General features: G+C 42.0%; 56 protein-coding genes and 2 pseudogenes. 18 read left to right on the top strand and 40 right to left on the bottom strand.

What is annotated here, in order from left to right; translation table 11 throughout:
- Nucleotides 1-243 precede the first annotated feature (243 nt).
- Complete coding sequence (locus tag B9G53_RS21800; protein WP_094535564.1) at nt 244-1,017, top strand: methyltransferase domain-containing protein; 774 nt, start codon at nt 244-246, stop codon at nt 1,015-1,017.
- On the opposite strand, the gene B9G53_RS28720 is transcribed toward B9G53_RS21800, so the two are convergent.
- The gene (locus B9G53_RS28720; protein ID WP_254923766.1) at nt 1,014-3,002 is read right to left on the bottom strand and encodes a DUF4157 domain-containing protein; all 1,989 of its coding nucleotides are present in this window, start codon (nt 3,000-3,002) and stop codon (nt 1,014-1,016) included. The two genes, B9G53_RS21800 and B9G53_RS28720, sit on opposite strands and share 4 nt — an antisense overlap.
- Nucleotides 3,003-3,460: 458 nt before the next feature.
- Here B9G53_RS28720 and B9G53_RS21790 point away from each other — a divergent pair, with 458 nt between their 5' ends.
- The 3 genes from B9G53_RS21790 to B9G53_RS21780 all read left to right on the top strand — a co-directional run bounded on the left by B9G53_RS21790 (nt 3,461) and on the right by B9G53_RS21780 (nt 6,839).
- Complete coding sequence (locus tag B9G53_RS21790; RefSeq protein ID WP_094535563.1) at nt 3,461-4,543, top strand: glycosyltransferase family 4 protein; 1,083 nt, start codon at nt 3,461-3,463, stop codon at nt 4,541-4,543.
- Between the two features lie 55 nt (nt 4,544-4,598).
- Nucleotides 4,599-5,894: a glycosyltransferase family 1 protein gene (locus B9G53_RS21785; protein WP_094535562.1), complete on the top strand. Its 1,296-nt coding sequence runs from the start codon at nt 4,599-4,601 to the stop codon at nt 5,892-5,894.
- Between the two features lie 276 nt (nt 5,895-6,170).
- The gene (locus tag B9G53_RS21780) at nt 6,171-6,839 is read left to right on the top strand and encodes a DUF2807 domain-containing protein (protein WP_094535561.1); all 669 of its coding nucleotides are present in this window, start codon (nt 6,171-6,173) and stop codon (nt 6,837-6,839) included.
- A 254-nt stretch (nt 6,840-7,093) separates the two neighbouring features.
- Here B9G53_RS21780 and B9G53_RS21775 read toward each other — a convergent pair whose 3' ends face one another.
- Nucleotides 7,094-7,927, bottom strand: coding sequence for a hypothetical protein (locus tag B9G53_RS21775; RefSeq protein ID WP_094535560.1), 834 nt, complete (start codon nt 7,925-7,927; stop codon nt 7,094-7,096).
- A gap of 385 nt (nt 7,928-8,312) precedes the next feature.
- Here B9G53_RS21775 and B9G53_RS21770 point away from each other — a divergent pair, with 385 nt between their 5' ends.
- The 3 genes from B9G53_RS21770 (at nt 8,313) to B9G53_RS21760 (ending at nt 12,230) form a co-directional block, all read left to right on the top strand.
- A complete protein-coding gene (locus B9G53_RS21770) occupies nt 8,313-9,191 on the top strand; it encodes a DUF6544 family protein (protein ID WP_094535559.1) in 879 nt (292 codons plus the stop codon).
- Between the two features lie 115 nt (nt 9,192-9,306).
- The gene (locus B9G53_RS21765; RefSeq protein ID WP_094535558.1) at nt 9,307-9,795 is read left to right on the top strand and encodes a hypothetical protein; all 489 of its coding nucleotides are present in this window, start codon (nt 9,307-9,309) and stop codon (nt 9,793-9,795) included.
- Nucleotides 9,796-9,956: 161 nt separating this feature from the next.
- Entirely contained in the window at nt 9,957-12,230 is a 2,274-nt protein-coding gene (locus B9G53_RS21760) for an amylo-alpha-1,6-glucosidase (protein WP_176453307.1), read from the top strand.
- Between the two features lie 34 nt (nt 12,231-12,264).
- On the opposite strand, the gene B9G53_RS21755 is transcribed toward B9G53_RS21760, so the two are convergent.
- The 8 genes from B9G53_RS21755 to B9G53_RS21720 form a co-directional block, all read right to left on the bottom strand.
- Nucleotides 12,265-12,774, bottom strand: coding sequence for a hypothetical protein (locus B9G53_RS21755; RefSeq protein WP_094535557.1), 510 nt, complete (start codon nt 12,772-12,774; stop codon nt 12,265-12,267).
- 97 nt (nt 12,775-12,871) lie between these two features.
- Nucleotides 12,872-13,168 carry a hypothetical protein gene (locus B9G53_RS21750; protein WP_094535590.1) on the bottom strand — a complete coding sequence of 99 codons (297 nt, stop codon included), beginning with the start codon at nt 13,166-13,168 and terminating at the stop codon, nt 12,872-12,874.
- 31 nt (nt 13,169-13,199) lie between these two features.
- Nucleotides 13,200-13,637 carry a hypothetical protein gene (locus B9G53_RS21745; protein ID WP_094535556.1) on the bottom strand — a complete coding sequence of 146 codons (438 nt, stop codon included), beginning with the start codon at nt 13,635-13,637 and terminating at the stop codon, nt 13,200-13,202.
- Between the two features lie 167 nt (nt 13,638-13,804).
- Nucleotides 13,805-14,158 (bottom strand): phage holin family protein, encoded by a 354-nt coding sequence (locus B9G53_RS21740; RefSeq protein WP_094535555.1) that lies wholly within the window; start codon nt 14,156-14,158, stop codon nt 13,805-13,807.
- An 81-nt stretch (nt 14,159-14,239) separates the two neighbouring features.
- Nucleotides 14,240-14,398, bottom strand: a complete 159-nt coding sequence (locus tag B9G53_RS21735; protein ID WP_094535554.1) for a YqaE/Pmp3 family membrane protein — start codon at nt 14,396-14,398, stop codon at nt 14,240-14,242.
- Between the two features lie 63 nt (nt 14,399-14,461).
- Nucleotides 14,462-15,229, bottom strand: coding sequence for a hypothetical protein (locus B9G53_RS21730; RefSeq protein WP_094535553.1), 768 nt, complete (start codon nt 15,227-15,229; stop codon nt 14,462-14,464).
- 128 nt (nt 15,230-15,357) lie between these two features.
- Nucleotides 15,358-16,209 carry a ferritin-like domain-containing protein gene (locus B9G53_RS21725; RefSeq protein ID WP_094535552.1) on the bottom strand — a complete coding sequence of 284 codons (852 nt, stop codon included), beginning with the start codon at nt 16,207-16,209 and terminating at the stop codon, nt 15,358-15,360.
- A 113-nt stretch (nt 16,210-16,322) separates the two neighbouring features.
- The gene (locus B9G53_RS21720) at nt 16,323-17,048 is read right to left on the bottom strand and encodes a ferritin-like domain-containing protein (protein ID WP_094535551.1); all 726 of its coding nucleotides are present in this window, start codon (nt 17,046-17,048) and stop codon (nt 16,323-16,325) included.
- 295 nt (nt 17,049-17,343) lie between these two features.
- Between B9G53_RS21720 and B9G53_RS21715 the strand changes: the two genes are divergently transcribed.
- Nucleotides 17,344-18,681 (top strand): MFS transporter, encoded by a 1,338-nt coding sequence (locus tag B9G53_RS21715; RefSeq protein WP_094535550.1) that lies wholly within the window; start codon nt 17,344-17,346, stop codon nt 18,679-18,681.
- A 117-nt stretch (nt 18,682-18,798) separates the two neighbouring features.
- Here B9G53_RS21715 and B9G53_RS21710 read toward each other — a convergent pair whose 3' ends face one another.
- The 7 genes from B9G53_RS21710 to B9G53_RS21685 form a co-directional block, all read right to left on the bottom strand.
- Entirely contained in the window at nt 18,799-19,101 is a 303-nt protein-coding gene (locus tag B9G53_RS21710; protein WP_094535549.1) for a hypothetical protein, read from the bottom strand.
- Nucleotides 19,102-19,155: 54 nt separating this feature from the next.
- A complete protein-coding gene (locus tag B9G53_RS26960) occupies nt 19,156-19,308 on the bottom strand; it encodes a lmo0937 family membrane protein (RefSeq protein WP_141211846.1) in 153 nt (50 codons plus the stop codon).
- 53 nt (nt 19,309-19,361) lie between these two features.
- The gene (locus tag B9G53_RS21705; protein ID WP_094535548.1) at nt 19,362-19,643 is read right to left on the bottom strand and encodes a 4a-hydroxytetrahydrobiopterin dehydratase; all 282 of its coding nucleotides are present in this window, start codon (nt 19,641-19,643) and stop codon (nt 19,362-19,364) included.
- Nucleotides 19,644-19,786: 143 nt separating this feature from the next.
- Complete coding sequence (locus B9G53_RS21700) at nt 19,787-19,969, bottom strand: CsbD family protein (protein ID WP_094535547.1); 183 nt, start codon at nt 19,967-19,969, stop codon at nt 19,787-19,789.
- 198 nt (nt 19,970-20,167) lie between these two features.
- Entirely contained in the window at nt 20,168-20,947 is a 780-nt protein-coding gene (locus B9G53_RS21695) for a sterol desaturase family protein (protein ID WP_094535546.1), read from the bottom strand.
- A 1-nt stretch (nt 20,948) separates the two neighbouring features.
- Nucleotides 20,949-21,365: a YggT family protein gene (locus B9G53_RS21690; RefSeq protein ID WP_094535545.1), complete on the bottom strand. Its 417-nt coding sequence runs from the start codon at nt 21,363-21,365 to the stop codon at nt 20,949-20,951.
- Nucleotides 21,366-21,599: 234 nt separating this feature from the next.
- Nucleotides 21,600-22,517, bottom strand: coding sequence for a diguanylate cyclase (locus B9G53_RS21685; protein WP_094535544.1), 918 nt, complete (start codon nt 22,515-22,517; stop codon nt 21,600-21,602).
- Between the two features lie 552 nt (nt 22,518-23,069).
- On the opposite strand from B9G53_RS21685, the gene B9G53_RS21675 reads away from it, so the two are divergent.
- From B9G53_RS21675 to B9G53_RS21655, 5 genes are all read left to right on the top strand, one after another.
- The gene (locus B9G53_RS21675) at nt 23,070-24,806 is read left to right on the top strand and encodes an ABC-F family ATP-binding cassette domain-containing protein (protein WP_094535542.1); all 1,737 of its coding nucleotides are present in this window, start codon (nt 23,070-23,072) and stop codon (nt 24,804-24,806) included.
- Between the two features lie 274 nt (nt 24,807-25,080).
- Entirely contained in the window at nt 25,081-26,025 is a 945-nt protein-coding gene (locus tag B9G53_RS21670; RefSeq protein ID WP_094535541.1) for a pentapeptide repeat-containing protein, read from the top strand.
- 124 nt (nt 26,026-26,149) lie between these two features.
- Nucleotides 26,150-26,833, top strand: a complete 684-nt coding sequence (gene rnc / locus B9G53_RS21665; protein ID WP_094535540.1) for a ribonuclease III — start codon at nt 26,150-26,152, stop codon at nt 26,831-26,833.
- Nucleotides 26,834-26,882: 49 nt separating this feature from the next.
- Nucleotides 26,883-27,434: a ribosome maturation factor RimM gene (rimM, locus tag B9G53_RS21660; protein ID WP_094535589.1), complete on the top strand. Its 552-nt coding sequence runs from the start codon at nt 26,883-26,885 to the stop codon at nt 27,432-27,434.
- Nucleotides 27,435-27,669: 235 nt separating this feature from the next.
- A complete protein-coding gene (locus B9G53_RS21655; protein WP_176453306.1) occupies nt 27,670-29,151 on the top strand; it encodes a glycosyl hydrolase family 57 in 1,482 nt (493 codons plus the stop codon).
- Nucleotides 29,152-29,233: 82 nt separating this feature from the next.
- Here the strand turns inward: B9G53_RS21655 and B9G53_RS21650 are convergent, their stop codons facing one another.
- The 3 genes from B9G53_RS21650 to B9G53_RS21640 all read right to left on the bottom strand — a co-directional run bounded on the left by B9G53_RS21650 (nt 29,234) and on the right by B9G53_RS21640 (nt 31,823).
- Nucleotides 29,234-30,313 carry a M14 family metallopeptidase gene (locus B9G53_RS21650; protein ID WP_094535538.1) on the bottom strand — a complete coding sequence of 360 codons (1,080 nt, stop codon included), beginning with the start codon at nt 30,311-30,313 and terminating at the stop codon, nt 29,234-29,236.
- Between the two features lie 89 nt (nt 30,314-30,402).
- Entirely contained in the window at nt 30,403-31,446 is a 1,044-nt protein-coding gene (locus B9G53_RS21645; RefSeq protein ID WP_094535537.1) for a DUF2157 domain-containing protein, read from the bottom strand.
- A 188-nt stretch (nt 31,447-31,634) separates the two neighbouring features.
- On the bottom strand, nt 31,635-31,823 hold the full coding sequence (locus B9G53_RS21640) for a hypothetical protein (RefSeq protein WP_094535536.1): 189 nt from the start codon (nt 31,821-31,823) through the stop codon (nt 31,635-31,637).
- Between the two features lie 198 nt (nt 31,824-32,021).
- Here B9G53_RS21640 and B9G53_RS21635 point away from each other — a divergent pair, with 198 nt between their 5' ends.
- Both B9G53_RS21635 and B9G53_RS21630 read left to right on the top strand, forming a co-directional pair.
- On the top strand, nt 32,022-35,462 hold the full coding sequence (locus B9G53_RS21635; protein WP_094535535.1) for an NB-ARC domain-containing protein: 3,441 nt from the start codon (nt 32,022-32,024) through the stop codon (nt 35,460-35,462).
- A gap of 177 nt (nt 35,463-35,639) precedes the next feature.
- Complete coding sequence (locus B9G53_RS21630; RefSeq protein WP_094535534.1) at nt 35,640-36,005, top strand: hypothetical protein; 366 nt, start codon at nt 35,640-35,642, stop codon at nt 36,003-36,005.
- On the opposite strand, the gene B9G53_RS21625 is transcribed toward B9G53_RS21630, so the two are convergent.
- The 5 genes from B9G53_RS21625 to B9G53_RS21605 form a co-directional block, all read right to left on the bottom strand.
- The gene (locus tag B9G53_RS21625) at nt 36,002-36,301 is read right to left on the bottom strand and encodes a hypothetical protein (protein WP_176453305.1); all 300 of its coding nucleotides are present in this window, start codon (nt 36,299-36,301) and stop codon (nt 36,002-36,004) included. The two genes, B9G53_RS21630 and B9G53_RS21625, sit on opposite strands and share 4 nt — an antisense overlap.
- An 18-nt stretch (nt 36,302-36,319) precedes the next feature.
- Nucleotides 36,320-36,811: a phage tail protein gene (locus B9G53_RS21620; protein ID WP_094535533.1), complete on the bottom strand. Its 492-nt coding sequence runs from the start codon at nt 36,809-36,811 to the stop codon at nt 36,320-36,322.
- A gap of 59 nt (nt 36,812-36,870) precedes the next feature.
- Entirely contained in the window at nt 36,871-37,344 is a 474-nt protein-coding gene (locus B9G53_RS21615; RefSeq protein WP_094535532.1) for a phage tail protein, read from the bottom strand.
- A gap of 88 nt (nt 37,345-37,432) precedes the next feature.
- Complete coding sequence (locus B9G53_RS21610) at nt 37,433-37,906, bottom strand: phage tail protein (protein WP_094535531.1); 474 nt, start codon at nt 37,904-37,906, stop codon at nt 37,433-37,435.
- A 154-nt stretch (nt 37,907-38,060) separates the two neighbouring features.
- Nucleotides 38,061-39,770 carry a phage tail sheath C-terminal domain-containing protein gene (locus tag B9G53_RS21605; protein WP_094535530.1) on the bottom strand — a complete coding sequence of 570 codons (1,710 nt, stop codon included), beginning with the start codon at nt 39,768-39,770 and terminating at the stop codon, nt 38,061-38,063.
- 309 nt (nt 39,771-40,079) lie between these two features.
- Here B9G53_RS21605 and B9G53_RS21600 point away from each other — a divergent pair, with 309 nt between their 5' ends.
- Nucleotides 40,080-40,778, top strand: a complete 699-nt coding sequence (locus B9G53_RS21600; protein ID WP_094535529.1) for a response regulator transcription factor — start codon at nt 40,080-40,082, stop codon at nt 40,776-40,778.
- Entirely contained in the window at nt 40,771-42,033 is a 1,263-nt protein-coding gene (locus B9G53_RS21595; protein ID WP_094535528.1) for a DUF4255 domain-containing protein, read from the top strand. Before B9G53_RS21600 ends, B9G53_RS21595 begins: the two co-directional genes overlap by 8 nt.
- Before the next feature lie 46 nt (nt 42,034-42,079).
- Here B9G53_RS21595 and proB read toward each other — a convergent pair whose 3' ends face one another.
- Together proB and cpdA are read right to left on the bottom strand one after the other, a co-directional pair.
- On the bottom strand, nt 42,080-43,213 hold the full coding sequence (proB, locus tag B9G53_RS21590; RefSeq protein WP_094535587.1) for a glutamate 5-kinase: 1,134 nt from the start codon (nt 43,211-43,213) through the stop codon (nt 42,080-42,082).
- Nucleotides 43,214-43,284: 71 nt separating this feature from the next.
- A complete protein-coding gene (gene cpdA / locus B9G53_RS21585; protein WP_094535527.1) occupies nt 43,285-44,097 on the bottom strand; it encodes a 3',5'-cyclic-AMP phosphodiesterase in 813 nt (270 codons plus the stop codon).
- Nucleotides 44,098-44,484: 387 nt separating this feature from the next.
- Between cpdA and B9G53_RS21580 the strand changes: the two genes are divergently transcribed.
- Nucleotides 44,485-45,699, top strand: a complete 1,215-nt coding sequence (locus tag B9G53_RS21580) for an HD domain-containing protein (RefSeq protein ID WP_094535526.1) — start codon at nt 44,485-44,487, stop codon at nt 45,697-45,699.
- 133 nt (nt 45,700-45,832) lie between these two features.
- On the opposite strand, the gene B9G53_RS21575 is transcribed toward B9G53_RS21580, so the two are convergent.
- From B9G53_RS21575 to B9G53_RS29165, 13 genes and pseudogenes are all read right to left on the bottom strand, one after another.
- On the bottom strand, nt 45,833-46,915 hold the full coding sequence (locus B9G53_RS21575; protein ID WP_369683012.1) for an adenylate/guanylate cyclase domain-containing protein: 1,083 nt from the start codon (nt 46,913-46,915) through the stop codon (nt 45,833-45,835).
- 12 nt (nt 46,916-46,927) lie between these two features.
- Nucleotides 46,928-47,437, bottom strand: a pseudogene (locus B9G53_RS29170) (GAF domain-containing protein); the annotation flags it as partial.
- Nucleotides 47,438-47,774: 337 nt separating this feature from the next.
- Entirely contained in the window at nt 47,775-48,311 is a 537-nt protein-coding gene (locus B9G53_RS21570; RefSeq protein ID WP_094535524.1) for a DUF924 family protein, read from the bottom strand.
- Nucleotides 48,312-48,353: 42 nt separating this feature from the next.
- Nucleotides 48,354-51,134: a GAF domain-containing protein gene (locus tag B9G53_RS21565; protein ID WP_094535523.1), complete on the bottom strand. Its 2,781-nt coding sequence runs from the start codon at nt 51,132-51,134 to the stop codon at nt 48,354-48,356.
- A gap of 308 nt (nt 51,135-51,442) precedes the next feature.
- On the bottom strand, nt 51,443-51,757 hold the full coding sequence (locus B9G53_RS21560) for a DUF3067 family protein (RefSeq protein WP_094535586.1): 315 nt from the start codon (nt 51,755-51,757) through the stop codon (nt 51,443-51,445).
- A 121-nt stretch (nt 51,758-51,878) separates the two neighbouring features.
- Nucleotides 51,879-52,802 carry an N-acetylmuramic acid 6-phosphate etherase gene (gene murQ, locus B9G53_RS21555; protein WP_254923765.1) on the bottom strand — a complete coding sequence of 308 codons (924 nt, stop codon included), beginning with the start codon at nt 52,800-52,802 and terminating at the stop codon, nt 51,879-51,881.
- A complete protein-coding gene (locus B9G53_RS21550; RefSeq protein ID WP_094535522.1) occupies nt 52,799-52,984 on the bottom strand; it encodes a PCP reductase family protein in 186 nt (61 codons plus the stop codon). Before B9G53_RS21550 ends, murQ begins: the two co-directional genes overlap by 4 nt.
- Before the next feature lie 170 nt (nt 52,985-53,154).
- Nucleotides 53,155-54,750, bottom strand: coding sequence for a CHAT domain-containing protein (locus B9G53_RS21545; RefSeq protein ID WP_094535521.1), 1,596 nt, complete (start codon nt 54,748-54,750; stop codon nt 53,155-53,157).
- A 159-nt stretch (nt 54,751-54,909) separates the two neighbouring features.
- Nucleotides 54,910-55,179: a type II toxin-antitoxin system RelE/ParE family toxin gene (locus B9G53_RS21540; protein WP_094535520.1), complete on the bottom strand. Its 270-nt coding sequence runs from the start codon at nt 55,177-55,179 to the stop codon at nt 54,910-54,912.
- Nucleotides 55,172-55,420, bottom strand: coding sequence for a type II toxin-antitoxin system Phd/YefM family antitoxin (locus B9G53_RS21535; RefSeq protein ID WP_094535519.1), 249 nt, complete (start codon nt 55,418-55,420; stop codon nt 55,172-55,174). The genes B9G53_RS21540 and B9G53_RS21535 overlap by 8 nt, the downstream gene beginning before the upstream one ends.
- Before the next feature lie 188 nt (nt 55,421-55,608).
- Entirely contained in the window at nt 55,609-56,961 is a 1,353-nt protein-coding gene (locus B9G53_RS21530) for a cytochrome P450 (RefSeq protein WP_094535518.1), read from the bottom strand.
- A 144-nt stretch (nt 56,962-57,105) separates the two neighbouring features.
- Nucleotides 57,106-57,378, bottom strand: a complete 273-nt coding sequence (locus B9G53_RS21525; RefSeq protein WP_254923764.1) for a hypothetical protein — start codon at nt 57,376-57,378, stop codon at nt 57,106-57,108.
- 175 nt (nt 57,379-57,553) lie between these two features.
- A pseudogene (locus tag B9G53_RS29165) lies at nt 57,554-57,671 on the bottom strand (IS630 family transposase); the annotation flags it as partial.

The following is a 57,671-nucleotide window of genomic DNA, read 5'->3' as shown; positions in this document are numbered from 1 at the left end:
CGTTAGCGAAAGCGTAACGTGTCTTACGTAAGAAATTAGGACTTGAGCTTTTATCCAATAAATCAAGTTCTTGGCTAAAAGCTCAAGTCCACTTCAGTGGACTACGAGAAATGAGACTAAGGCAATCTCGCTAGCTATTCGAGCTTTGAAATACCTATCATGCAAAGCTTTGGCTATTTATCATGTTTGGCTTCCCTGAAACACCTATAGAGCCTAATATTTAACTAAATTTTGAAGGAATTTATGAATACTGACGCTTCTATCATTTCGATTGAGTACCTAGATATTCTCCGAAGTTTGCCAGAAATTCAAGCCTACAAGAAAATTTCCTATGAGTTATTGAATATAAAGGCACGTCAAAAAATATTAGAGGTAGGTTGTGCAACAGGGGAAGACGTTAGAGCCTTAGCAGAGCGAGTTGGACTCAAAGGTCAGGTTGTGGGTATAGATGTTGACATAGCCATGATTGAGGAGGCGCAAAAGCGAACGAAAAACGCATCATTACCAATCAAGTTTGACCAAGGCGACGCTGAAAAGCTTAACTTTGCCGATCATAGTTTTGATGGATGTCGAGCAGAGCGGTTACTTCACCTGTTGGATCAGCCTCTTAAAGCTTTACAGGAAATGACTCGTGTGGTTCGTCCCGGAGGGCGCGTGGTTTTAGGAGAACCCGACTGGGCAACGTTAGCAATCTATCCATCTGGTCCTTCGATAGATACATCAGTCTTTGAGTTTGATCAAAGTGCCATTATGGGTCGTCGATTGTCCAGCTTATTCAAACAAGCAGGATTACAAGTTTTAAAGATTGTTCCTGTAACCTGTGTGATAACAGATTTTTCTTTAGCTAATCAAGCTTTTCACCTCAAATCTCAAATTCTCTCCGCAGTAAATCGAGGTATGATTTCTAATTCCATCGCTTTGGAATGGCTGATCGACCTTGCGGAGAGTGCCCAGAAAGGAGAATTTTTCTCATCCCTTACTGGCTTTATTGTCTGCGGACAAAAGCCCTTAGATTAAGTCTCAAGATATTGCTTTTTGAGTTCACGCACGATTGAAATGTAGTTCTGCATTGCTTCCTCGTTTTGACCAGCTTTAACCAAATGTACCGACTTGGCAACTTTGTCATAAAGGCTGACAAAAATTAGTTCTCCATTAGGTAGCGCACTAATACGAGTAACGATTTCTGGCGCGATCGCATAATACTCATCAATCATTTCCGAGCCATTCTCAACAGAACTCATATAGTCATCTCGGAATTGTCTTAAAACAGTTAGCTCTTCACAATCATCAGGTAGCCCTTTTGCTTCAACACAGGCAGTTGTAATAAAACAACCTTTCTTCTTTTTGTTAGGGTTATATAATTTTAACATTTCTTGTTTATCTTCTTCAACAGCCCCTTTTGCTGTCTGCAAATCAATTGTGTATCTATTGCCTAGTGTTGATGTTACATTCCTGTAGGTATAAACTCTTCCACCACCAAGCCCAGCAAATTCCCTGTAGGGGATTCCATCTTCTTCCCCTTCACTACCTGCATCAATCCAAACACTAGGATTGACAGTCGCACCTCGGAAAAGTATGTCACGATCGCGATCTGGTCCAACAACCCAAGTGTGAGAAGTGAAAGCCCAATGAGCACCATCATTCACTCCATCATTCACGTTTCCCGTTGCACCATTGACATCTAATACTAAACCACCGCCAGCAACTCCAAAAGAGCCTTTGCTACTAGTATCAATGCCGCTAATACCAAAATATTCTTTTGCAATAATTACAAAACTTTTGGAAAGAGTGCTACAGTCACCAAATTTTTTTCCGTTAAGAAATTCTGTGGGCGATGTAGGTGTCATATCATAAGCAAAGCCACTCCGATTTATATAGTTTTGAACTAACTGATCTAAAACTTGAGTTTCTGTGCCATTGACATCTATCCCATTCACTAAAGTTGCAGCCATAGAATAAGTGTCAAGGAATGCTTGTCTCTCTTGAACTGATTTAGGATTAATAGCTCGTTGAACAACTCCGTTAGCTACTCTCTCCGCAACAGAAACTAGCTTACTTGCTTTTTTCTGCAAAATATCTGATCGCTGCACAGCCCCCCCATTTTGTTGCACCACATGAGTCAACTCATGGGCAATCAACTCCTGCCCACCTCGACTACTTGGTTCATAAGCCCCCTGACGAAAGAACACATCCTGCCCTGTCGTAAAAGCTTTTGCTTGAATCGATTTATTTAATTGGTCAGACTGCGAATCTGTATGTACCTTTACGCCACTAAAGTCTGCGCCCATCGCCTGTCCCATCGCCTGTTGCAGATTTGCATCTAGCGATTGACCACTGCCTCGCGCACTTTGAATTGAGGATTCTAAATCCGTTGATGCTTCCCCGCCTCCAAGGTTTTCACGTCTTTGTACTAAAGGCTTCATTTGCAACTCTTCATCTTCTTCCATCTCTTGTCGCTGAATTGGCTGATTTTGTGAAGTAGTTGATGCATTAGTTGATGAATTAATTTGTTGAACTACCCTAGCCGCAGTAGCATCAGCCTCCTGTTCATACTTGTCATTTGGCTCGCCAATGGCAAGCTTTGCTTGGATCGCTATTCTCTCGGCAGCCTTTGCCCTCAATCGATTCTCAGACTTTCGCTGAACTGGTGGAGGTTCAGGATTCATGGTGAACTCTTTTGCATCTTCCTGTTCCTCTTCACTTTTCTCTTCTTCTATAGATTCTTGCCTTTGAATTGACTGATTTTGTAAGGCTGCAATATTTCTCTCAGCAGCGATCGCCTTCAATGGATTTCCAGATTTTCTTTGAACTGTTGTTGCTAATTCTGGTTTTGGCGTATTAATTATTTTTTCTAGGAAATTTTCAGAATATCCTGACTTGCGTGAAACCGTCTCTTCTTTCTCATCAGACTCTAATGGAGCAAAAGGTCTAGGTTGCAGATTTAGAGATGTAGGCTTTACTAAGGATGAAGCTTTTGTGGATCTGTCGTTAGTATGTCCCATCTCTAGTTAGCTCTTAGTATTTCTAGAAAAGTTTAAGCAGAATTTTAATTGGGTATCATTATCGCATAACCAGACTGTATAAACACTAGGAAATATATAGCAATCCTAAGTTTTCTAGAATCAGGACGCGCAAAACATAGTCAGGAAATGGTATTGTAATTGGCAACTGTTTTAGAAGCTCCACTTAAACGCCAAAATCTTGCGATTTTTCTCGCCGATCGCCACCCTAGGTATTCCCTATGACATAACCCTTCAGGATTCTCTTCTTCTAACACAAGCGACGACAGCTATAGGTAATCTATAAAGTTTTAATACATTTATATACAACTCATATAATTCTAAATTATAGATATACACGATCTCACACATAGCTCAGTTATAGTCATTTTAAGTAAGATAACAACCTTTAGAAACAGTCGTATCGCCTGTAATAAAAGTTATAGAGCAGGAGATTCATAATGAGAATTGCCCAAGTTGCACCACTATGGGAACAGGTTCCTCCCCCCGCTTATGGCGGCACTGAACTCGTAGTAAGTTTGCTCACAGAGGAATTAGTTAAGCGTGGTCATGATGTCACTCTATTTGCTTCAGGTGATTCTACGACCTCAGCCAAATTAGAATCAGTGCATCCTCGAGCATTACGATTGGATAGTAGCGTTAAAGATCCTAACATCTATGACATGTTAAATATGAGTCGTGTGTATGAAAATGCTGCTCAATTTGACATAATTCATTCCCATGTTGGTTGCGTAGCATTACCCTATACTAACTTAGTAAAAACGCCTACAGTTCATACTCTCCACGGCATTTTTACACCTGACAATGAGAAACTATTTAGCCATGTGCGAAATCAACCATTCATTAGTATTTCCAACTCACAGAGGGATACGAGTCTAGGCTTAAACTATGTATCCACAGTTTATAACGGTATTGCTCCTAATACTTATAACTTTTATCCTCAGCCAGAACATCCACCGTATCTGGCTTTTTTGGGACGAATGTCGCCTGAGAAGGGCGCACATTTAGCGATTGAAATTGCTCAACGTTCTGGATGGCATCTTAAGATGGCAGGAAAAATCGATCCCAATCCCGTCGATTTAGAATATTTTGATCAAAAAATCCGGCCTCATATTGATGGAAAACAGATCGAATTTTTAGGTGAAGCAAATCATCAACAGAAAAGCATTCTCATGGGTGGAGCCGTGGCAACTCTCTTCCCGATTACATGGAAAGAACCATTCGGACTAGTGATGATTGAGTCGATGGTTACAGGTACGCCTGTCATTGCCATGAGTTTAGGCTCAGCTCCTGAGGTGATTGCTCACGGAGTAAGCGGCTTTCTCTGCCAAAACGTCGATGAATGTATAGCCGCGATCGCACCTGCTGCCAAGTTGGATCGATACACCTGTCGAGAGCATGTCTTGATTAATTTCACAGCAAAGCGGATGGCTGACGGATATGAAGCTGTCTATCAGAAGATTTTGGGAGAGAAATATTCCCGAAATGGACAAAATCGAGATTTGGTAATGCAAACCTATTAGAGAATTGGGGGCGCGAAGCGCCCCCAATTCTCTAATCCAAAAGGAGAAAAATATTATGTTGAGTTTAAATAGACAGGCGATCGCACTCATTTCTGATCATGCTGATCCTGCGGCGGATATTGGATGCGAAGAAGCAGGTGGACAAAACGTATATGTGCGTCATGTGGGGGAAACCCTTGCATCTCTAGGTTGGCATGTGGATATGTTTACCCGCAAAGTCCATGCTGATGATGCGGTAATTGTGCAGCATTCGCCCCATTGTCGAACAATCCGACTCAAAGCAGGCGCAGAGACATATATCCCTAGAGATAGATTGTTTGAACATATGCCAGAGTTTGTGAGTTCATTCCAATCTTTTCAACGGACTCAAGGCTTGAATTATCCATTAATTCATACTAATTATTGGCTATCGGCTTGGGCAGGACTGGAGTTGCAAAAAACTAGTGGTATCCAATTGGTACATACTTATCACTCGTTAGGAGCCGTGAAATATCAATCTCTAGTCGAGATCCCTCAAGTTGCTAGTACTCGTTTGAGGGTTGAACGAGAGATTTTAGAAAGAGCTAATTGTGTTGTGGCAACTAGTCCTCAAGAACAGGAAACCTTGCGATCGCTTGTTTCAACTCGTGGGCAAATTGAAATAATTCCTTGCGGAACTGATACCGATAACTTTCGGTTAACGTCTAAGGCTCATGCGCGGACACAGTTGAAATTAGGTACTCATGAAAAAGTGATTCTTTATGTGGGTAGGTTTGATGAACGCAAGGGGATTGAGACTTTGGTAAGAGCTTTCGCGCTACTAAAGGAAAAGGATCTCCAAAATCTCAAGTTGATCATTGTTGGTGGAAGTTCGGCAAATATGCCTGATGGAGATGAAAGAAAAAGAATTGAAAATATCGTCAATGACTTAGGCTTAACAGATTACACTCTCTTTGCTGGTCGGATTGGGCATGATATTTTGCCGCTTTACTATACTGCGGCGGATGTTTGTGTGATTCCTAGTTACTATGAACCCTTTGGACTAGTAGCGATCGAGGCGATGGCTTGCGGTGTGCCTGTAGTTGCGTCTAATGTCGGCGGTCTAAAATTCACGATTATCCCTGAAGAAACTGGACTTTTAGTCGAACCAAAAGATATCGAAGCTTTTGCTAACGGCATTCATCGGATTCTTTTTGATGATCTATGGGTTAGAAAAATGCGGAAGCAAGCATCAGCAAATGTCAATCAGCGATTTAGTTGGACTGGAGTTACGATTCAATTGAGTGAACTCTATCGTCATGTGTTAGCGCGATCAATTATGCATGAGCAACCTTGGAGTTATAAAGTGCCAAGCATAAATAAATCGGCATAGATCAATTCATTCAGGTAATTAAGTAGAATTAATTGTAGGATGCTCTAGTGCGAAGTAACACATCCATTAGCGCACAATGATGGGTTACGCGATCGCTAACCCATCCTACAATTAATTCCAACGACTTACTTAGAAACATATCAATTTATCATTCTCTAAGGGAACTCCAAGGAAAAAATGATCCATATAAAACCCAAAAACATTGTGGCGGGCTACGCCCGCCACAATGTTTTTGGGTTTCAGTTATTTTGTGTAAGTCCCTAAGTGAGTAATTCAGTGAAGAATAAATTAATATACCGCTTTACCCTATTTTTATTGGCTTTAAGCCTATTCACAGGTTGTACTTTTAGTTTGAATGGAACTAGAGGATCTGGAGTTTTAAAAACTGAAGTTAGGGAAGTAACTACATTTTCAACTATCTCTTTTAATTCCGTTGGCAAGCTCAAGATTCAGCAGACAGGTAAGGAATCTCTCACAATTATTGCTGATGAAAATATTTTGCCAATTCTAGAGAGTCGCGTATCTGATCAAACCTTGTATATCAACAATGTAAACTCTTCAAGCATTGATCCCACTAAACCGATTGAGTTTATTGTAGAGGTGAAGAATCTAGAGAATTTGGATACTAAAGCGGTTGGTAGTATTGAAGTCAAAGATATTCAAGGCAAAAGGTTATCGGTTTCGCTTGATGGTGTGGGTAGTATGGCGATCGCAGGAAATGTTGATGTATTAGATCTCGATCTTTCTGGTGTGGGTAGCTTTAATGGTGAAGAGTTGAAGTCTAAGCAAGCTACTGTTCGCAATAAAGGTGTAGGGAGTGCTGTGGTTAATGTGAGTGAGCAGTTAGATGCATCTGTATCAGGTATAGGAGCGATCGAATATATTGGTTCTCCTCAAGTTACAGAATCTGTTAAAGGGCTGGGAGGAATCAAAAAAAGAACTTGAAATTTACAACAGCACAGGCGAAAGCTTATTTGCTTGCATACTATTTCATAGGGTTCTTTGATAAGGTGGAAAGCCTATGAAATAGTATGCAAAATCATAAGAAGACATTTCAATCCTCTTCGATCGCTTAGAAATCACGACCCACAGTAATAGCGATCGCCTTTAGGAAATAGATTGTTGATGCGATCGCCTAGAAATTACAACTCACAGTAGTAGCGATGGTGGCGGCGCAGGTAGTGATTGGTAGAGGAACATTATCCATTAAATGACCATCGCCATAGAATACGAGAATTCGCAGCAATAATACGCGGATAGTCGAGATCTTCACTGTAAGTGTTGCCAAGTCTTCTAGGCAGTTTGACGGTAACATAACGCGGCAGTTGCGAAATCGCTGTTGTGCCAAGCCAAGCTTCCAAATTAGCGATCGCCTCAGATTTTGTGATTGGTACTTGAAAATGATGGGTAATGAGTGCGGCGGCTTCCTGAGCATTGTTTGCCGACGAAGCATCGACATCATTGACAAACAACATCCGCGAGAATTCTTGCCGCAAGCGATCGGGGTCAGAATTTGAGTCAAGATAGTTTCTCATGGACTCTAATCCATCTCCCGTAGCTTCAAAGTAAACATAATCACCATCAAATAAATCCCAAGAAATCTCTCCTAACTCTCCCGCCATAATTGCTGCCAAGAGCATAGCGTCGATTGATTGCTGATCGAAATTGGGTGTGTGGTAGTTACGCCCTAAGCAAAACAGACCATCAGACAAAAGTATCCATCCCGTACTGGTATCCCCTGATTTAGCCACATAGCCATAATCTTTGTCAGGGCAATACACCTGATACAATCGCCCTTGACGCTCAGTTTGCAGATCATCAGCGATCGCATATTGATTGTTGTCCAAGCATGGATAGAAATTATCTTGAGGTAATCTCGTTGTGATGATATTCGCAAACCACTCTTTTAGTTCACTAGATGTTCTGTCCACGAATATCTTTAAATAGATAGGTCCGAGACTGGGATGTTCTCTCCAAATCCAATCCCAATCACGTTGAGATTGAGATGCTTGAGCCAGATCGGTTACTAGCATTTGTAATCACAGTTAAATCCTTGTAGTAATTACATAAAGTTTAGAAGTCTAGATATTTAATCTAGCTTCCAATTCTCAATATACGATATATCTATAGCGTTTACCAGTCTAGTGAAGTACGGGTTTGTTTTCCCGCCGAAGGCGGGGAAACAAACCTTTGTACCTCTCTTACTTGGTAAACGCTATAAGATCAAAAGAGCGATTTATTTAATTTTAGAGCCATTCAGTTACCTTTTGTAGCGTATTCAATCAATTCATTCACGAAATCAAGCGATCGCCTGTCATAGTCATAGTGATAGTCATAACTTTGCATGAAAAAATGATCGTCATCCAAACATGGCGATTTATACTGCTGATAATAGCTGTATTTAGCTTAGGTTTATCTATGGATTATTTATTAAAGTTGCCACTAATTGCCATTATTGGCATTCTAATCGTAGCTCTATTAGTGATTGGCCTTATTTACGCTCGCGATCGCTGGCAATCTGAGACTGATAAATTACGAGTCAAACTAACAAATGGACAGCAAGCAATTCAGACTCAAACCTATGACTCTAGAGAGATTCTAGATTTACCAGAGCCTGTGCAGCGATATTTTAAGGCTGTCCTTCACGATGGACAAGCGATCGTCACCAAGGCTGAAATCTCTCAGCATGGACAGTTTCATATGAATGAAACAGAAGATAAATGGCATGAGTTTACCGCTACACAACTTGTGGCTACCCAAAGGCTAGGCTTTGACTGGGATGCAAAAATCCAGATGTTTCCATTCATCAATGTATTTGTCCATGACACCTATTTGCTAGGAGAAGGAGATCTACAAGCCTCCATACTCGGTCTTTTCACGGTTGCCAAAATGCACAATACGACTGAATTAAACCAAGGCGAATTATTACGCTTCCTCGCAGAAACGGTTTGGTATCCGACATCGCTGTTACCTAGTCAAGGTGTGGTCTGGGAAGCGATCGATCAGCATTCTAGTCGCGCCACTTTGACCGATGGGAAAACAACTGCCTCGGTCGTGTTTCAGTTTGATGCTGAGGGATTAATTACCAGTATGCGGGCTGAAGCACGCTGTTATCGGGTAGTTGGAGACAAATTGACCTTTATGCCTTGGGTAGGCAATTTTAGAGAATATGCAATTCATCATGGAATGCGGATTCCCTTAGAAGGTGAAGTGGGTTGGGAGCATCCAGAAGGGCTTCGGCTTTATTTTAAAGGAAAGATTACCAAGATTAGCTATGAGTTTGCATCGTCAGCATAGTTTAAAGGGATCTAAGTAGCTCGACCCAGATTGCCGTGCTGTCCGCGTAGCGGGCGGCACGGCAATCTGGGTTTTAAGTTTACTTATGCTTGACTATTTAACTAGGTTACATTCTATGAAAAAAGTACCTTTTTTCAAGCACCGTTTATTTCTATTAGGAGTATCTTTATCGCTATATACGATGGGACTGACTTTCCCAGCACTTGCCTTCGAGATCGTCAACTACAAGACATCATACTCAGGTATCATGGTTAACATGAGAGGGATTGAAGTTACCGCTTGGGGCATACTTGGATTGTTATTTCTCCAAATACCTGCGATCGGTTGGCTAGCAAATCCACTTTATTGGCTTTCCTGTGTACTTTTTGTAAAGAAGAAATATCAGTTTTCTATAGCTGCGGCTCTTACGGCAATTATTGTCGGTTTTATCGGAACAATATCCGCATATTGGTTTGCTTTACCGAATGGGAGTAGTCCTGATAGTCATATCCTATTAACTAAGTTGTTACTTGGTTTTTGGTTATGGCTTGCTGCTCCGATATTTCTGATGATTATTGATTTTGTCTATTTGCAATCTAGGGGTCGCTCTAATGCACAGAAATAAAAAAGGAGAAACATAAAATTAAATTTGGACAGACTCGCGATCGCTCAGATAAGTAGATAGGCTTAATCAAAACCAAAACCTCAAGAAGCTGATGCGCCTGCTTTGCGGGTACATCAGCTTCTTATGGTTCTCTACAGTCAATTAACAATATCAATAATAATATGCCAGACATCACTCCATCAGTCATCATTGAACCCGCTACAATTGAAGTTGAGGGAAGGACATATATTCCTATTGATAAAAGTCTGATTTCTCCTTGGGTTTGTGTCATCGGTGAGCATCCGATCGCTACATTGACGTTAAAGGATGACGATTTATTCTTGATTACAGATACATTAGGTAATATCTCTGACCTAAGCTGTCGCATTGGTGGTATTGAAGACAGCATGGGATTGTTTTGTCGGGATACCAGATTTCTCAGTCGCCTAGAGTTACAAATTAATGGGCGATCGCCTATTTCTTTCAGTAGTACGGCCCGTAAAGGCTTTGCAATGACGGTTTTATGTGCAAATCCCGAAATTGAGAATGGAAAGGGTGGTCAAATCAAGACCGAAACCATTGATATCCATCGAGAAATCGTGATTAAAGGTGGTTTTTTTGAGCAGACCCAAGTAACTAACTACAATACGCATCCCGTTAGCTTTACGCTTAGTTTGAGCTTAGATGCAGATTTTCTAGATTTATTTGAAGTGCGAGGAACTAAGCGTGAAAAAAGAGGCAGTTTTCTCCGCTATCTACCGAATCAAGAACTAAAAGCTGCGGAAGCTTTGCCCAAAGAAATTGTGCTTGCCTATGAAGGATTAGATGGTTCGTTGATGGAATCGCGAATTCAATTTAATTCATTTCAGCCGCAAGATATTCAAGACTATACTGCCATCTGGCATTTAGATTTAGCCGCCCATGAATCGATAACGATCGGATATCGTATCCATTTATTTACCAACAATTGTCCGACCTCAATTGTTAGTGTTCCCGAAACCTTTGCACAGGCAAAGACTGAGGAGTTATTAGAAGAGAAACTCTGGGCAGAACAAATTACGAAAATTCAAACTGATAATAAATCGCTAAATCAAGTGATCGATCGCGCTATACAGGATATTTATCTACTCAGACAGACATCAGAAAAGCATAACTTTCTCTCGGCGGGAGTACCTTGGTTTTCGACTTTATTTGGTAGAGACTCGATCATTGCTGCTTCCCAAACCTTGGTTTTAGATCCTCAAATGGCTCGTGATACGCTCTCTGTCTTGGCTCATTTTCAAGGAAAAGTTGATAATGAATGGAGGGATGAACAAAAAGGGAAAATTCTCCACGAAATTAGATTAGGGGAAATGGCGCGTTGTCAAGAAGTTCCCCATACTCCTTACTACGGCACGGTCGATGCTACGCCTCTATGGTTGATGCTCTATGCCGAATATTATGCCTGGACTGCTGATCAGGCTACCTTAAATCAGTTATGGCCAAACGCGCTCTCAGCGATGGCATGGATTGATCGCAATTGCCAAGAAACGGGTTATCTGAGTTACCATCGCTCTTCCAAAAAAGGTTTGCTCAATCAAGGTTGGAAAGATTCAGAAAATTGCATTGTTAATAGTAAAGGAGAACTTGCTGAGGGGGCGATCGCTTTATGCGAAGTGCAAGGCTATGTCTATGCAGCGAAAATCCGTATGAGTGAGTTGGCTGAGAAAAAACAATTATTTGATCTTGCCGAACTTTGGCGATCGCAGGCGCAAGATTTAAAATCACGGTTTAATCAAGATTTTTGGATGCCCGATCAAGACTATTGCGCGATCGCCTTAGATGGCGCAGGTAAGCAAGTTGATAGTATTGCTTCTAATGCTGGTCATTGCTTGAATTTAGGCATTTTCGATTATGAAAAAGCCCTCAGTGTCGCCGCCCGTTTAAATGCTCCTGATATGTTCAATGGTTGGGGGATTCGGACTCTGAGTAGCCTTTCTCCTGCCTATAATCCCATGGGATATCACATCGGTTCCGTTTGGCCCCATGACAATAGCTTGATTGCCGTCGGTATGCGATCGCATAGTCTCGTCAAGCAATCATTACGAATCGCTCAAGGCATGATCGATATGACGATCGCTCAGCCCTATCAACGTCCCCCTGAGTTATTGTGTGGTTACGAGCATGATGGATTTAGTTTTCCAGTGCAGTATCCTGTCGCCTGTTCACCACAAGCTTGGGCAACGGGAACGATCTTCCAATTAATTTCGATCATGGTTAATTTTGTACCCGATGCGCCCAATAATCAGCTTCGGATTATTGATCCCTGCTTACTCAATTCCATTAATCGCCTATCAATTCAGAATTTACGGATCGGACAAACATTGTTAGATCTGGAATTTGAACGTCATGGTGATACTACTGCCTGTCGTGTCAATAAAAAACGCGGTAATGTCCGCGTGATCATCGAAGCATAGAAATTAGATTGCAGCGCTTTGCGCTGCAAATCCTTTACTTACGACCAAACCATTTGGCAGCGATCGCACCTAGAGCTGCTCCCACGAGTGGATTACTTAGAAACTTTACAAGTGCAGGTTGAATCGCTAAAACTTCTTGAAAAATATCAGGATGCGTGTGGTAAGCAAAACTAGCCAGTTTCGCAACATCTTCGGGTGTCATGCGGCTAGGATTATGGCTAGATAAGCCCAATTGCTTTTCAAGATCTCGCTCGTTCAGACCACGCTTTTTCAGATGTTTGAAGAATTCTCTAGCTACGTCATCACGCTGGTTAGGTTGAATCCCTGCGACCGCCTTTTGCAATTCTGGCTCCATTTCGGCTGGAGTAATGCGATCTTTCTGAAAGAGATCACTAAATAGATTGCGGCGTTCTTCACGGGAGGATCTTTGGGCAAAATCATCAAAGTTTTGATAATTTTCTGTTTCTTCGGTGAGGGTTTCTTTGCTGCCCTCTGCCAAATCTTTCATGACTTGACGTTTGTATTCATCGCTAGAATTTGGCATGGTTGTTATGTTTGATATTAATAATGCTAAATAATTAAGGATAGGCAGTGCAATGCGCCGCCTATCCTTACCAAAGGAATGAGAATGAATGTGAGTTTCAAGTAGCTCCTGCTTTATCCCAAGCATCTCGAACTGCATCAATAACCTTGATCCAAGCTAATCCCGTCCCAGTTTTTTGGGCTAAAATCGCTTCATAATCTAGTTTGAGTTCATCTTCTGCTTCATCAAAGCTCTTGCCAAGATAGCGATCGTAGCCTTCATGTCCCGTTTGATAAGCGGGTTGATAGTCTGCATAGGGAACCTCTTTTTCAATGTAAGGGCGAGAGCCATAATTCTCCTGCCAATAAGCGTCATAGGAATCAAGAGGGTGAACGGTTGTGGTTTGATTATTCATGATCATCTCACTAATTACTCTTACAACTTGTTTAGCTTGCTTGCTGATAATCAATTTGCTGGGACTGACTATCATATTTAGCGGTTAAAATTAGCTTTTTATCGGGAGCATAGACTAAAACAGTCAAGTCTTGATTGGGAAAATTGTGCCTAAAGCCTTGAGCTAAGGATTTGGTTAAAGCCTTCACTTCAGTCGGTAAAACTTTTGGCGAAATCACGACTCCTAACTTGTTGCGATCGCGCACATAGGCATCCTTAATCAAACCTTTACTAGTCTTGATCACCCAATCGCCAAAATCTTGTCCTGCCTTGGAATTACCACGCTCTAATTGATTATATTCCGAACTCTGCGTAATCCTTGCGGGATTAGAAGTTTGAGTTTGAGAAGCTCCACAAGCAGTTGTGAAGGTCAGAATTAACATTAGCGCTAAAACTAGTACTGTCTTTCGAGCGTAATTAAAAATGTTCATAGTTCTTTTCCTAATATTTATAGGGTATGTAGTTATATAGCCAGCCAAGTCAGGACATAAAACCCAAAAGAGAGTTGCGGCGCTTCGCGCCGCAACTCTCTTTTGGGTTTTGGCGTTGTCTTAACATTGATGGCTATAGCTATACACACTACATATCCTATAAATATTTAGTTGGTTCCTCTCTCAGCAAAGTACTTGTTGAAAAACGTACTAACAAAAGATAGAACAATAGGCGCTAAAATCAGGGCGACAATTCCATTCATTGTAAATCCGGGGACGATGACCGAAGCCAACCAGAGCAAGATGCCATTTACAACAAATGAAAATAATCCTAACGTAATGAAGGTAAATGGTAGGGATAAAAGTTTGATGATTGGTCCAATGAAAGCATTCACAAACCCAATCACGATCGCCGCAATTATCGCCGCAGGGAAATTAGCAATATCCACCCCTGGCACAACCATATCGACAACTAGAAGTCCTAGAGCCGTTGCTAATATTGTGAACAAGTATCCAACCATATTTTTTCTCCTGAGTTTTAGACGGCTTTTTACACCGTCATCTTAATTATTTGTTGATAGAGTGAAATGCGTTGCTTAGCACTATTTATCTTGCTGTTTAGAGATAGCCCAAACAGCATGGATAATGCCGGGAACCCAACCCAATAGAGTTAGCCCAATATTGATTAGCAAAGTGGAGCTAAAACCATAAGCTAGAAAAACACCAAGGGGTGGGAGTAGAATCCCAAGAATAATTTTCATGATTTAGTACTTTTTAAATGAACTGAGAACGATCTAATGTCATGTTTGAGAAGTAAAAGTAAATCAAGGCTTAGAGCCAACACCTTTACTTTCCCAAATCTCTTGTAAATGCTGTTTAACTTCTTTCTCTTTACGGGCTACTACTGCACCAAGTCCGCCGATATTGTTCTCAATATCAGTAACTTTCTGTTGTAAAGGGATAGTGCCACTGGCTTCTGCTTCGATCTTTTTCTGACCGTACCAAATCTTCGCGTTTTCCCATTGCTGCTTAATTTCGTCGTAGCGATCGCCATAACGAATAGCCAGTTTTACATCTAAGTTAGCAAGTTGTGATTTGAGCTTGAGATACTGCTCTTGCAAAATCCCTGATTCTTGCTGTTCTTGGACAGTATCAATCGCTAAATTAAGTGCTGCTGAATCGTCATCAATCAAATGTGGTGATTCTGAGGCTTTGATATCAATCAAAATCTCACTGCTTTCACGATCCAATTGTTCTTGCTGGACATCCAATTGGGCTTGAATTTCTAACAGCTTTTCTCGGCGTTGATTGAGGGTTTGTTGTCGGTCATGGGTACTTCCTGCGATCGCCCCTTCAATAGAAGCAGCTATTTTCTCAGTAGTTTCCTTGCCACCGCCTTTGAAATCAGCCATTACCGTAGATATGGCTGATTTGACAATTAAGCCAATTTCGCCAGAACCTTCTCTTAGTTCAGCAACAGTCTGAACAACGGCTTCTTTAACGATTTCGCGAATATGTTCAGCGCGAATCTTACCTTCTCTATTTGCCTTATCAAGATTAGTTTTAATCTTTTCCTTAACTGGGTTAGACATAATTAAAATTCCTTAAAATTCCAATGAGTTCTTACTCGGAAATACTGTAAGAGGATTTGGAGAACAAATCCTCCCTTAAATTCTTTATATAGTTAGGAGCATAGAAACTCATCACCTAACTGCTTCTGCTACCATAATCCTCGCACTGGTGCTGGAGATTCACTAGGGATTGGAGTTGGGGTTTCACTAGGTTGATTACTAGGTTGATCAGTAGTTGGCGGTTGGGTTTCATTTAAGATTGGTTCAACCAGAGCCATCACTTCATCTTTAGTTGCATAGCCGTCAAAAGCGTCAAGATTAAATGGAATTGGAGAATCAGGTCGATTCTCGTTATAGATGACTTCACTACTGCTGGCATTAGTGGCAATCCAAGGACGCACATCAGAACCTAGCAAAGTTTCACGTAAGTATCTCACACCAGCAGCATGTCGCGCTTCGACACTGTGAATTTCCAAAGCAGCCGCTAAAATTGGCTTACCTGCTTCACCTGCGGCAAGTAGATTCTGTACTTGTCCTTTATAAGCAGCCACACCCAAATCTTCCACATATTGTCCTGCCAAGAGAAAATCGCTAGGATTAGCAAACGGGTCACGACCTAAGATCGCATTATAGTTAGGATTTGTAGGAATAGTCACAGCATCAGGATTGCCGCCAATGGAGCGTAATGCTGCTGAGAGATCGGTAACATGCTTGGCTTCATCTGCACCATAGGAGGTGATCGCATCCTTGGCAATTTGAGGTGCAGATACTAAACCTCCATTCATAGCCGAGTCAGCCGCACGGCGGTAAAAGTCTGCCTCCAACTTTTCTAAAGTAAGAGCATATTCTGTTACTTCCCTAGGGCTTAAGACTGTACTTTGAGCATATGCGGGTAAAGCAGTGCTAAAGAATAAGCCTAAAAGTAGGAGAGGGATAAAGACGAGGCTAAACTGGACAGACCACAAGGCTCTGCTGATTGCACGCTTAAAACTATTAAACATAACTTTCGGATTTATTCTGAAAGTAGCGAAGTAAGGTGTCATGTTGAGCGATCCCTTCTGAATGAATGTATTTGTAGCTGAATGGAGAGTTTGTGCATGGGGCTATTATTCAGCTATGCAACTAGAGAACCGCCAATAGGATTGTTGATGATATTTAGCGAACTGACGATGGCAACAATCTGTTTAGGTGTATATAGCTCGTCGTAAGCTTTTCCTCTGAATGGATTGAGAGCCGAATTTAGATTTGCATTACTAATTAGCTGATCCGCATCTGGCTCTGTCACTGGTTTGCCAAGTAGCGATCGCACACCAGCGGCATGTCGAGCTTCTACAGAGACGATGGAACCCGCCGCAAGAATAAAGGAGGGGTTGGTCAGACTCGGACCAGCACCGTTATAAGCATGAACGCCTACGTCTTCTAAGGTAACCGCTGTATTCAAAATACTATCGCGGCTTGCAATAATTCCATTCACGCTGTTTTGGTTAAAACTTAAATCTTGGGTAGCAAATAGAACTTGATTAGCAAGAACGCTGCGTAAAAATGTCACATGGGCGGTTTCTTGTGCGCCCAAATATCGCATATATTCCAATTCTCTACTATTAGTAATTTTGCCAGAACTAATAACGGCTGCATAAAACGCAGATTCTAGTTCTTCTAATAACAAAGCAAAGTTGAGAATACCGATGTCATCAGCATTAAACATCAGGGTTTTGCCGCGGCTGCTTGTTTGAGCATTCAGTACTGATGGCATGGTGGCAATTGTCATAGCACCAAGTCCATAAATTCCCAATTTGATTAGAGAACGCCGTGACGTAGAAGGTAGTTTCCTACTGCTCATATATTTAAGATCTCCTAATTCATGGCGTATACAGGACGCATACAAATTTATGTACTCAACTGTATCGTTACAGATAGATGTTTGAAATGATGTATATCGATATGTTGGAGAACGAGTAAATTGCTTGATTTGTATGGGAATGTAGTAAATCTTTATCAGTAATCTAGATAATGAAAGCTAGCATATAAAAATCCTAATTAGAACATAAAACCTAAAAGAGGGTGGCGGTGCGAAGCGCCGCCACCCTCTTTTGGGTTTTATGAAGTATCTTTCTTTATAACATTGTAGGTTTGTTTTGATAATTGAAACACATACTGAAGAAAGAGAACAAGCCCTTAAAGTATCCGTTCGTACTAGTCTCAGAGCATCGACAATTGATGGTGGTTTATCGACAGTTTTTAGTAATGTGACTGGCGGTGTATTACTCAGTAGCTTCTTACTAAATTTGGGTGCAAGCCCCTTTGAAATTGGCATGGTTGCGTCTTTACCAATGCTAGCAAATCTTTTACAGCCATTAGGAGCTTTGTTGTCCAACCGCTCAAACAGTCGTCATGACTATGGAATCTGGACATTTTTGCCATCGCGACTAATTTGGCTAGTTCTACTGATCAGCATTGTTTTGAGAGAAACTATTCCCGATTTCTCAGAACATTTGGTGTATTTGACATTAACTTTAGTTGTAGTTTCCAGTATTTTAGCGGCGCTAGGTAGTGCCTCTTGGATGAGTTGGCTAGCGGCGTTAGTTCCATCAAAACTACGTGGGCGATATTACAGTATTCGCAATGTTGTCAGTAATATCGCCAGTTTGCTATGTTTACCGATCGCAAGTTTTATCATTTCCCATTGGCAAGGCGGCGCGATCGCAGGTTATGGGATTGTGTTAAGTATTAGTATCCTAGCAGGTTTGACAAGTTTAGCTTGTCAGCAATTTATGGTGGATATTAATCCTCAGAAGTATCAAACAGCCTGCCAAGTGGAATACAAACCTGAAAATAATCAAACGAATTATCAAGCAAATCTATTTAATAGTTTGATTAATAATTTAATCTCTCCCTTTAAAGATTCCAATCTGATTATTTTCCTAATCTATTTTGCACTCTGGGGATTTGCTGTTAATCTCAGCACACCATTTTTCAATCTCTACATGCTAGACAATCTTGATGTAGATATAACTTGGGTGACTCTGTTTAGCAGTCTAAGCAGTGGTGCAAATATGTTGATGTTGTTGGTATGGGGAAGATTAAGCGATCGCGTAGGTAACCGTCCGTTATTAATATTTGCAGGTTTAGCGATCGCAATTACACCTTTGTTTTGGTTGCTCACAGGGCTATCTCAAGTTCAATCCCAGTTATGGATCTATTTACTGATATTTCATCTCTTTTTGGGTGGAACTTGGGCGGCGATCGATTTAGGTAGTAATAATATTCAGATCGCGATCGCCCCAATTCAACATCATGCAACTTTCTTTGCGATCGCTTCTGCCTTAGCAGGTGTAGGCAGTGCCTTAGGTACAACCGCAGGTGGAGTTTTAGCGCAGTACGCTCATTATGAAGGGATCTTTGGCGTATTTTTTCTATCGGCTATCCTGCGTTTAGTAGCGATCGTTCCTTTACTATTCCTTCACGAGAAGTAAGAAAACCAAAAAAAAATTTGAAAACGTTGCTAAGCAACACTTTCAAATTTTTTTTGGTTTTTGCAAAGCGATGTAACAACAAATAATGGTGGCGCTTCGCGCCACCATTATTTGTTGTTACACAGGTTGAATATCCCATCCAGTTAATTCGTCAACTGAAAAAATTTGACCAATGGTAATTGCTTGTGTTCCACGCTCTCGAACATGATCAATTTGCTTGTTTCCATGATCATTGACCTCAGTAATTCTAAAAACTACTTTCTCCTTATTTTCGATCACGACTCCTTCAAAAGAGATGTCTGTAGATAGAGTCCCAATTGAATCTGGATGATCGGGAGACTGAGGGAATTCTGACCCTTTCAGTATCTTTCCAGCCACTTTTCCATCTAACTCAAATTTTCTTTGGGTATTGCTTTTCATTGTTTTTTGGTATTTCTAAATATTAATTGTCAAATGTGAGATCGGCTCATTTGATTAGATACTACGCCCTATAAAAAAGTTATAAACAATGCCAATTACTGCCAAAACTAGTAGTATATGGATTAAGCCACCACCAATATTAATGGAGAATCCTAAGACCCAGAGAATAAGCAGTACACCAACGCCAGTCCAGATTAGATTTAACATAATTTTTTTCTATTTATTTTCGATTGAGAATACAGTGAGCAAGATTCCATAATCTACAAATCATTAATTTTTTTAGCTAACTCAATATCTAGATTACTGATTCCATCTACATCATGGGTAGCTAGATCAATCACGACACGGTTATAGACATTAAATAATTCAGGATGGTGATCCATTTTGTCAGCAGCAAAAGCTACTTTGGTCATAAAGGCAAAAGCATCAACAAAGCTAGCAAACTTGAAAGCTCTATTCAACTTTCCATTAACTACTTTCCACTCAGGTAATTGCGCGATCGCGGTGGTAACTTCTTTGTCTGTTAATTTCTGTTTAGTCATAAAAAAGTCAGGTAGTGTAATTGAAATAGAGATGAGATCGCGGTACGATCAAATCTCTATTTCAAGAAAATCAGGATGGTGTGGATGTATTCTTGATTACTGAAAATAGCGATCGTCTAGCGGCAGGCTAGGGCGACAAACTACTAGTCAATAACTTTTTTGACTTCATCTTTGACATCTTCAGCAGCATGGCGCACTTTAGCCTCAGCTTGTTTAGCCTTGCCTTCTACCTGATTTTTAGTATTGCCAGTCAGATCTCCAACAGCTTCTTGCACTTTACCTTCAACGTTTTTAGCAGTTGCCTTAGCTCTATCTTCTAAACTCATAATGGACTCCTTTCTGTAATTTAAGAACTATTTACTAGAGTCGAATTAACAACTTTAGCTTCTCGAATTACTATGACAGGCAAACATTTGATTTGTTGAGTGAATTGATTAAGTTGATTGAATAAGATACAAATCGCAATCAAAAACATAAATTACCGCGCTTTGCACGTAAACCCAAACCAATACTTTGCAACCTTTTCAAAAGTTTATTGGTTTGTTTTCACTCGTGAGGCGTTCATCAAATCTCTTTTCATAATTAGGATCTTGAGTATGGAATAGCTTGTCCCAGAAGGTGAAATAAAGCCCATAATGCAAGGTGTACTTAAGATGATGGATGGAATGATGGGCAGGACCAATAAACCATTTACCTAGCCAATGATGGGGAAATGATAAAGGTAATCGGTCAATACCTAGATGGTTTAACACAGCCCAGATTGTCATCGTGGTAAGGACTGCTATTAAAGTAATGAAATGCAAGGGAATTATAAAAACAATGCCAACTAGAAAAAGTGAACTAACGATCGCTTCTAATGGATCAAAAGCAAAGGAAGTCCAAGGCGTAGTGTAACGCGATCGGTGATGCCCTTGATGTAACCAATGAAAAAGTGATGGATGATGAAACAAGCGATGGGTGAAATAGAAATAGGCATCTTGCAGAATCAACACAAGACAGTAACTTACACCCAAATACCACAGTCCATACTGTTGGGGATCGCTGTAAATGCGCGTGAGGTTCCATCCATATCCCGATACGATGAATGCAGAAGCGATCGCAAATACTGCTGCTGAAAGTACAGAAAGTTTAATATCCTGTTGTATCGATTCCCAAGATGGAACTTGTGGTGCATTTTGCCCACCTAACGACTGACGGAATGGCGAGTAAAATAACAGATACATCCCCCCTGCCACGAGAAAATATCTGGCAAGAATAATCCCAAAGAATGCAATACCGTAAAATCCAAATGAGTGATCTAGCAACTTAGACTCTATTGTAAAAGATAAATCTGACTAAAGAAATCAAAAGGTAGCTCAAAATTGCATAGGCAATAATTGCAATGACAATATTCACATCAAATATATTTGCACCGCCATCAGATGTGGGGCTAATGAATAAGGTCGAGAATGGAGCAATAAATGGTGCAGATAAATTATTGATAAACCGAGCAAACTCATTTTGAGTATTAGCACCAAATAAACGTAATACAAATCTTAGCATCAGTAATATTTCGATGATTCCCCCCAGCCAATAAATACTGTTCACTATCCAATAGTAAGTATTACTGCGTTGAGCCTTTCCCAAACGACTTTCTTCTTGTCGAAGGCGGAAAGCCTCTTCATCCTGCCTCAGATCTTGCCGTCTTTCTTGATTGCTTTCATCTCGCTGATTATCGTTCATGTTTAGATCACTGAATTTTACTGAATTTTTTAAATAGGGCTAAACGTAACTATTTAGCTTTTAGACCTACGGTGACAGAGTGCTGGGTGATCTTATGATTGAATTGATTGAATACGATACAAATCTTTACTCAATTACAGCAATTATTGATTACAAAACCAAAAGAGTAATGGCGGAGCGATGCTCCGCCATTACTCTTTTGGTTTTACGCCCATGGCAAATCATCAAGAGTATCTATTCAATAGCAGGAACATCTAAAACAGCATCACCAAACAGCATCACTCTCTTATCTGTTCCTTTAGATCGATACATAGCTCTATCAACTTGTTTAAAGAGGACATCAGCCGTTTCTCCATCTCTAGGACATATGGCAATACCAATAGTAGCCCTTGCAGAAACAATAGTTCCGTCAAAATCACAGTCCTCGGAAATTCGATCAGCCATCTTCTTGGCAAGATTAACGACTTCATCTTCTAGTTTAATATTCAACAGGATACAGATAAACTCGTCGCCGCCCCATCGACTGACAATATCTTCGCCGCGCACAAAATCTTGTAACCGTTTTGCTACAGTGATCAGCACTTGATCGCCAATGTCATGACCATAAGAGTCATTAATGTCCTTGAACTTATCTAGATCAATGAACATGAGCGCCAGTTTCCAACCATACCGTCGTGATTGAGTCAATCCATGATCGAGACGCTGTTCCAAAAGCAAACGATTGGGAAGTCCTGTTAGTGAGTCATGCAAAGCAATGTGTAGTGCATCTTTCTCTTTTGCTTGAGATTTTGATAAATCATTACGAATCTCATGTAAATCTTTCTTCGTCTGCCTCAATTCAGTTTCAATATTGATTTTCTCAGCCACTTGCTTAGTGAGTTCGGCATTAACCTGATCTAGATCTTCCGCAGCTTTTACCACCTTGCGTTCGGCTTCTTCGTTCTGAGCGATTACCTCTTCGATAGTTGGATATGGAGGCAGGACTTTATCATCATTTGAGAGGACTGCATTCACCGAACCAATTTGCTCCGCAGCTTCCTCTACATCTTCTTTAATTTCTTCGCTTTGATCGAGTACATTTTTAAGAGGAACTATTTTGACATTTTCTGAATCATCAAATTCACTTGAACTAGCTTTAATCTCATTATCCATATTGCTTTTCCACGCTAATAAAAATCAAATGAGGGTTTTCTAAGATTCTTACTACAGCGCTTTGCGTTCAAACCCAAACCAAGAAATTTTTTGAAAGTGTTGCTTTGAAACTTTCAAAGATCTCTTGTGGTTCGTTTGCTCGGAAATTGTTATAAGTCTCATCTACAGCTATTAGCGTAGTTAATCTCTTGTTTAAAATCGTGTTCGACTCATGTATAACTTGTATAATTTGCATAAAAATACAACAAATCTTTACCATAAAAACTTGTTGCTTGGCGATCGCTATTACGGGTTATACCAAAACTCGTAATAGGTTTGGTTTTCAATTCATAAAAGTGTGACAACACTTTTGTGAATTGGTATTACTGAATTTTCAAGACAATCAGGCTGACAAGCACAAGAATGTGGAATTGAGACTTGGAGAAGATTATGAGCAATCTAAATCGGGATATGAGTAATTTCTTCTTTCTGGGTTTTGGATAGGCGGATGTATTTGTTACAAAAAAATGATAATCTTAATGAAAAGTTAAGTTTTGTTACTCTCCTAAATCTATGCTTCGTCTCGAACACATTCAAAAAATTTATCCTACTGGCGAAGTCCTCAAAGACGTTAACTGGGAAGTCAAAACAGGCGATCGCATTGGTTTAGTCGGCGTAAACGGTGCGGGGAAATCAACACAGCTAAAGATTATTGCAGGGGAAATCGAACCGACCGCAGGACAAATTGTGCGTCCTTCTAGTCTCAAAATTGCCTATCTCAGCCAAGAATTTGATATCGAAGAGACACGTACAGTCAAACAAGAAATGTGGCAAGCCTTTCAGGAAGTTCGGGAAATTCAAAAAGAACTAGCAGTAGTCCATCATCACTTGGAAAATTTAAAGGATGGTGAAGACTATGAGCCGATTCTCAAAAAGATGGATCGTCTTCAACGCCAGTTTGAGGATCACAATGGCTATGAACTGGAAAGCCGTATCGACAAGCTATTGCCAGAATTAGGATTTAAAGCTGATGATGGCGATCGCCTTGTGAGTGAATATAGTGGCGGTTGGCAGATGCGAATGGGCTTAGGCAAAATTTTGCTGCAATCGCCTGACTTGTTACTACTAGATGAACCGACCAACCATTTAGATTTAGAAACGATCGAATGGTTAGAGAAATATCTGCGATCGCTTAGCACGCCAATGGTAATTGTTTCCCATGACCGCGAATTTCTAGATCGCCTCTGTACATCGATTGTGGAAACTGAGCGTGGCGTATCGATGACTTACTTAGGCAATTACTCCTCTTATCTAGCTCAAAAAGCCGAAGCCAAAGCTGCACAGGGAGCTGCTTTTGAACGTCAACAAAAATATATTGAAAAGCAACAAGTATTCGTCGATCGCTTCAGGGCTAGTGCCACGCGCAGTACCCAAGCCAAGAGTCGCGAAAAGCAATTGGACAAAATCGAGCGGATCGAAGCTCCTGATAGTGATGTCAGAACTTTAAAATTTCATTTTCCACCTGCATCTCGCAGTGGGCGCGTCAGTGTTGAGATTAAGGATCTCACCCATGCCTATGGTGATCAAATCTTGTTTTTAGGCGCAAATCTGGAAATCGAAAGAGGCGATCGGGTTGCTTTTCTAGGTCCCAACGGCGCAGGAAAATCCACACTATTAAAAATGGTGGTTGGTAAAGAAGCCTATAACGAAGGCGAAATTATTCTTGGACATAACGTGCTGGTCGGATACTTTGAGCAGAACCAAGCTGAAGCACTTGACTTGCACAAAACCGTATTCGACACGATCCACGATGACTTCCCTAAAATGACCCATGAAGAAGTTCGTGGTGTGCTTGGTAAGTTCTTATTTAGCGGCGACACCGTATTTAAAACTGTGCGTGACCTTAGTGGTGGCGAAAAGGCAAGACTTGCTCTTGCCAAAATGCTGCTTACCCCCGTCAACTTCTTGATCCTTGACGAGCCGACTAATCACCTTGATATTCCTGCTAAGGAGATGTTAGAGGCGGCTTTGCGTGAATATGAAGGGACAGTAGCCGTGATTTCCCACGATCGCTATTTCATCTCGCAAGTCGCAAACAAAATTGTCGAAATTCGGGACGGTGATCTCTGCATGTATGCAGGTGACTATACCTACTATCAAGAAAAAAGAGAAGAGGAAACAAGGGAGGCTAAATATAAAGCCGAAATGGCAGCAAAAGCAGCGAAAGATGCTGTAAAAAAAGACAAAGAAAAAGCAAAGCAAGCTGAAAAACGTCAAGAAAAGCAACAACAAAAGGCGAAAGCAAAGTAATATGCAATCATCTATAGCAATTTCATAGAGCTTTGCGCTGGAGCAACCCTAATTTTTCAGGTAGTCACGTAATTACATTAAGTAGATGGGCATAATTAATTACAGACCCAAACTTGTAAAATTGCGCCCCTGCGGGGCGCAATTTTACAAGTTTGGGTAATTTATTTTGCATAAGTACTTATGCAAAAATTGCTTTGCATGTCTACCGCTTTTTAAATAGGTGTATGAAAGAGAGAGACGCATTCATTCTTTTTGATACAAACATATTATATTTATGTTGAATCATATTGCTAAGAAACGCAATTTGATAGAACGATATTCCCAAGGAGAACGAAACTTTGAGGGATGGGATTTGAAAGGATTAGATTTAAGTAAAGTTGATCTCAGTAATGCGATTTTACGCAACGCAAATCTAGTTTTTGCAAATCTATGGGAGGCGACTCTCTGTAATACCGATCTATCAGGTGCAAATTTATCCGATGCCGATTTATGCGGTGCATCGTTACTAGACTCCAATCTCAGCAATGCCAACATCACGCGCACTAACTTTAGTTATGCAGGATTAAGTGGCGTACAATTTACTAATGTGATTTTTAGTAGTGCAAACTTTCGACTGGCGATTCTGAATTGTACAAATTTACATGGAATGAATTTTCAAGGCGCAAATTTACAAAGGGCGTATCTTCTCGAAGCTAATCTTTCTAATACGGATTTGAGTCGTGTAAACCTGCATCATGCTTTTTTGTTTCGGGCAAATCTGAGTCGATCTAACTTGCAAAATGCCGATCTCAGTGAAGCCGATCTCAGTGAGTCGAGCTTACATGGAGCAAATTTAAAGGGGGCAAATTTAAGTGAAGTAGATTTACGGGAGGCTGATCTTGATCGGGTAGATTTTAGTGAGATTAATCTCCGTTTAGCAAATTTAAGTGGCTTAAATTTGAGTAATGTCAATTTTATTGGTAGTAATTTAAGTAAAGCAATTTTGCGCGGTACGATTTTGCGCGGTGCTTGCTTTAACGGCGCAAATATGTGGAATGCTGATTTCACTAATGCGGACTTGACGGGAGCAGATTTGACTGGGGCGGATTTACGCGGTGTAAACTTTGATGGCGCTAATCTAAAACATGCGTTATTAGATGTGGGATGGATGAATGAAGCAAGGATATGTCAGACAATATTGCCTGATGGCAATATCTCCTACCGAAGCTGTCGATCATAATTCCTTTGTGAGATTAAATTGTTGGTGAGAATGTGCCACTTTATGGCACATTCTCACCAACAATTTAGGATTGCTGTAGCAATGTTTGTCAAAGTATTGTCTGGATAATTTTATATTAGTAATAATGCAAGATCTGTTTATTTTTAAGAATGAAAAATTATTGCGAATGGCGCTGACCCATCGTTCCTATGTGCATGAAAATCCTAGCGTAGGAGCAGATAATGAGCGCTTAGAATTTTTAGGTGATGCCATTTTAAATTTTTTAAGCGGTTCTTATCTCTATCGTCAACATGCTGACCTCGGTGAAGATGAACTTACTCGTCGTCGTGCGGCTCTAGTGGATGAGAAGCAGTTAGCAAATTTTGCGATCGCCTTAGAACTAGACAACCAAATTTTATTGGGAAAAGGGGCGTTACGTGATGGCGGTAATAAAAGTGACAATCTCTTAAGTTGTGTATTTGAAGCAATGATCGGCGCTTTATATCTGGATCGTAATTGTGATGTGGAGGCGGTGCGTCCTGCGGTGGAGGCTTTGTTTGATTCAGTACCACCAGAGTTAGTAAATACCCGTGCCGATCTTGATGCTAAAAATCGCTTACAGGAGTGGGTACAGTCTTATATCGGTCACATTTTGCCCAGATATGTCACCGAAAAAGTGGGGGGAACTGATCACACGCCCGAATTTGCGTCTAAAGTATATGTTGGCGATCGCCTATATGGTCAGAGTATGCGAAATTTTTCTAGTAAAAAGGAAGCAGAACGAGCCGCCGCATTCGACGCTTTAGAACAAATAGAAAGAATGTTATAAGTTTTCCAATTCTTGCGAAGCAAGAATTGGAAAATCAAGGATGAAATATATGACAGATGATTGGTTAATGATTGGCAAGATTGTTTCACCACAAGGGCTGAAAGGTGAGGTGAGAATATTGTCCTATTCAGATTTTCCAGAACGTTTTGAGAATGCTGGTAAGCGATGGATTGCGGCTTCGGAAAAAGATGAGCCGCAAGAAATCATGATGCTCTCAGGACGTGAAATTGCGGGCAAAAAGAATCTATTTGTGGTGCGTCTCGAAGGAATTAATGATTGCGATCGCGCTGAATCTCTGCGTAATTATCTCATGTTTATCCCCACTAGCGATCGCCCTTATCTGGAGCATAACGAGTATATGATTGCGGATTTGGTGGGTTGCAATGTTTATCATCAGCCGACGGGCAAGTTATTGGGAGAAGTGATTAGCATCATCGCCGCAGGAAATGATTTATTAGAGGTTCGCAATCTTGAAAACGACGAAATCGAATTGATTCCCTTTGTCGAAGCGATCGCTCCCTTTGTCGATATCAGTCAAAAGAGAATTGAAGTTATACCTCCCAAGGGACTGATCGATAAATGGCTAGGTAGCGAGACATAATTAAATATACAGGGTTGTGGGTTAGCGGATGTCGCCAGTTTTGTTAGGACATAAACCCCAAGAAGCGAGTTGCGGCGCTTCGCGCCGCAACTCGCTTCTTGGGGTTTGAAGTGAAATGCACACCATTTGTTTGATTCTTCATCCCAAGTGCTGTCAGAATGTAATATGGGGGGTTTGAGATTAGTCTAGGCTGATCTCAAACCCCCCATACATTTATATTGAGGTTTTACAAGTTTTGATTACAACTACACCGTCAAGCTTTGTCGCCTCTGATTTCCCCGCCATTTGTGGAAATGAAGACGTAATTCAACGTGCCGTGCAGGATGATGCACCCGTATTTTTAAATAATAATAATCTTCGCCTTGAAGAGATTACATCGGCTTTTGCCTGTGCCTTGCATATGCACCAACCGACGATTCCCGCAGGTGCAAATGGAGCGCTAATTTGTAATCTGCAAAATATGTTTGAACATCAGGGCGAAGGTGATAACCATAATGCCTCAGTGTTTGCTTGGTGTTACAGTCGCATGGGCGATTTTATTCCGCAACTAGTCGCACAGGGCAGCAATCCGCGGATTATGCTGGACTATTCAGGAAATTTACTCTGGGGCTTGCAACAGATGCAGCGCCATGACATTTTGGACAATCTCAAGCGGATTACCTGCGATCGCCAATATCAGCCCTATGTAGAGTGGCTCGGCACGATGTGGAGTCACGCCGTAATTCCATCCACTCCGATTCCTGATGTGAAATTACATATTCAAGCATGGCAAAGTCATTTTGCTTCCATTTTTGGCATTGATGCTCTAAAACGGGTTAAAGGGTTTTCGCCACCAGAAATGCACCTTCCCAATCATCCCGACACACTTTATGAATATATCAAAGCCCTCAAAGAATGCGGCTATCGTTGGTTGATGGTTCAGGAGCATTCCGTAGAACGTCTTGATGGCTCAAGACTAACTCAAGATCAGAAATATTTACCAAATCGTTTAGTGGCGATGAATTCCAATGGTGAATCGATTAGCATCACCACTTTGATTAAAACCCAAGGCTCAGATACGAAGCTAGTCGCTCAAATGCAGCCTTACCATGAAGCAAAAGGTCGGAGCAGACAGATGCTCGGTAATATTTCCGTACCTTCGCTAGTTTCGCAAATTGCCGATGGTGAGAATGGCGGCGTGATGATGAATGAATTTCCTCGCGACTATCCGTTGGTATGGGATCAACTGAAAAATAATGGTCGTGGCAGTTCGGGAGTTGTGGGCTTAAATGGAACCGAATATCTAGAAATGATTGAGGCGGCTGGTGTCAGTCCTCTTGACTACCCGACAATTCAAGCGGTGCAACAACATAAGGTTTGGAATAAGATTGATCAAAGCGGCGATCGCCATAATCTTAGTACTGCTAACGTTGAACAAGCAATTACTGAACTCAAAGCAAGTGATCATCAATTCCACATGGATGGCGCATCATGGACAAATAGCATGAGCTGGGTGCGTGGCTATGAAAACGTGTTGGAGCCGATGAATAAACTCAGTGCTAAGTTCCATGAGCAATATGATGCTCTTGTAGCACAAGATCCCTCAATCACTAAGCGATCGGACTATCAGCAAGCTCTGCTTTACAATCTCTTAGTCCAAACTAGCTGCTTCCGTTATTGGGGACAGGGAACTTGGACGGACTATGCTCGTGAACTCTATCGACGTGGTGAAGCTTAGGACAAATCAAAACCCAAAATATGAGTGGCGGCGCTTAGCGCCGCCACTCATATTTTGGGTTTTGATTTGTCCTAGCTATCTCTTAAGTTGCTGTAGATAGAGCTTGCTTACAAATCTCGACACCTTGATTAATGCATTGCTCTCGCCACCTATAAGAAACTGGTGCAAACATTTCTACTAATTGACTTTTTGCCCATTCATAATTTTGCTGAGGTTTTCCCCAATGATGAGCGCGATTTTCAGCCCGAAGTGCTTGCAAGACTTTAATTGCTGGATAAGTCCCAAACTCAGCCGTTAGTAGATCATAGCGGCATTCTGGCAAAAGATTTTTACACCAAGTTCCTAATCCGCCGCGAATCTGATATGACACACCTTCTGTACTAGATATCTCGATTGTATCTACCCCAAATCTCTCTGTTAGTCTAGTATGAGACTTTGATTGTGATGACGCATCCATCAAAAGTCTATAAGTCCGCCACTTTCCTAAGCCTGTATGGAAATCAAGGTGCAATACTTCTGAAGCATTACCGATCCATTGAGATAAATTTTCAGCAAGAATCTCTTGAGTTTGCGATGGAGCATTACCACCAAAGAAAAGCCCTTTTGGAAAATCATATTGTCCTACTGGAAGAGTGTTCCTTAAACTAGTCATGCCATACTTCAAGATTAGCCAAATAGCTTGCAATATATAGGGTTCTAATTGTGATGGAGGCGAAGTTGGATTGAGAAAAGCATTAAATTTAGGATAATTCTTGGGACTGCCAGCAAACTCTTCTTCAGGTAGTAAAAAGTTGCGATTTAAGTCCACATTGTCTTCATTCCAACGCCTTCGCCATGCAAAGCCATAGGGATTTAGGGCATGAATGAGTACTACTCTCGTATCAGGCGATCGCGAATCAATTATCTGCTGCTGTTCTAACAAAGCTAGTTGGATTGCTGAGCCTAAAAAGCCCTCTACACCATGCAAACCGCTAGAAATTACTACAGTCCTTTTGGGGTTAGGTGCGCCTGCGATCGCCACATCAATTGTTAATTCTTCACCAGTTGGACTCTCTCGATCAATTGGATAGGCTATGCAATCGTAACCACAAGCCAAAGACTTTGCTCGAAAGCGCTCCCGTGCGATCGCATAGTCTGGTGAAAACGTCTCTAAATAGTTCATAAATTTCTCCCATCAAAATAGAACTTTAGAGAGAATTAGCGATCGCTCGTAAAAGTTAAAAGGATTAACTGAAGTTCTTGATTATAAGCTCAAATATTTTTTGGCAAAATTTGCAGCAAAGATTCAGGAAGAACACGATGTAGCCATAATTCCCAAGTTGTGTAATTTTTTTGGTATTGAATCCCAGCAAAAATTATGAAAACACCAACAAAAGAAAGCGCGATCGGAAACAGTAGCGAACTACTAAATACTGTGTATGCCAGATGTCCTACATAACCGATCACTCCCATACCGCCGAAGATGACAAATACACGTCTCCTGAGCAAAACAGAGAGAAGAATCAAAAACAGATTAATTAGGAAATAGAGAAATCTCTCCCATTCGCCACCAGAATTCATCAGCGTTAAACCTCCCCAAAAAGCCATTAGTCCAGACAAGTACAGCCAAAAGGCAAAGTCACCCTGACTACGGCGGATGCGCCGATCAATGAAAAAAGCAATGACGACAGTAGCTATGCCAAACCAAAAAGAAACTAGACATCGCTCATTCCAAGCAAATTCATTTTTACCAAAAATCAACGGGGTCAAATCCATTGACATGTACCATAATGAATAAGCGATCGGCATTGTTAGGAAGGGAAAGCGAATCCACCAAAGGGCAAGCATCCCAGAGAAAACTGTGCCTAATTCCATGTAAAACCAACTAGCTTTTACCCACATATGGTAGTTGCGATAGCCACCAGGATCTCCGTATGGCCAGATACCCGTCATGCGTTGAAAGCCATAAATTGCAAGTGGAACCATGCACACAGCAATAGTTGTAAGCAAACCTCCAGGAACTTTTAGTCCGCGATCAAACCATAAATGTCTTCCAGTAAGAGCAAAAATTAGGATATAAATGCAAGATAGGGCGAATATACCTTGTCCACCTAGGGATTCCCAAGCAAGGGTCAGGAAGAAAAACATTCCAAAAATAACGATGAGTGCGCCAAAGTAGTAGGACACATTAGCAAAATCAAATTTTGGTACATGCTGTTTCCTTACGAGCAAAGCCTGCCAGAGACTATCAGCTACATTTGCATCGATCAAATCTTGGTCAACTGCCCAGTCCAGATCCTCTTTTTCAATTTGCATAGGTATCTTCCTCCAATAATGTTTGTGAATAATGCCAATCTATAGATTTGCCGAGATTTCACTTTTTAATCATATAAGACCGCTTGCCATTTGTTATTTGCATATTGATCCTAAATTTTGAGTTGCTTGATAACACGTTGTTTTATTTCAATCTCTCATGAATATGTAAATGAGAACCTGTGCATTAGTCACCAATGCCAACGCATTGCATTGGCTAAGTCAGCGATTGAGTAAGAATATGTAGGTACTTGAGAAGTATAAGAATTGACTTGGCGATCGCTGTAGGTTTGTGCCATGACAACGACTGGTAAGGCTAACGATAGCGAGATGATGATTGCCTTAACTTGAAACCCCTTGAGCCAAAAATTCTTGTTCATGTCTAACTCCGATTAGCTATAAATAATGCTTATTTAATAGAATGCCTGAGCTAACTTGTACTGAAGACTCACTTTTAGGATCGGTAAAAGGATCGCTAATGGGATCGGTATTTTGCGATCGCGATTACCTCGATCTGTAAAATAGGGCTAGCAAACTCATTGAGAGTGCTAGCCCTTTAGAACTATGGCAAAAAAAATATGGCAAAAGCGTCTAAACGAGGACAGCAAATACTCAAGGATAAATTACGTCAGCTTGGACTTTCCCAAACGGCTAGCCAAGTATTAGAAAAAGCGGGATCGATTGGTGTCGCCAAACGTTTCTTTCAAGGGGATGACATTCGCCAAGATACCTTCATACAGCTTTGTCAATTTTTGGGTATAGATTGGCAAGAGGCGATCGCAAGGACTCCACAAGTTGATTTAAAAGAGGCTCAACAAGTTATTAATTTCTTAGGGCGTACTGCCGAGCTACAACAGTTAGAGCAATGGGTAATCAGCGATCGCTATCAAATTGTCACCATTTTGGGCATGGGCGGCATGGGCAAAACTTCTCTAGCATCACAACTCGCCCATCAATTAAAAGAAGAATTTGAATTTACGATCTGGCGATCGCTACGTAATGCCCCATCTTTTGCAAGCATCCTCACCGATATTTTGCAATTTCTCTCTCACCCTCAACCGCTCGAACTACCAGATAATTTACCCGCACAGCTTGACCTGCTGATGCGCTATCTAGATGCACGGCGATGTTTGCTGGTAATTGATAACTGGGAGTCGATTCTGAGCGATCGCTATTACTATCGCTCTGGTTATGAAGGCTATGGTGATTTGATTAGATATATTGGGGAACGTAATCATCAAAGCTGTTTAGTGATTACCAGTCGCGAAGCACCGCCAGAATTATCGCGATTGATGGGAGGCTCAGTGCGATCGCTACATTTATCAGGCTTATCGCAACTGGATGGCTTGCAGATATTGGCGAGAGAATCTATGGGGGCAAACGATGCAGAATGGCAGGAAATCATTACACACTATGCGGGAAATCCTCTAGCTCTAAAAATTGTCGCCGCAGGGATTCGCGATTTACTAGGTGGCGATGTCTCGCAAATGTTGGCATTGATGCGAGAGGGTGGTCTGAATTTTGGAGATATTCAAGATCTGCTCCAACGTCAGTTTTTGAGACTATCGGAATCTGAGCAAGAAGTAATGTACTGGCTAGCGATCGCCCGTGAGCCAATATCAGCAATTGCCCTAAAAGAGAATTTGCTGTCAATAGAATCAAAGCAAAAACTGATAGTGACTCTGGAATTATTGAAAAAGCGATCGCTCATAGAAGTTATGGCTAATGGGTTTACGCTCCAGCCTGTAGTGATGGAATATGTCAATTATCAATTCATTGACAAAATTTGTCAGGAGATTAACTGCACCGAACAGAAGATAAATCTACTCCATAGTCATGCCCTCATCGAAGCCACAGCGAAAGACTATATTCGTGATGCTCAAATTCGGTTTATCCTTCAGCCCATCGCCGACAAGTTAGGTTATCAAGCGATCGCCTCGACCCTAACTCGACTGAAAGCGGAAACTGTACCAAAGCAAGGATATGCAGGTGGCAATCTTGTTAATCTGCTCTGTTGCCTGAATATTGATCTAACTGGTTATGACTTCTCTAATTTATCCATTTGGCAAGCTGATCTTAGAGAAGTGGAACTTCATCAAGTTAATTTTAATAACTCCGATCTGGCTAGATCAGCCTTTAGAGTGACTTTTAGTAGTGTCATGGCAACAGCTTTTAGTCCCGATGGCAAGATTTTAGCAACTAGCGACGTAAGGGGCTGGATTTATCTTTGGCGAGTTGCGGATGGTAGTCAACTGCTTAAAACTCATGCTCATAGTGAATTTATATTTTCTCTAACGTTTAGTAAAGATGGGCAAATGATGGCAAGTGGTAGCCTTGATCGCATGGTGAAGTTGTGGAACGTGAATACAGGAGCATGTTTACTTTCAATCGAAGCCCATGCGCTTGGGGTAGCCAGTATTGCCTTTAGCCCTGACGATCTACTGATAGCGAGTGGTGGTGGCGATCGCACAGTCAAACTCACCGAAGTCGCAACTGGCAAATGCGTGACGACCCTAGAGGGACATGAGCAGATCGTGAGATCGGTCGCCTTTAGTCCTGATGGGCAAATGGTTGCTAGTTGCAGCTTGGATCACACCATTAAACTATGGAGCGTACCAACTGGAGAATGTGTACGCACAATCGTCGATACTAATGCTGTCTACTCTGTTGCCTTTGCGCCACAAAGCGATCGCTCCGATGGACAGCTTGCCAGTGCTGGAGAAGATTGCCTTGTCAAGATTTGGGATATTCATACTGGCAAAATAGTGAAAGCGATCGCAGGACATCAAAAACAGATTTGGTCGATCGCTTTTAGTGCCGATGGTCAAATGCTGGTGAGTGCAGGTGATGATGAAACGGTGAAGCTTTGGTCAGTAAATACAGGCGAAGTAATTAGAACCTTATATGGTCACAAAAATCGCATTTGGGCGGTGACCTTTAGTCCCGATGCGAAAACTTTAGTTAGTGGTAGTGATGATCGGATTGTGAAGTTGTGGGATGTAGATACAGGTCAATGTATCAGAACGATTCAGGGATATCATAAAGCTACTAAACCTGTCGCCTTTAGTCCTGACAACAATCTTCTCTTTTCCTTTAGCTATGAAGAGCAGAGCGTTAGGGTTTGGGATGTTCAAAATGCAAAATGTTTGAGAAATTTTGATCTCGGTACATCTGGAGTGATGCAAGTTGCCTTTAGCCCTGACCAGCAAACCTTTGCCTGTGGCAACTATGACCATACCATCAAGATCTTTAATGTCAAAAATGGAACCTGTTCGCAAATCCTCCAAGGGCATTCTGCTTGGGTAAGATTTGTCGCTTTTACTGCCAATGGTGAAATCTTAGCTTCTGGAAGTGGCGACCAAACTATCAAACTTTGGCATCTCCAAACTTCAAAATGTTTAAATACTCTGCACGGTCATCATAGCCCTATCCAAGCTTTAGCGATCCATCCCAATGGCGAAATCCTTGCTAGTGGTAGTTGGGATGGCATGATTAAAATTTGGGATCTGCGATCGCATGAATGTTTAATCACTTTTGCAGAGCATAGCGATCGCATCGAGAGTTTAGCGTTTAGTCAAGATGACATATTGATTAGTGGCAGTATGGATCGCTCGCTAAAGTTCTGGAATCTAACAACAGGCTCTTGTGCAAGCACGCTCTCAACCCAATTCCCAGTCTGGACAATAGCCTTAAATCCCAAATTATCAATCCTCGCCTTTGGAGGATATGCCGCCGAGGTAAAGCTCTGGTGTTTGCGAACTCATCAGTACCTCAACAATTTAGAAGAAGAATTTAATATTGGCTATATGGGAGATGTGATTTTCAGTGCTGATGGTCAGATTTTAGCTAGTGGAAGTGATGATGGAGCTAATAGACTTTGGGATTTACAATCTGGCAAAAGTCTCAAATTATTGAAAATTCCTAGACCCTATGAAGATATGAATATTACTAGGATCAAGGGATTGACTGATGCTCAAAAATCTACACTTAAAGCATTAGGAGCAGTTGAGCTTGTCTAATTGAACATGAGTTCGATATAGCCATTTGCGGCGTGCGAAGCACGCCGCAAATGGCTATATCGAACTGACGTTAATTGAGCAATTACCAAGCAAAGCACTATAGGAAAGCGATCGCCACGATATAATAGTGATCCCGAAGATTGGGTCGTGGAGTCCCTACCAGTTTAGGATCATAATATGCTTACTTATTCATTGTTAGAACAAGTCTTAATCAGGCTCGGATATGCCGTAGATTTTAATCTTCGTTATCACGCTAAACTAACTGCCTTTATTCCTGTGGATGGTTATGCATCCGATATAGAGCTTGAATTTCGGGAAGGATACACCAGCGAATTAGGCGATCGCGAAGCCTTACTCCAACTAGAATGGCTGATGGCTGATGGTGAAAGTTGTCTAGTTTTAGATAATAATTCTTTGGAGGCGATCGATGAAGTTCCTCATATATTTCCAACAGAAAAGCTGATTTTGAGAAAGGTATTTGACCAGATATTAGAGGAAATCGCCAAGGACTCACAAATTCGTGATGATCAAAAGACTGCCTAATTTGGATCTTCTAGTTCATTAATCTGACGATAAAACTTTTGCAAATAACTAAGATCAATGGCAAATAAATTTTCGATGACCATTGAACTGATTTCTTCTAACCCACCTAATTTTGTAATTACTCTAGACAAAATAATTACCGTTGCGTAAGCGGGATTATTCCTGACACGAGGATCGCGCATTGGTGTAATCTCATCGATCGCCCTTGATAGTCGCATTACACCCTTACGATGCAGATTCCCATCACCATCAACATAGCCCTTGGGTAACGTAAATTCAAACTCTGTTTGAATCATAGATGTTTAATTAATCTGTTAATTAATCCGTAAAAAATCTCTAACGCTTAACTCTACCTCAGTAATCGCAAATTCACTACTATCAGCTTTAAAGTCAGCAATTTTGTAACGTACCGGCCAAGCCCCATTAAACCGAAATCTTGCTTGCTCAACCGCGCCCTGATTATAAACCGTGATATCCCCATCGCGGAATTGTTGCGCCCAGTTGCCATCTTCAACAGCTTTTAGCCAATTCCACATAGTCATGGAAATAGTCAGCCCTTGCTTGAGCGTAATATTGTCACTTTTGACATTACCAGGGATTTTGGTACGCACAACCCGTCCTTTTGTAGAACCGCTCTTACCCCATATTTGGGGAGTTACTTCAGCAATTTCAATTGCTTCTTGACTGCGTGATAGTCCACTACATTCCATAAAGTAGCCGTCAATCTTTTCGAGGCTACCCTGCAAAGTAATTTCTACATAAAATCGAGAATTAGTTAAAAATTCAATTTGAGCTTCTTCTGTCATGAAATCTACCTTCTTAAAATTTAGTATGAGTGGCGCAAAACACCACTCATACAAACCTTTTATGTTTTACGATGCAAAGATTCATATACAAACTCGATCGTCTCGGTTGCTAGACCCTCAGCACCAGCTTCTAGCTTCGTCGATTTATAGCTGGAAGGCATCACCCCAGTTAATTCCCAAGTTGCCGCAGCTTCGCCGCCTTGATTGTAAAGAGTGATCGTACCTGTTTTGCGCTCACCTTTAGTTTGAGTTCCACCACCGCCAAGTGGTTCGGAATGTGAGGCGCTGTACCATTTGATCAAGCGATCGTCACCAAGGGTACAGACAAATTCAACCGTAATGTTACTGTTGCTTGTACCTGTGACAGTTGCTTGAATAACTGACTTGCCACTCTTGGATACTCCATAGGATTTGCTGTCCCCTGCGGTTTGCAGAGTTGAAGCAATACCACTCACACTTTTAACAACCAAGTCATCCAGACCCGATAGGTTAAAGTAGTATTTAGAGCAGGCTAAAATTTCACCTTTTGCCATAGTTGATTGACCTCATCCTAAGTTCTATATCAATACCAAAACCACAACCAAAAAATTTAAAATCAATTCACAAATTCAATAGATTTCTCTACTTAACGCGGTTGATTTGCTCGGCGATAATTTCAAAGGTCTCAACAGCTAGATCTTTACTTTCAGAGTTAAAGTCGCTGACCTTGTAAGACTTAATCCAACAATTAGTTAAACTCCAACGAATTGCTTCGTTATCTTCACTATCGTAGGCAACGATTGAACCATTTTTACGGCTGGAAGACCATTTGCCTTGTCCCCCTTCACTTTTTGGCATAGTCGCCAGCATCCAGTTGTAAAAGTCCATGTCGCCTTCAGTGACATAGACTTCAATGGTGACATTGGGGTTTTCTTCAAAACCTGCTGATGTACTCTGCCAAATCGTCTTGCCACCTTTGGTTGAGGCTAAAGGTTTTTCATGTCCTGCGGTTTGTCCTGTAAAGGTAACTTCAGAAACACTTTTAATCAACTTGTCAGTCAGTCCATCAAATTCTACATAGTATCGACTAGTAGGAATTGGTATAAGTTCAGCCATTCTTCCTCCTTGAAATCTGAGTTACAGGTCTGTGCTGATTGTTAACTATTTTAAAATCTAAAGCCATAAATCTGTAAGAATCACAGCACAAATCTTAAAAAAGCGATAAGTACAATTAAGAAGAACACCCTACGGGTGTTCTTCTTATAAATCATTAACTATTAGGCGACCACTGACTGACGCGGAAGATCACAAATTCAGCAGGACGGACAGGGCAAATACCAACTTCAATATATAAACGACCCATCATCATGGTTTCGTTGGTATTGAGGGTGGCATCACATTTGACGTAAAACGCTTCTGAGGATGCGCCGCCAAACAATGCACCATTCCGCCATAGACCTTCAAGGAAGTTGCTGACGGTGCGAGTTACCCGTGCCCATAAATCGGTATCATTCGGTTCAAAGACAACCCATTGAGTACCAATTTCAATCGATTTCTCGATATAGCTAATCAAGCGGCGGACACTGATATAGCGCCATTGAATGTTGTCTGGTTCAACCAAAGTACGTGCGCCCCATACTTTGAAGCCACGATTGTAGCTAGCAAAGTTACGAATGCAATTGATGCCGATGGGGTTGAGCATTTCCTGCTCACGCATGTTGGTTTCGTAGGCTAAGCCAAGTACGCCTCTGGGAGTATCGTTAGCAGGAGCTTTGAAGATACCGCGTGATTGGTCAGTGCGACACCATAGACCCATGACATGACCGCAAGGAGGAACGTAGGATGGCTTGCCGCCTTTGCGAGGGTTGGCGACTTTGATCCAAGGGTAATAGAGTGCGCCAAACATCGAGCGACGGTTGAACATGCTCAACCATTGGGCTACGTCTTGAGGCTTTTGGCGATCGGGTGGTACAGCTTCCATACCTTTGGATGGCTTGATCGGAGGAGGATCGATTACAGCCATGCGGAAGGCAGGACCTGGGAAGGAGTTTTCGCACATGCTAAGCATCATTTCCATGACCCCATGCACTTGATCGATGTCGATCAGACCAGCTTCATAAACGCGCATTAGGTCTGGGCAGGCAATCATCGCTGTTTCATCGATTTCAAACATGCCTTGAATGCCAGTGCGATCGTCTCTTTGTCCTAGCAAGTCACGCGCAAAGCGATCAACGGTGGAAATGTAAGGAGGTGGCGCGATCTCATAAGCTCCGTTAGCGGGACGGCGAGAGAGTGGCTGTCCGCTGGTGGAGATGTCGGCAATAGTGACATATTCGGAATCAGCGATCGCGGTTACTACATAGTCCGCGACTTCGGTAGCAACCTGTGGATTCATCGAGACATGCTCGTATTTCTCCAACTCTTGACCACCTTGGACAACGACAACGTTGAAAAATTCACCAGTATTTAGGGGTGGCTCAGCATCGGCAGGAGCATCTTCGGGTAATGGCTTGGGAGTGCTTTCTTGAATGATGACTTTGATGCGATCGCCTGTTGAGGGGAGAGCCAACTGGCTGGCGGAGGCATCGGCAGGCTTGATGTTAAACATCAATGTTGGCTTGTTATTGGATGTACCAATACGCAGAGCAGTTGCTTCGGGAGCAGGAGGTTCAGAGCCAGGCAGTCTTGTACCAATGCTCGTCACCCAACAACGTCCACCACCATTGACAAACCAACCATTGACTGCGAAGGGTAAGTAAGCATCAAAGTCGGTGTATCCATCGGAACCAGGAGCTGCAAAGTATTCGCGATACTGATCCCATGATGTAACCATCATCGGTTTAAACAGATCAGCATCACCGCGTACGTCTTCGGTAAATCCAATAAAGCCAGCCACACTGAGGCTAATGCCTTCAATAGGACGACTGCCTTTATCAACCTCTTCGACGTATACGCCCGGGGCGAAGTAGTCTAGTGCCATATGCCACCCTTTAACTATGTCTATAGACGTATACAGTAGGGATGATCAAAATTAAGGGTTATTAGACTTTAGTCTATACTTCTAAATAAGGATGAGATTCTCTAAAGTTCTTGAAGTTATAGCGGTAGACAATTATGTTAGGAAAAACCCAAAACCCAAAAGAGAGTTGCGGCGCGTAGCACCGCAACTCTCTTTTGGGTTTATGTCTTAACTGAAATGGCTGTAGCTATAAATACAAATCAATTGCTAAGAATTAACAAGAGATCTGTTAAGAATTGCTAAAAATCAATGATCGATGACCACTGATCTATGACAACAACGGCTCAAATAGTATCGGTTTTATTGGTAGAAGATGACTCTGATTTTCGTCGGGGTTTACATACATTACTGAGTTTTTATAGTGATGATTGTTATCTTCAGTTTAAGATTGTCGGAGAAGCAACTTCTTGTGTCCAAGCGATTAAGCTGGTAGTCGAGCAGAAGCCTTCTTTAATTCTTTTGGATGTCAAACTCGATTTAAAATTACCCGAAGATAGCGGGTTAAAAGTATTGATGGATCTTAAAAAGTTAGACTATCATGGCAAGGTTTTAATTTTGTCATCGCATCGTGAAGATGAATTAGTATTTAGATCGATGCAGTTGGGAGCAAGAGGATATGTGGCGAAAGATCGCATTGGCAGTCAACTTTATGAGGCAATTTCGACAGTTATGAATGATGAAATCTTTTTGCCGCCCGATATTGCCACGAGTTTCTTTCGGATTTTTCATTTCTATGCAGGGCGATCGCTACAGGGGCATTCCACTATCCATCTCACCGATCGCGAACAGGAGGTACTGAACTGGTTAATTAAGGGAGCCTCTAACGAAGATATCTCTCGCTATTTGCATGTGACGATCGCCACTGTTAAGGCACATCTAACTAGTGTATTTGAGAAGTTGGGTGTGGCTAGTCGGACACAGGCGATCGTCAGAGCATTGAAATTAGGTTTGGTGAGTGCAGATGAGTAATTATTTAGCGATCGCGACGGTGACAGCAACTCTGCAACGGGTTTTACAATCGGTGATTCAACAGGATATTGAAGGAGCGCGAGCCACCACTTTACCTCCAGGGGGGATTTCCACAGGCGCTCCAGAAGTAGGGGTAAATATTTTTTTGTATCAGGTAACTAGTAATCCTTCTTTAGCTAACTACGATTCCACACCTAATCGCACCAAGGGAAATCCCCTTAATCGTCAAGTGGCGATCGATCTTTTTTACATGATGAGTTGCTATGGCAATGATGCAGAACTGCAACCCCAGAGAGTCTTGGGAAGTGTGGTAAGTACCCTTGTTGACAAGCGAATTCTTACACCTGAACTGATTCGTTCTACCTGCAATGATTCTACATTCCCATTTCTAGTTGATTCCGATCTTGCTGATCAGATTCAACAGGTTCATATTGTGCCTGTGGATATTTCACTGGAGGATCTATCTAAGGCTTGGTCAGTGTTTTATCAAGTTCCCTATGTATTATCGATCGCCTATCGTGCTTGTCTGGTGATCGTCGAAGGTCGGGAAAACTTCCAGAGAGCCTTGCCAATTCGCGATGCTTCCCCCGCAGGGCTGGCTCCGTTTCCTGCATCACCTTACATTGAGCAGGTCGTGGCTCAGGGTAATCGATTTGAGCCGATTGTGATCGGTAGTGTGATGGTCATTCGTGGGCGCAACCTCCAAAGTCAGACGGTAGAAATCCATGTTGGGGATTTAGTAATTAGTCCTACTTCTGTTCAAGATCGCGAAATTGTTTTTTCTCTAGAGGATATGGCTTTACCACAAATTCAAGCTGGGGTACAAAGTTTGCAAGTGATCCATCGCATCAGTAGCACTTCACCGTTAATTACTAATGCGATCGCCTCAAATGTGATGCCGTTTATCCTCTGTCCGACGATTGTGAATGTATCTGTGAGCCAGTTAGAAGAGATCGAAGATAATTTGCGATCGGCGGTGATTGTAGTTCAGTTAGATGTATTAGTACGAGAGAAACAGAAAGTAGTCTTAGCTTTGAATGAATGGACATCTGACAATCCATCCGTCTATCTATTTGATCGTCCTCCTTTGCCTAGTACTGTTTCCACAATTGAGATTCCCATTACGAATATCAAGGCGGGGGAATATCTGGTAAGGATGCGGATTGATGGTGCTGAAAGTAAGTTGGGTGTGGATGATGATCCTGATAGTCCGACTTACAATTGGTACAATAGTCCCAAAATAGTAATTACATAAGGGCTTTGCCTTTAAATCAAAAAAACGGCTACGCCGTTTTTTTGATTTAAAGGCTCACTAAATTGTCGCGATGAATTACGGTCTCTTCACCATCAAAGCCTAGTAATTTAGGGATATCTTCTGATTGAGAACCCAGAATGCGAAGAATATCACTGCTGCTGTAGTTAGAGATACCCCTCGCGATTTCTTTGCCATCGCGATCGCACAAACTCACGGACTCATTCGCGTCAAACTTTCCTTCTACTTGAGTAATTCCCGCAGGTAAGAGTGATCGCCCTTTGCGAATAACCGCCTGTACAGCTCCATCGTCTAAGAACAACTTGCCCAAAGGAACCATACCGTAGGCAATCCAGCGTTTACGGGCATTAACTGTTTTGGGTTGAGCCGCAAATTGTGTGCCGAAGTTCTCACCTTGGAGAATTGCGTACATGCGATCAGGAAAAGCACCTCTAGTGATTACTGTGCGAACTCCCGCCGCCGAAGCAATGCGAGCCGCATCGAGTTTGGTGGTCATGCCGCCAGTTCCCCATTGTGTACCACCACCTTGAGCGCCTAATGCTTGTTTCTCACCGATCGCTTGTCGAAGTTCTTGAAGTTCTGAATATTCCACAAACTCAATTGGTTTGGCTTCAGGATTTTGACGTGGATCATCAGAATAAAGGCGATCGACATCGGTTAGCAAAAATAACCAATCAGCCTCGACTAAACTTGCCACCAGAGCTGAAAGCGTATCATTATCACCAAATTTTAATTCATCGACAGCAACCGTATCATTCTCATTCACAATTGGCACTACGCCCATTTCTAATAGTTCATGGAAAGTAGCATGGACATTCATGTAATGCTGTCGCTGAATCAGGTTGCCGCGTGTTAATAAGACTTGAGCAACAGGCTGTTGCAACGAACCAAAAAAGTCGTCATAAATCCTGATTAAGCGCCCTTGTCCCACGGCAGCGACAGCTTGCTTTTTAGAGATTTTGCGCGGACGTTGTTTTAGTCCTAGCCTGCCACAGCCAATTCCCACCGCACCCGAAGAAACTAAGACAACGCTATGCCCCTCCCGTCGTAGATGCACGATCGCTTCAACTAATTTGGCGATCGTCGCTAGTTGTAAATCTCCTGAGTCGGGATCACTAAGGCTAGACGTGCCAATTTTGATAACAATGATCTGCGGTTGCATTTGCTGTACTTCATATAAAAGATTGGTTCTGTGGGCTAAGCCCACAGAACCAATCTTTTATATTACCATTTCTAATAGCCGATCGCTGCGAGATCAGGATGGAAACTGCCAACTTTGAGACGATGGACTTCTGTTTCCATTACACCATTGGGATACAGACGCAAATGGCGAAATCCGGGAGGTTGACTGTCAATTTGGAACTTAGGATTTTGTGGCTCAAACTGAATACAAGTCGAAGGGGTCACTAAACACCGCACGGAATTATGGGGAGTTTCGTAAATTTGGTCGAAGTCTTGATGGGCATGTCCATTCAATACAACTTCTATTTGTGGATGGCGATCGCAAATTTCCCAGAATTGACCTTGATTTTCCAAACAAATACCATCCATCCATTTAGAACCAAGTGGCACAGCAGGATGATGAAAGGCGATTAAAGTAGGGCGATCAGGATGTGCTGCCAGCGTATCTTCTAGCCATAATAATTCTGATGCTGCTAAGTATCCATGTACTGCGCCAACGACAACTGAACTAAGTAACAAAATTCGCCACTTACCAACATCTAGCGATCGGCTGAGGTGAACATATTCGCTTGGTAAATGCGTTTGCATTAAGGGCAAATCATCATGATTACCAGCTAAGCAATAGGAATGAATCCCAAACTGATCCAGCGATCGCCGCAAGCGATCATAGGATGCAGCACTACCATCTTGAGTCAAATCCCCCGTCAAAAGCAATAAATCAATCTGTGCCAAGGTTCTTTTAACATCAATTAAAACCTCTTGAAAAGAGGCTTCGGTTTGAATGCCAACCAAAGACTGTTCGATATCTTCAAATAGATGAATATCAGTTAATTGGGCAATGGAAACGAAACTACCATAATTCATTGGATTCTTTATACTACCTAGGCTTGTACAGCTAAGCTTTACAGCGTTTTGCGCTCAAACCCGAACCAATAATTTTTGTAAAAGTGTTGCTTCGCAACACTTTTACAAAAATTATTGTGGTTCTTTGATCGGTAATTGCTGTAAGTAGCAACTATTTATTTCTATTGTTATATTGTTACTTTTTGAGAATACTTTGATGCATCTAAGAAAGTAATAACTGCTCAGCCCATAGAGCAGAACGAGACTTTTAATCTGTTTACATTATTGTTTGAAACATTGTCAAAAAACTAAGGCAAAAAGCAGATGTAAAAATCATATGTCTGCTTATTAACTTATGATATCTGTAGTCGGTGCAATGTGATTTGTATCACAGCACATCTAAACTCTATGTTATTTGGCAAGTCTCGAACCTATAACGATCCTATCCATGGCGCGATTACTCTTGATAGCAACGATCGCACTGAAGCTTTATTAATTCAATTAATTGATACACCTGAATTCCAGCGCTTGAGACGGATTCGCCAACTTGATATTGCCTATTTTACATTTCATGGGGCTGAGGGTTCACGATTCACCCATTCTCTAGGTGTAATGGCTTTGACCCGTCGTGCCTTTGATGTGATCGCCACTAAATATCCTTATCTGACGATCCATCGGACAGTTGTCTTAGTCGCGGCGTTGCTTCACGATCTTGGGCATGGAGCCTATAGCCATGCATCGGAAGAAGTGTTTGGAAGTAATCATGAAATATGGACTTTACGATTATTAAAGTTCGGCAAAATTACTGAGGTTCTCAATAACTTTTCGACGGACTTAATTACTGACTTAGAAAAAGTATTTACCAAAAAATATGCAGTGCCATTAATCTATCAACTAATTTCTAGTCAAATCGATTGCGATCGCCTTGATTATCTAGAACGTGATAGTTATTTCACGGGTGCTAAATATGGACAGTTAGATCTTGATCGCATTTTATTAGCTCTACGTTTTGATCCAATTTCTCAGAACTTAGTAATTGGGCGAAAGGGGATGGTAGCGATCGAGCATTATTTGACTGTGCGCTATTTTATGTATTTGCAGGTTTACAACCATCCCAAAAACCTAGCGGCAAGATTCTTGTTAGAAAGGATTTTTCGGAGGGCAAAGATTTTAATTTCTGTGGGAGAAATATTTAGCGATCGCACCATGACGGCTTGGCTAACTCAAGATCCGCAATCGCTTACCTGTGAGGAATATTTCGCCTCCGATGACACCGTGTTTGCCTATCATATGTATCGATGGCGCGATAGCAGCGATCGCACGCTTGCGGATTTATGTCGTCGTTTTTTAGATCGCGATTTATTCCGAGCTACTGATATTTCGCATTTAGATGACATTCAGCAACAGGAGAGTCTCGAAAGTTGGCGCGAGAAATTAACTTCTCAAGGGCTAGAACCTAAGTACTATTGTGGAATTCGGGTGGCGCGGACTAAAGGTTATAGCATTTACAAACAAGGGATCAATGTCCAGACTGAGCAAGGTTTACAGGATATTGCAAGGTTATCGCCACTGGTACAGGCGATCGTGCAGCCAATTCAAAGAGCGTGGCTAGTGCATCCGTAATCCCAAAACACAAAAGGGCTATGCTCTTTTGTGTTTTTAAAACCCTTACTGGGTTTTGTTTTTAATTCCATCGCTTTGCGCTCAAAAAATTTCTTGTTAATTAAAAAATGGGCGGGCTTTGCCCGCCCATTTTTTAATTAACTTTTCCAACTAGCCAATAGGTCATCATTTCGCCTTTGCCTTTGACAGCAATCAAACCACGTTGCTCAAAATTAAATTGATCGCGTAACCGTAAATATGTACCCTCGGTAACTTGAATACACTTCGGTGTTCCCAATGACTCCATCCGACTAGCGACGTTGACCGTATCACCCCAAAGATCATAAATAAATTTCTTCGTTCCAATCACACCCGCAATGACTGGACCCGAATTAATGCCAATTCGCATCGAAATTTGGATGCCTTCACGGGACTTAACTTGAGAGATTGCTTTCTGCATATCGAGAGCCATATTGGCGATCGCCGCCGCATGATCGGTTCTTGGCTCAGGTAATCCACTCACCACCATATAGGCATCACCGATGGTTTTGATCTTTTCGAGTTTGTATTGATCACACAAATTATCAAACATCGAAAAAATACGGTTGAGCAGACCGACCAACTGGACTGGTGACATATTACAAGAAAGTTCGGTAAAGCCCACGATATCCGCAAATAGAACTGATACTTCTTCAAATCCATCCGCCATTGAGGCGCGACTATGCTTGAGTTTTTTGGCAATCTTCTCAGGCAACATATTCAGCAATAACCGCTCAGAACGTTCTTGTTCGGCTCGCAGTTCTTGAAGTATGCAAATGCGTTCTGTGACATCGCGAAAATACCAAACCATCCCATAGAACTTACCGTCGGGAGAATGCACCTGTCCTGAATAGCAATCAATCACGCGGCGATCGGCAAGATAAATTTCTTGTTGAGTATACTTCTCAGGAGAATCATAGGCATTTTCAAGGGCTTCAACTAATCCATCAGGCAGTTGGAGGTGATGTTGCAAGAGGCTCAGCAACCCCCCAAATTCCACAGATTGGAGAACTGATTCAGGAATTTGCCATAACTCACAAAATCGATTGTTATAGCTAACAATCCGTCCTTGCTCATCTACTGCTAACACTCCATCAACAGAGGCTTCACGCTGGGCTGTCAGAAGTGAGTTACTGCGCTTTAAAGCTTCTTCAAATTCTTTGCGTTGGGTAATATTGGAGAATTCACGTGATCGCACAAGGGAAATAGCGAGTTGTTGACAGAGCGATCGTAAAACTTGTAAGTAATCAGTTTGCAGTAGTTTTTGACTAAGGCGATCTTCTAAATAAATTGCTCCCAATAGTTCACCAGCCTCGCTTAGAGGAATGCATACCCCTGCTTGAGGAGAATGCGCTAACCAATAGGGATCGTCAGCAAAATGAGAATCGAGATTGTCTTGATTCCAGATGGTTTCTGTGCGATTGTCGAGGGTATAACGCACCATTAATATTGGCAAACTAGAAACATCAGCATTGGCAAGAGTCAGACTCTGTTCGATTTCTAAATTTGGCGATCGCTCCGAAATCATGGCAGCGATCACAAATTTTTCACCATTCGCTAAAATCACAACGCCTGATTGTGCTTCCGATAACTCTAGTAATGCTGAAAGACTAAGATTAACTAACTTATCAACATTTAACTCTCGTGAAATATCCTGTGCAGCTTGGAATGCTGCAACAAGATTAACCTGTGACTGATTTGCCTCATTTGTTGCGCTCATCAATTTTATTTATCCCCGCATCTTGAGGGCAAATAATTGATCTGCGATCGTAATTGGAACAATGACATATATCAATCAGAGCCTGAAAAACTTGCTCAACCCTAACTCAAATAATCAATTTGTAGCATCAGACATTTTACTGAACATCTATAGCTAATACCAAAACATACAATGGCTACGCCATTGTATGTTTTTAAAATCCTTACTGGGTTTGTTGTTTAACCCACAAAAGTATCGTCACACTTTTGTGAATTGTTATAATCCCAAGAGGGAGTTGCGACGCTTCCCTCTTGGGGTTTAGTTTTGTATTTTTTTGTTGTAGCCATTTTGATAATCGTTAAAAACTCGATCCTGCTTGCTTTAGAAATTCGATTTCCTCGTCTGTGGAGGTTCTTCCTAAAATGCTATTTCTATGGGGATATCGCCCAAATTTCTCAATGATTTGTTTGTGCTTAATCTCAAAATCCAGATTGTTTTGAATGCCGATGTTCAGATATAAATCCATAGCAATTTCATGTATTTTCAGGGATTCACTGTGCATAAAAGGCATATAAAGAAAGATCCTTTCTGTTGGGGTTAACTCTAAATCTGCTTTAGAGGCGATCGCTTCTTGGGATAAAGCCAAAGCCAATGAGTCATGGGCGAAAGCTCGCCATGAATTTCTAAACATATTTCTTGAAAATTGATCGAGAACAATGATTTCGGCAAGTCTCCCCCTAGGATCTGCTCTCCATTCAAAAAGCTCGCATTGAATAGCTTTGGCATGAACTTCTGCAAATCGCTCAATGATCAAGTTATCAAAATCATTATCTTTTTTCCACCATTGAGATTGATCGATTTCTTCAAACCAAAATGTCAAAATGTCTTTGTACATAGTCGATCCCAAATCAAATAACTACTTCCTTTGGAGCATCAGTTAGGAGCTAGAAAGAGGCAAGATGAGACGGCTGAGAATGCGATTATCCTCTAGTTGATAGAGAGATAGCTCACCACCCGCCTCTAGCATCAGACTTTGACAAATCGCGAGATGTAGCCCAGGGGGTTGATCTAGTAACGAAGGTGATAGCGGATCGATCGCTCTACCTTGATGAAGCTCTTGCAGTAAAGACGCATCAACCACACCGTAGTCAGTAATTGATAGTTCTAAAAGCTTTTCGTCAATCTGACGACACCAGAGATCGATGCGACCACCAACCTCTGATCGCCCACAAGCAAACAACAACAACTCGTTTAAAATCATTTCCATCTTAGCGATGTCACCACCCACGACCACATTGGCTTGGTTATGTACCTGCGACCAAATTTGCCGTTGTTTTACCAACGAATCAACGCGCTCTAAAGCCCGTTTGAGCATACCTGCAAGGGGGGCAGTTTCATAGTTAGGACGCAACCGCCATTGCTCCTTACGGATAATTTGTGGGAGTGGCGATAGAGAACCCTGTAATTGCTTGAGAGAACTTTGCAAAGTAATGTTATTAATGCCGCCAGTGCCATTTGCCCTAGCATCAGTATCTAATAAACGCTGCACTCCAGTGCTAACAGTGCGATAGATATCTTCTAGACGACGATGCTTGTACCAGTTGAGACGTTCCAATTCCTGACGATTGTGCTTGAGGTGATCAACTAGTAAGAGATGGCGGCGCGACCAAGCTAGCTGATTAGCTAACATGTTAAATGCTTGCAATTGGCGATCGATCCAGCGTCGTCCCACGCGATCAGCAACCAAAATCATCCCTGTCGGCTGATGTTCAGGAGTTGTGCGTAACGCAGTCACCATTAAATGTCCAAGGGCAGGTGCATTTAGCCAAGCTTTCGTCTGTTCTGGCAAATCGTGAATACTCAGAGGCAGAATTCCCTCACTTTGGATCGCCCACTGGGCAAGAGGATCTTCTTCGATCGCCAACAGAGTTTCGCTAATTGTGAGTTGATATTCGTCACGACTGGCAAATACTGAAGCAATTTGTCCACCTTGCCGACCAGGGAGCCATACTACTAGTACAGCTAGAGGCGATTGGGTAACCTGAGCCATTAACTGCGTGGCTGTGTGATGCAGTTTCTCAAGAGCATTGCATTGTTGCAGTGCAACTAAACCAAACTGAACCGCCTGATGCGACTTTTGACGTTCATCGGACAAGCGCTGCAATTCATTTTGGTGAACAATTAATCCAATCTGTTGAGCCACTGCTTGCACCATTTCTCGTTCTGGGCGTGACCATGTGCGTGGCGCTTCGTGGGCAACAGCGAGAATACCTTCGAGGGACTTCCCAATCGAAGTACTACTAACGATCATCGATCGCACATCTAGATCAAGTAAGGGCGTTCGCCATGAGAGAAACTTAAAATCGCTATCGAGATTTTCGACAGTTGCGGCATCGGGAGACTGCTCCATCATCTGCACATCAACGGGAGCTAATCCTGGCAAGATCGTGGGGAGCGGGCGGCGATTTTTAGGATGATACTGAAAATCAATCTTAAATACATCGTTATCTTTGTCGTAGGTTGCCACCCAAAAGCGTTCTAGACCTAGACGCTGACATAGCTGTTCCGCAGCTTGATCGAGAGCGCTTTGCCAATCATTATCGGAATAGATCGCCCTTGCAATCCCTGCGGTGAGAATTTGATCGGAAGCAATGCGGTCAAGAGTCACTTCCATTTCTTCTAGGGGTGCAGTAATGGCAGCTAGTTGTGCCGCACCGCGCACAAAATTACGCTCATCATCTGTCCAGAGTCGGGGTTCATCACCTTCCACTGACAAAAAGCCTAAGAGTTCTGATTGAAAAAATATCGGCGCAATAATAATCGAAACTGCCCCAAATTGTTCCATAACCCGATTGCTAACTTCGCCCTTGGTCATAGACTTAGCATCAACTACCACCACTACCTGATCTTTGGATAAAGCCTGATAAAGGTTAGGGGCGTTTTGGACAGTTACTCCAGCCGTATTGTCCACAGCTTGCTTAGATTTTGGACCTGGTTGGCGATTGGCAATCCTCCGCCAGAAATATTGATGTTCACGCTCAAACCAATAAATGCTGGTGTGATCGGGCATGACAAAGTTATGGGTTTCCTGCACAATCTCTTCAAGGCGCTCGTTAAGTGCAGGAACATTGCGGATTTTTGAGAGGATTTGCAGTAATGGCTCATCAGGACGCTTGGTGTTGTGATGATGCCACTCATCATCAAGACGACTGAGGGTTGACCCAAGCGTACCAAGAACAACCGATAGTCTGGCTCTTTCTTCGTTACGCGGGGTAACATTCCATAGGGTCGAACCTAAAAGGACTACGCCAAAGCTGCGATCGCGATGGTAGATCGGCCAAAGCAATGTGCCTTGAATATCGAACTTTTGGGCTAATTTTTGCCATTCGCCACTACGTTTCTCTTGACGCAGATCAGCGATCGGTACAGGCTTGCGTTGCAAAATCACCTGATCAAGTAGATCACCCGCATTGAGATTAAATCGCTCTTTTAAAAATTTGATTTCACCCGCAGGGGTCGTCCCACCTTTACCTGTAAGTCGGTGGTTTTCTGCGTCATACAGCCCAATCCAGAGCAGTTTGTACTCAAAATTGTCTCGAAGATAATCGAGGGTTGCAGTCAATAGGTTGTCAATACTGTCCTCATCACGCAAGAACTGCATGATTCGCCCAAGGTTAACAAATTGGCGATCCCATGGGTTAGCTCCTGCTTGACTCATATTTTTGCCCTGACGTTTTTAGACTTAGGTATGGTTAGAGCGACGTAGCGAAATAAAATGAAATTTTTTAGAAATTTAAGATTATCAAAAGTATTCCAACACAATCGTACAATCTTTAGCTTAGAAAGTCAGCAACACACCATACTTTTATTGATTTTTATTAACTTTGGATAAGTACTTATCCAAAATAAATTATCTAAACCCATAAAGTTGCGCCCCTGCGGGGCGCAACTTTTTAGTATTTATTTCCTTCCCATCCAAGATGAGGTGTTGTGGCGCAAAGCGCTACAACACCTCATCTTGGAGAATTAGCTTCCTATAAGCCATTCTAGCGATCGCTCACCGATTTGCAGAGGAATGCTCACCGCTTTACCGAGTCTGGGGCGTTCCTTGGTCATTTCAATAAATTTTTGGACTTGCTCAACTACACCCCAATCACTGAGATAGGAGGCGATCGTGTCCAGATGTTGAATAAATTCGGCTTCGTTCATTGAAAAGGATTGTTGCTCTTGATAGCGCCACATTACTTGCAAGAAAATTTTACCCTGTGTTTTGCGTAATTGTACGTCATAGGAATAGTCCCATTTGTTGGCGATCGCCTGACGGAGTTCTGCGCCTGTCATAGTTTCTAAATTTTTTTGCTTACAGCGCAAAGCGCTGTAAAACATCTTATACCAATTCACAAAAGTGTCGGCACACTTTTGTGAATTCAAAACTAAACCCAGTAAGGGTTTTAAAAACACCCTACATCATCGCCTTACCCAAATGACCTTGAGCATCTTGCAATAATTTCTCGGCAGTAGCTATATCTAAATTTTTCCAATGCATTAACAAAGCTAATTTCACCCGCTTGCCCGATCGCTCTAGCAATTGGGCTGCATCCTCACGACTGCTCGATGTGAGATCGCGAATAATCCGAATGGCGCGATCTTCGAGCTTGCTATTGGTGACAGCGACATCAATCATCCGATTGCCATAAACTTTACCAAGCTGCACCATCACACCCGTGGAGATCGTATTTAGTACGAGTTTTGTAGCTGTCCCAGCTTTTAGTCTGGTTGATCCTGTCAAAACTTCGGCTCCTACTAATGGACGGATCTCGATATCGTACTGGCTGGGAAATTGGTCAGGTGGCACGCAACAAAAAAAGACCGTTTTCGCACCTCGATACTTGGCTTCGTTGAGCGCTCCGTGGACATAGGGTGTGGTTCCGCCTGCGGTAATGCCAAAGACAACGTCGAGATCGCATATATTTCTTTCGGCGATCGCATCTTTGCCGTCATCTTCGCGATCTTCGAGGGCTTCGGAACTGCGTACCATAGCATTCATCCCACCCGCCAAGACGCCTTGAATCAGTTCAGGATCACTACAAAAAGTGGGCGGACATTCAGCAGCATCTAGCACACCAAGCCGACCACTCGTACCAGCACCCACATAAAACAATCGACCACCACTCGCGATCGCCTCAGCAATCATCGTAATCGCGGCGGCGATCGCTTCTTTTTCGATACCGACTGCGGCAACGGCTTTAGCATCCTCTTGGTTAAACAGTTCAACAATTTCTAAGGCACTGAGTCGATCCAAATTTTGGCTATGGGGATTTGCTTGCTCGGTCAACAAATAACCGCGATCGCCATTGTTCACTGCACTATTGATTGCGCTATTCACTGTCCAAACTCAACTCTTGCTTTTTCGACAATTTCTGCGGTAATCGTATCACTACCTGCGGCTTGAGCGAGTTGCTCGATTCTTTGACGCGCTTGCGATCGCACAAAGTAGGGAATATTTTTGTACTTGACTTTTGCCTCGGCAGTCCAAGTTAAGCCCTCATCATAATCCGATTTTTGCATGGTTTTCTCTATAAACTAGCGATCGCTAGTATGCCATCACCTTAGTTTTCAGCAAAATTTACTTCGTGTAGATTTACAATCATGCTTTAAACCCGAAAAGGTCGTCTCCAGCAAACCCCAAAAGCTGTGGCGCACGCTGCGCGTGCGCCACAGCTTTTGGGGTTTGCTACTTACAACCAATTACCAATTAAGGTAAAGGAAGACCAAAAGTAAGGATGCTTTAGATCAACGCCTCTGGTATCGACTTGGAATGGAATATTCGGAAATCCTTTGATTCCAAGGATTTGGTTATTCTTAATCGTTACTTCACCATGCAAAAATGCTAATTGAGCTTCTTGCAAGGCGATAGCCTTGCTGGGTGCTGTAGGCAGTCCACGATAAAAACGAATCATTAAGGGAGCCGTACCTGCATCACTGACTGTCCAGAGAGAAGCCAAGACACTCTTTGCACCCGAATCTACTGCTAAACCTGCTAAGCCTAGATTTTGTCCCACTGCGGTTTCACAGGCGCTAAGAGTCAGTAAATCCGTCACTAGATTCATCTTCGAGATTTGATTCATTTGTAAGCGATCGCCCCAAAATTGAATGAAAGATTCCTCTGGTGACTGTTTGACAAATTTGGCATGGGTAGCAAGATGGATAATCCCAAAATTTTGACTACTAGTTTGCGATCGCAAATTATCCTTGGTAAAAGAGCTATTCATAAAGTTTTTGCCAACTAACACCTGCGAAGAAATCGTCTCAACTTCTACTTTGGTAGCAGGTAAGGGCGACCAGCCTTCGACAGATTCAGATAAGCCCATCGCTAGAATTTGGGGAGTCAGAGCGCGATCGGGATGGTTGGGTTCTGTTAACTGCCAAGATGGAATCGTCGTGACTGCATATTTCTCAATCAGATAACGCTTGCCATCATGGAATGCGGCTGGTGGCACGACGCGCAAATTGCCATTCATCACAAATACAAGGGTTTTTACTTGAGACTTTTCTAGCTCAGGTTCCATTGGGCGCACTACCCAATCATAAAGCTGCTGTGACTGTGGTAAAAAGTCTTCGGAACTGGTGTCGCGCAAATTGTTACGAAAGTCAATGATCACGCGATCAACGTCTTCAGTCGTAACGTTATAGGCAACCTTCCGAAATGGAGTCCCACTGGTTTGATTGTTTTGAGCCAATGGAATTCCAAATTTTTCCTGTAAAGATTTAGCGCCAATCCGAGTCCGCGAGAATATTCCCGCAGGTCGATTGGGGCTAGAAGGTGGTACGCCAATTAGTTCTAAACCACCTTTAGAAGTGGTGACATAAATTAGCGCTGTCGGGCTACCTGTCAATTTAGAAATCCGATCCACTTCTGTGGCATAGCAGTCATTACTGTCGGGTTGAAGCGATCGCATCCGTTTGCGTAAATAAGCCTCTAGTTCCGCGCTATATCCTTTTTCGAGGGCATTACAAGCTTGGGGCAATTGATTTTGGACAGCATATTGCCTTGCTAACAGGAAGTATAGTCTCCCAATTTGTCCACGAATTTCGGCAATATCAGGGGACAGATCCACCTGTTGTTGATCACTATTGCCAGAACGACTTAAAGAATTGATCAGGTTTAAAATGATAAACGGATCAAGCCCGCCGCTAGAAGGAGGTCGTGAATGATTTTCATTGCTATCGGGATATCGTGATGGGTAATTGGATTGCGATCGTGCAGATTTGGGAACATTCAACGACAGCATCGCGAATATCAAGGAAAGAGACCATAATAGAAAATATCGCATATGAGTTTGCTCCTAAATTTCCTTGGGGTTCTCTGAAGTAATTCTAGTAGCGTGGCGAAGCCACGCTACTAGAATTACTTCTATTTTAAAGTTATTTTGAGTCCACCCGCAGGGCAATTGTCGTACTTCGGCGTTGTGGCTTAACTGGTTGATTGTTTTTTACATCATTCTTTTCAGTTGTTTGTAGACTTCATCATCGTTCCGTTTATCAATTAGTAGGATTTCTAGCGTTTGTTCGTCCACACAATAAACTATTCGATATTCACCAATATCGGCTCTGTGATAGGGATATCCTTTCAATTTTAGAGAATCTTGAGGATAAGGATTTGAAGTCAGTTCGGTAATTTTGATTGCTACTTGTTTGGCGTGTTTATCTGGTAGTTTTTTTAAGCGCTTAACAGCTTGTCGAGACAGGTTAATCTTAAGCATTCAGAATTTCTGATAGTAAAGCTTCACTTTCTGTAATACCAATAAAACCTTCTTGCCTAGCTTGTTCTGCTTTTAAAGCCAAAAATTGATTTTCTAAATTTAAAAATCTCTCAAACTCCTCAATTGACATCATAATTGCGACACTACGACCTTTTTTAGCTATTTGCACTGGTTCTCTACGAGCTAGGTCTAATAGTTCTCCAAAGCGGTTTTTAGCTTCTGATGCACCTAATGTTTTCATGGTTACTGCTCCTAATTTTGCTCTTAGCTATTATAGCCATTTTAGCTATTTTAGCCATGATTACCTGTCTCAAAAACAAATTAATCAGCGATCTTACAGAAATAGCTAAAGGTACTGCAATTTAATGAGAAACCGATTTTTGATGGTGCGCGAAGCCGCACCATCAAAAATCGGTTTTACGGCAACTTCTATTTTAAAGTCATTTTGATGCCACCAGCAGGAGCAAGAGTGACACCTCGGCGTTGTGGCTTAACTGGTTTATGCTCGGCTAACTCCAAATCAAAATTAGATAGAATTGTTGCCAAAACGATCTTCATCTCAAATTGGGCTAAAGCCTCACCTACACAGCGACGCACACCGCCACCAAAGGGCATAAACTCATAGGGCGAAAATTGATGCTCTAAAAATCGCTCTGGTCTGAACTGATTAGGCTCAGGATACAATTCTTCACGATGGTGTAAGAGATAGATGCAACCAAGCACAATCGTATTTGACTCAAGTTTATACCCCAATAGTTCCACAGGCTCTTGAACCACTCTAGGAAAAGTGAGCATTCCTACTGGATAAATGCGTAGAGTCTCGTTGCAAACTGCGGTTAGGTAAGGCAATCGAAAAATGCTCATCCAATCCGTTGGATCGGTGACGCTCTTTAACTCATGCGATAGTTTCTCTTTGATATCTGGCAAGTGATGAATCCAATATAAAGCCCAAGACATGGCTGTGGCTGTGGTTTCATGTCCTGCTAGTAACAAAGCAAGTAGTTCGTCATGTAATTCTAGATCGGTCATTCCCTTTCCTTCTTCGTCACTGGCGGATAGGAGCATTGCTAGAATATCAGTGCGGCTTGGATCGGGATGGGCGCGACGTTCGGCGATTTCTAAGTAGATTAATTTATCGATTTGTTCTTTTTGTCGGACAAAGTTGCCCCAAGGACTCCAAGCACCTAAATCTTTTTGTAGAGATGGAAAGAAGAGGGCTGCTGAGGTGAAGGGTGAGTTAAATAGCTCGGTCATTTGGCTCATCAGTTTTTTTAGTTGCTGACAGCGATCGCCTTCATATAAACCAAATACTGCCTGTAGGATAATTTGTAGCGAGATGTCCTGCATGGCATCGCGGACAGAAAAACTCTTATTTTGAGTTTTATTGGCTTCTAATTTTTGGAATACTTTGGTGGTTATTTCAAAGACTAGCTGTCCATAGTTTTGCATCCGTGAGCCATGAAAGGAGGGCATTACTAGTTGTCGCCGCTTTTTGTGGCGATCGCCGTCTAGCATCATTACCGATGCATCGCCCATGATTGGTTTTAAAATCCCATTCAGTTCCCCTGGGGCATTAAATTGTTTGCGATCGTTGGTGAGGATTTGCTGGATGGCTTGGGGTTCGTTCACAAATACAATCGAGCTACCGAAACCAACAATTTTGGCTGTAAATATATCTGGATATTTTCGTACTGCTGTCTCCATATAACCCACAGGATCGGCGACCCATTGAATTTGTTGCAATAACGAGATGGTTTCGATGGGGTTAATTGCGGTGACCATTTTGTGTTTTTTGATTTCGGTTTGTTTTTATTTTATATCAGCCACTCTTGTTCAATACGTTCTAAGTCTTTGATTGCGCCGAGTTGTTGATAGATGGTTTTGGCTTTGTCGTAGTATTGCTGAGCAAGGGTGATGAGTCAGAATCTAAGAATCAGGCATGATCACTGGAATTTGTTGGTTGCGGAGCTTGCGATAAATCCTAAAATCGCTATCGATTGTCAGTACGGATGCATTTGGGTAGATTTCTGACATTCTGACTAAACAAGCATCAGCTAAGGACATTGGAACTGATGAGTAGCTTTGCATTAGCTGTTCGATAAATTCGATTTCATCTCTTAGTTGAAAAGCTATTTCAATGTAGCCTTGACTAACTAATTGCAAAATCTTTTCTTTGCCTGAGCGGACTTTTTGCAACAAAAACAGGTTTCTGTTAGAACTGGTTCACAGGTCAGGAGGGGATAACGCACATCTGATAATGAGGTGACAGCCCATTGATGGAATTTGTCATTAGGCATAAGGTAGGCTACTAAGACACCTGTATCCGCGATTACGACCTTTGACATTATTCACCAAACCCTTGCATATAGCAATCCTAAATGATTTGTGAGAAAAAGCCATAGGTAAAAAGCTTTGGGAAATTAAAAATTTGTCGATGAGTAAAAAACTCAAAAAAGAACTTAACTGTCGCAAAAGATTTACATAAATGATAG

Origin of the sequence: Pseudanabaena sp. SR411, from assembly GCF_002251945.1 — a bacterium.
GTDB lineage: Bacteria > Cyanobacteriota > Cyanobacteriia > Pseudanabaenales > Pseudanabaenaceae > Pseudanabaena.
This window is presented reverse-complemented; position numbering and strand designations above follow the sequence as displayed.

Excerpts from the sequence above, each read along its gene's own strand:
- B9G53_RS21540 (WP_094535520.1), bottom strand. The coding sequence starts at position 55,179 with ATGCTTAAGATTAACCTGTCTCGACAAGCTGTTAAGCGCTTAAAAAAA.
- B9G53_RS21770 (WP_094535559.1), top strand. The coding sequence starts at position 8,313 with ATGGATTATTTATTAAAGTTGCCACTAATTGCCATTATTGGCATTCTA.
- B9G53_RS21650 (WP_094535538.1), bottom strand. The coding sequence starts at position 30,313 with ATGAACTATTTAGAGACGTTTTCACCAGACTATGCGATCGCACGGGAG.
- B9G53_RS21640 (WP_094535536.1), bottom strand. The coding sequence starts at position 31,823 with ATGAACAAGAATTTTTGGCTCAAGGGGTTTCAAGTTAAGGCAATCATC.
- B9G53_RS21635 (WP_094535535.1), top strand. The coding sequence starts at position 32,022 with ATGGCAAAAGCGTCTAAACGAGGACAGCAAATACTCAAGGATAAATTA.
- B9G53_RS21720 (WP_094535551.1), bottom strand. The coding sequence starts at position 17,048 with ATGAGCAGTAGGAAACTACCTTCTACGTCACGGCGTTCTCTAATCAAA.
- B9G53_RS21700 (WP_094535547.1), bottom strand. The coding sequence starts at position 19,969 with ATGAGTTTAGAAGATAGAGCTAAGGCAACTGCTAAAAACGTTGAAGGT.
- B9G53_RS21570 (WP_094535524.1), bottom strand. The coding sequence starts at position 48,311 with ATGTACAAAGACATTTTGACATTTTGGTTTGAAGAAATCGATCAATCT.
- B9G53_RS21800 (WP_094535564.1), top strand. The coding sequence starts at position 244 with ATGAATACTGACGCTTCTATCATTTCGATTGAGTACCTAGATATTCTC.
- B9G53_RS26960 (WP_141211846.1), bottom strand. The coding sequence starts at position 19,308 with ATGTTAAATCTAATCTGGACTGGCGTTGGTGTACTGCTTATTCTCTGG.
- proB (WP_094535587.1), bottom strand. The coding sequence starts at position 43,213 with ATGCAACCGCAGATCATTGTTATCAAAATTGGCACGTCTAGCCTTAGT.
- B9G53_RS21560 (WP_094535586.1), bottom strand. The coding sequence starts at position 51,757 with ATGACAGGCGCAGAACTCCGTCAGGCGATCGCCAACAAATGGGACTAT.
- B9G53_RS21610 (WP_094535531.1), bottom strand. The coding sequence starts at position 37,906 with ATGGCTGAACTTATACCAATTCCTACTAGTCGATACTATGTAGAATTT.
- B9G53_RS21760 (WP_176453307.1), top strand. The coding sequence starts at position 9,957 with ATGCCAGACATCACTCCATCAGTCATCATTGAACCCGCTACAATTGAA.
- B9G53_RS21725 (WP_094535552.1), bottom strand. The coding sequence starts at position 16,209 with ATGTTTAATAGTTTTAAGCGTGCAATCAGCAGAGCCTTGTGGTCTGTC.
- B9G53_RS21670 (WP_094535541.1), top strand. The coding sequence starts at position 25,081 with ATGTTGAATCATATTGCTAAGAAACGCAATTTGATAGAACGATATTCC.
- B9G53_RS21690 (WP_094535545.1), bottom strand. The coding sequence starts at position 21,365 with ATGAACGATAATCAGCGAGATGAAAGCAATCAAGAAAGACGGCAAGAT.
- B9G53_RS21775 (WP_094535560.1), bottom strand. The coding sequence starts at position 7,927 with ATGCTAGTAACCGATCTGGCTCAAGCATCTCAATCTCAACGTGATTGG.
- B9G53_RS21750 (WP_094535590.1), bottom strand. The coding sequence starts at position 13,168 with ATGAATAATCAAACCACAACCGTTCACCCTCTTGATTCCTATGACGCT.
- B9G53_RS21595 (WP_094535528.1), top strand. The coding sequence starts at position 40,771 with ATGAGTAATTATTTAGCGATCGCGACGGTGACAGCAACTCTGCAACGG.
- B9G53_RS21755 (WP_094535557.1), bottom strand. The coding sequence starts at position 12,774 with ATGCCAAATTCTAGCGATGAATACAAACGTCAAGTCATGAAAGATTTG.
- B9G53_RS21685 (WP_094535544.1), bottom strand. The coding sequence starts at position 22,517 with ATGGATAATGAGATTAAAGCTAGTTCAAGTGAATTTGATGATTCAGAA.
- B9G53_RS21785 (WP_094535562.1), top strand. The coding sequence starts at position 4,599 with ATGTTGAGTTTAAATAGACAGGCGATCGCACTCATTTCTGATCATGCT.
- B9G53_RS21565 (WP_094535523.1), bottom strand. The coding sequence starts at position 51,134 with ATGAGTCAAGCAGGAGCTAACCCATGGGATCGCCAATTTGTTAACCTT.
- B9G53_RS21630 (WP_094535534.1), top strand. The coding sequence starts at position 35,640 with ATGCTTACTTATTCATTGTTAGAACAAGTCTTAATCAGGCTCGGATAT.
- B9G53_RS21675 (WP_094535542.1), top strand. The coding sequence starts at position 23,070 with ATGCTTCGTCTCGAACACATTCAAAAAATTTATCCTACTGGCGAAGTC.
- B9G53_RS21535 (WP_094535519.1), bottom strand. The coding sequence starts at position 55,420 with ATGAAAACATTAGGTGCATCAGAAGCTAAAAACCGCTTTGGAGAACTA.
- B9G53_RS21740 (WP_094535555.1), bottom strand. The coding sequence starts at position 14,158 with ATGGTTGGATACTTGTTCACAATATTAGCAACGGCTCTAGGACTTCTA.
- cpdA (WP_094535527.1), bottom strand. The coding sequence starts at position 44,097 with ATGAATTATGGTAGTTTCGTTTCCATTGCCCAATTAACTGATATTCAT.
- B9G53_RS21745 (WP_094535556.1), bottom strand. The coding sequence starts at position 13,637 with ATGAACATTTTTAATTACGCTCGAAAGACAGTACTAGTTTTAGCGCTA.
- B9G53_RS21735 (WP_094535554.1), bottom strand. The coding sequence starts at position 14,398 with ATGAAAATTATTCTTGGGATTCTACTCCCACCCCTTGGTGTTTTTCTA.
- B9G53_RS21705 (WP_094535548.1), bottom strand. The coding sequence starts at position 19,643 with ATGACTAAACAGAAATTAACAGACAAAGAAGTTACCACCGCGATCGCG.
- B9G53_RS21765 (WP_094535558.1), top strand. The coding sequence starts at position 9,307 with ATGAAAAAAGTACCTTTTTTCAAGCACCGTTTATTTCTATTAGGAGTA.
- B9G53_RS21710 (WP_094535549.1), bottom strand. The coding sequence starts at position 19,101 with ATGAAAAGCAATACCCAAAGAAAATTTGAGTTAGATGGAAAAGTGGCT.
- B9G53_RS21600 (WP_094535529.1), top strand. The coding sequence starts at position 40,080 with ATGACAACAACGGCTCAAATAGTATCGGTTTTATTGGTAGAAGATGAC.
- B9G53_RS21605 (WP_094535530.1), bottom strand. The coding sequence starts at position 39,770 with ATGGCACTAGACTACTTCGCCCCGGGCGTATACGTCGAAGAGGTTGAT.
- B9G53_RS21530 (WP_094535518.1), bottom strand. The coding sequence starts at position 56,961 with ATGGTCACCGCAATTAACCCCATCGAAACCATCTCGTTATTGCAACAA.
- B9G53_RS21620 (WP_094535533.1), bottom strand. The coding sequence starts at position 36,811 with ATGACAGAAGAAGCTCAAATTGAATTTTTAACTAATTCTCGATTTTAT.
- rnc (WP_094535540.1), top strand. The coding sequence starts at position 26,150 with ATGCAAGATCTGTTTATTTTTAAGAATGAAAAATTATTGCGAATGGCG.
- B9G53_RS21730 (WP_094535553.1), bottom strand. The coding sequence starts at position 15,229 with ATGTCTAACCCAGTTAAGGAAAAGATTAAAACTAATCTTGATAAGGCA.
- B9G53_RS21580 (WP_094535526.1), top strand. The coding sequence starts at position 44,485 with ATGTTATTTGGCAAGTCTCGAACCTATAACGATCCTATCCATGGCGCG.
- B9G53_RS21615 (WP_094535532.1), bottom strand. The coding sequence starts at position 37,344 with ATGGCAAAAGGTGAAATTTTAGCCTGCTCTAAATACTACTTTAACCTA.
- B9G53_RS21625 (WP_176453305.1), bottom strand. The coding sequence starts at position 36,301 with ATGATTCAAACAGAGTTTGAATTTACGTTACCCAAGGGCTATGTTGAT.
- B9G53_RS28720 (WP_254923766.1), bottom strand. The coding sequence starts at position 3,002 with ATGGGACATACTAACGACAGATCCACAAAAGCTTCATCCTTAGTAAAG.
- rimM (WP_094535589.1), top strand. The coding sequence starts at position 26,883 with ATGACAGATGATTGGTTAATGATTGGCAAGATTGTTTCACCACAAGGG.
- B9G53_RS21645 (WP_094535537.1), bottom strand. The coding sequence starts at position 31,446 with ATGCAAATTGAAAAAGAGGATCTGGACTGGGCAGTTGACCAAGATTTG.
- B9G53_RS21545 (WP_094535521.1), bottom strand. The coding sequence starts at position 54,750 with ATGCGATATTTTCTATTATGGTCTCTTTCCTTGATATTCGCGATGCTG.
- B9G53_RS21790 (WP_094535563.1), top strand. The coding sequence starts at position 3,461 with ATGAGAATTGCCCAAGTTGCACCACTATGGGAACAGGTTCCTCCCCCC.
- B9G53_RS21550 (WP_094535522.1), bottom strand. The coding sequence starts at position 52,984 with ATGCAAAAATCGGATTATGATGAGGGCTTAACTTGGACTGCCGAGGCA.